Raw genomic sequence first — 44,036 nt, 5'->3', positions numbered from 1 at the left:
GTTTGTGGATGAAAGCCATAAGTTCAAGAACCTGACCTTTACCACACGGCACAACCGTGTGGCGGGGCTGGGTAACATGGAAGGCAGCCAAAAGGCGCTCAACATGCTTTTCGCGGTACGGACGCTTCAGGACAAGTTTGATGCCGACCTCTGTGTTACGTTCTTATCCGGGACGCCCATATCGAATAGCCTTACGGAAATGTACCTGCTTTTCAAGTACCTGCGGCCAAAAGAAATGGAGCGGCAGCGAATTGAGAACTTTGATGGCTGGGCGGCGGTATTTGCACGCAAGACCACCGATTTTGAATTCAGCGTCACCAATGAGATCATTGCCAAGGAACGCTTCCGCCATTTTATCAAGGTGCCGGAACTGGCCTTGTTCTATAACGAGATCACGGATTATAAGACGGCAAAGCACATTAACCTGGACAAACCGGAACTGGTAGAAACGATGGTCAATATAAAACCCACCCCGGAGCAAAGCGAGTTCATCGCAAAACTGATGGCTTTTGCCAAAACAGGCAATGGGGAACTCATCGGGCGGGCACCACTTACACCCACGGAAGACAACGCCCGTATGCTGATCGCCACGAACTACGCCAAAAAGATGTCAACTGACATGCGGCTTATTGATGCATGGCAATACAGCGACCATCCCGACAATAAGGTAAATACCGCTGCACGGAAAATAGCGGAGATCTACGGGCAAAGTACTCCCCATAAAGGGACGCAAATCGTCTTCTCGGATATCGGTACGCCAAAGGCGAACGAATTTAATATCTATGATGCCCTGAAGGAAAAGCTGGTGCGGGACTTTACTATCCCTGCCCAGGAAATAACCTTTATCCACGACTGGACCGATAAGCGCAAGCCCGAACTCTTCCGCAAAATGAACCGTGGCGAGATACGGCTGTTAATGGGCAGTACCGAGAAAGCAGGGACAGGCTTGAATGTACAGCAGCGTGTGGTTGCCATGCACCACCTGGACATCCCGTGGCGGCCTTCTGATTTGGAGCAGCGCGTGGGCCGTGGCGCGCGGCAGGGCAATACCCTTGCCAAAGCGCATTATGGCAACCAGGTGCAAAACTTTGTTTACGCCACTGAGCAGTCGCTGGACAATTACAAATTTAACCTGCTCAAAAACAAGCAGACTTTTATCAGCCAGATGAAAAATTGCGAACTGAATGTGCGCACCATTGACGAGGGCGCGATGGATGAGAAAAGCGGGACGAATTTCTCAGAGTACATCGCAATCCTATCGGGGGATACCTCGCTTTTGGAAAAAAGCAAGCTGGAAAAGAAAGTGGCCGTTATGGAAAGCCTGAAGACGGTGCATTACCGTGAGGTTACCCGTAACCGTTACCAACTGGAAAGCCTGCAAACCGACCGTGCTACCACGATTAAAACACTCGAAAAGCTCACTGCTGACAACACCATGTACCAAAGACAGCTGCAATACGACAAGGACGGTGCGAAAGCCAACCCCATACAACTCGCAGGGATAAGGTCAACAGATAGCGAGGCCATCGGCAGGCATATCATCAGCCTATACAAGGACTGGAAGCCACCCGAAGGCCAAAGTGAACAAAAGGTGGGCACACTGTATGGTTTTGGGCTGTACATCCGAAGGGAACGGCAAGCATACGAGGAAAAAGGGCAGTTTGAATACCGATTTTCCAACAGCTTTTACGCAAAGCGCATTGATGACGGCATCAAGTATAGCTACAACAATGGCCTGCCCAATACCGACAACCCCAAGCTGGCAGCAAGGCATTTTTTAAATGCCATCGACAGGGTAGAATCATTGAAAGAGAAATACAGCCGTGAACTGGAAAAGCTCAATACTGATATACCCAAGCTGGAAGCGCTGACCAAAAAGCCGTTTGCCCAGGAAAAGGAACTGGAACAAATGAAAGCTGAACTACAGGGGCTGGAACGGCAGATCGCTATTACCATACAGGAAAAACAGTTGAAGGAGCGTCAGGGAGAAATAGCAGATGAGCCTACACAGGAGGGCACAATAAAAATAGCTTCAAAGAAGAAAGTCCTTGAAGCCACAGTAGTAAGGATGGAAACTGACAGCAGCCAGGAAAAAATGTATGGGCAAATGCGTCGCAATAAAAGGTTTAAGCTATAAACAAACAATAAGGAATTATGGCAAACAGTGTCTATCAGGTCAATAAAGGCATTAACGCCAGCATTGAATTTAAAGGGTTAAAAGCGCAGTACATATGGTACCTGGGCGGTGGCGTAGTGGTACTGATGATCGTGTTCGCGGTCATGTACATCGCAGGGCTGCCGTCATACCTGTGCATCGGGGTCATTCTTTTGGCAGGCACGGGACTGGTCATGAAGGTATATGGCATGAGCAACAAATATGGTGAGCACGGGCTTATGAAAGCCCTTGCAAAAAAGCAGGTGCCGAAGGTACTGCGCTCAAGGAGCAGGCGCATCTTTTTGGTGCGCAATAAACAGGATTAAAAACAAGGTAAATAATAAGGAGATGGAAAAAGTGCTGGACGATTTATTACCGATCATGGATGTGGAGCATGACTGCATCCTGAGCAAGATGGGCGATGTGACCATTGCCTTTAAGGCGGAGCTGCCGGAGATCTTTACGCTCTCCGACCAGGAGTATGAGGCATTCCACCAGGCGTGGATCAAAGCCATCAAGCTGCTGCCTAAGCACAGCGTGCTGCACAAGCAGGACTGTTTTTTGCAAAGCGGCTATACACCGGATTTTGCACGGGAGGACAACAGCTTTCTGAGCCGTGCCAGTGAGCGCTTCTTTAACGAGCGGCCTTTCCTGGACCATAGCTGCTACATTTTCCTGACTAAAAAGCCCGCTAACCGGCAAACCGCCAGTTCAATGTTTTCAAGCCTTTTGAAAAGGCAGGTGGTACCTGAAGAAACCCTGAAACCGCAGTTGCTACAGGATTTTTTGGATAGTGCAGGCCAGTTCAAACGTATTATGGAGGACAGCGGCTTTGTAAAGCTTACAAGGCTAACGGAAAGTGAATTATTGAGCCAAAGCCGGAAGCACGGTGTTATCGAAAAATATTGCTACCTATCTGAAAGGGATGATAGCTTTATAGTAAACGATATCCGCTTCGATGAAGGCTTGCAGGTAGGCGACCGCCATTGCCAGCTTTATACATTAGCCGATGCCGCCGACCTTCCCGCGCTGTGCGGCAGCCGTATCAATTATGATAAGTATTCTACCGACCGGACAAAATTCAGCATCGGCTTTGCCTCAACGCTTGGACAGCTACTGCCGTGCAACCATATCTATAACCAGTATATTTTTATTGAGGATGCTCAGAAGACCATCCAAAAACTGGAATCCAAACGGCTGCGCCTGCAATCCCTTTCGGCTTATAGCCGTGAGAACCTGATCGCACGGGACGCGACCAACGACTTTTTGAATGAGGCCATCGGGCAGCAACGCCTGCCGGTAAAAGCGCATTTCAATGTACTGGCCTGGACCGATAACAAAGAGCAGCTTAAAGACCTGAAGAACATGGTATCCTCGGCACTGGCGCAGATGGATGCCGTAGCCAAGCAGGAAACCGTGGGCGCGGCACAGATCTTCTGGGCAGGTATCCCCGGCAATGCGGCGGACTTCCCGATGAACGACACCTTTGATACCTTCGCTGAGCAGGCTACGTGTTTCCTCAATTTGGAAACGGGCTACCGCACTTCGTTGAGCCCCGTGGGCATCCGCCTGGGAGACCGACTTACCGGTAAGCCCGTGCATGTGGACATCAGCGATGAGCCTATGACAATGGGTATCTGTACCAACCGCAACAAATTTATACTTGGCCCATCGGGCAGCGGCAAATCCTTTTTTACCAACCATATGGTACGAAGCTATTATGAGCAGGGGACGCATGTGGTACTGGTAGATGTAGGGCACAGCTACAAAGGATTGTGCGATATGGTTAAGGGCTATTACTTCACTTATAGCGAGGAGAACCCGATACGGTTTAACCCGTTTTTTATCGGCGAAGGCGACAGCCTCGACACCGAGAAAAAAGAGAGCATCAAAACGCTGCTTCTGGCGCTTTGGAAAAAGGACGATGAGACGTTCCGCCGCAGTGAGTACGTAGCGCTTTCCAATGCGATTAGTGGCTATTACCACCATCTTATACGCCAGCCGGAGATATTCCCGTGCTTTAATTCCTTTTATGAGTTCCTGCGGGATGCCTACACCAGGGTTTTAGAGGGGGACCGTGTGAAGGAAAAGGATTTTGACGTCGATAATTTCCTGTATGTGCTGCGCCCGTATTACAAGGGCGGCGAATTTGACTACCTGCTCAACGCCACCGAAAATATTGACCTCTTGCAGGAGCGCTTTATTGTTTTTGAGCTGGATAACATAAAAGACCACCCGATACTCTTCCCGGTCGTGACCATCATCATTATGGAGGTTTTCATTAATAAGATGCGCAAAATGAAAGGCATCCGCAAGATGATACTCATTGAGGAAGCCTGGAAAGCGCTGATGAAGGAAGGTTTCGCGGAGTACATAAAATACCTTTTTAAAACGGTTCGAAAGTTTTTTGGCGAAGCTATCGTGGTTACACAGGAAGTGGAAGATATTATTTCTTCCCCGGTGGTGAAGCAGGCCATCATTAATAACAGCGACTGCAAGATCCTGCTGGACCAGTCGAAATACCAAAATAAGTTCGACCAGATACAGGAACTGCTCGGCCTCACAGAAAAGGAAAAAGCTTTGGTACTTTCGGTAAACAAGGCCAATGACCCTGCACGAAAATACAAGGAGGTATTCATCTCGCTCGGCGGCATGCTTTCCAAAGTGTACCGTACGGAAGTGTCCCTTGAAGAGTATTTGGCCTACTCAACGGAGCAAACCGAGAAGGTAAAGCTGGCGGAATACGCGGCAAAGTTCGGCGGGGACATCCGTAAGGGAATTATCGCGATGGCTGAGGATATGAGAAACAGGACGTAAACTAAAACACTATGAAAAAATATATCAGGATTTTACTATTGGCGCTGCTGGTTTGGCTGGCAGCGCCGGCGCCCCAGGCAAACGCGCAGGTAATTGAGATCGTTACCGGGGCGATAAAGAAAGTCATCAAGGCGATGGACTTGCAGGTGCAGCGCCTGCAAAACAAGACCATCTGGCTGCAAAACGCGCAGAAAACTTTGGAAAATGCGCTTTCCAAACTAAAACTGGATGAGATAGCGGACTGGAGCGAAAAACAGAAAGAGCAATACCGTAAGTACTATGAAGAGCTGGCGAAGGTAAAAGCCATCATCAGCTATTACCAGCGCATCCGGGACATTACCCAAAAACAGGTACGGCTCGTTCGAGAGTACCAGCAGGCTTGGAACCTGCTTAGGCAGGACGGGCATTTTACGGCAGATGAGATTGATTATATGTCAAAGGTATATTCGGGTATCCTCGAAGAAAGCCTGAAGAACATTGACCAGATCACCCTTGTGGTACAATCTTTTACGACCACCATGAGCGATGCCAAACGGCTGGAAATCATTAACGAAGCTGCCGACCGGGTGGATGAGAACTACAGCGACTTAACCCGATTTAACCGGCAAAATGCGGTGCTGAGCCTGCAAAGGGCTAAAGATTTAAACGAGGCGCAAACAGTAAAGAAACTATACGGACTGGATTAAAAAAAGCAAATCATGAAAAAGATACTAATCGTATTGCTGCTCATTGCAGCCAGCAGCAGCCTTCAGGCACAGACATTTGCAGAATGGTTCCAGCAGAATTCCACGCAGAAGAAATACCTGCTCCAGCAGATCGCTGCCTTACAGGTATATATTGAATATGCCCAAAAGGGTTACAAGATTGCAAAAGAAGGTTTAACTACCATTGGTAATATCACTGACGGCGAATTCAACCTGCACGGCGTATTCTTTAATTCGTTACGGATGGTTAACCCTGAGATCAAACGGTATGCCCGTGTTGCTGACATCATTGCCCTACAGGTAAAGGTTGTCCGGGACTATCACAACTCCTACAACTGGCTCTCAGGGAGCGATGCCTTCCACGGCGATGAGCTCGATTATATCCAAAGGGCTTATGGCAGGCTGCTGGATAACTGCGAAGCGGTTATTGATGAGCTAACCGCGGTTATCACCGACGGGCAGCTTGATATGAAAGACGATGAGCGCATGGCGCGCATCGATAAATTGTACGCCCGGATGCAGGACAATTGGGCATTCTGCAAAAGCTTTGGCAACCAGTCGAAAACACTTGCAATGGCAAGGCTCAGGGAAAAGAATGAAGCTGTAACCGCCCGTGCACTGCACGGTATTAATCCAAACCAACCATGAAAAAGTTATTTATCCTGTTACTGGCGCTGTTGGGAATAGCACCGTACAATAAAGCGGCGGCCCAATCGCAGGAATTACAGCAGTTGGCGCTTAATATTGAAAAGCTTGCCCAGTTCAAACAGATCCTCTCCGATATGAAAAAGGGCTATCAAATACTTGAAGGCGGATATAATACGGTTAAGGATATTTCGCAGGGGAACTTCAGCCTGCATAAGGCGTTCCTTAACGGGCTAATGCAGGTCAGCCCAACGGTGCGGAATTACTATAAGGCAGCGGAAATTGTGGATTACCAGATCAAGCTGGTCAGGGAATACCGTGCGGCCTATAACCGTTTCAGGGCGGATGATAATTTCAATGCGCAGGAACTGGGCTACCTGGGCAAGGTCTATGATAACCTTTTGAAGGAAAGCCTGCGGAACCTTGATGAGCTGCTCCTGGTAATCACAGCCGGGCAGGCACGCATGAGCGATGATGAGCGCCTGGAGGCCATTGACCGCATCCACGCCGAGATGGTGGACAAGCTCACATTCCTGCGCAGCTTTAATAACGATACTTCGGTGCTGGCATTGCAGCGGGCAAAGGAGCGCAACGATGCCAATGCATCTAAAAAAGCACATGGTATAAACAACTAAATCAAACCTTATGAAACAACTAAGAAAAACTGCTTTTGCGGCAGTTGCAGGATTACTGTTGCCTTTTTTGGCCCAGGCGCAGGGCGTTGGCCAGGAACTTAACAGCATGCATGGGGTACTGGAACAGCTCTACGATGAGATGATACCGCTGTGCAGCCAGCTTATTTCCGTTGGGCAGGGCATTGCCGGTTTTGCGGCACTCTGGTACATCTGCTCAAGGGTATGGCGGCACCTGGCCAATGCGGAGCCTATCGACTTTTACCCGCTGTTCCGCCCATTCGTACTTGGCTTTTGCGTGCTGGTGTTCCCATCAGTATTAGGGCTTATCAATGGGGTAATGAAACCTACCGTGACCGCAACTGCTGCTATGGTCGAAGGCTCGAATAGGGCTATTGAGCGGCTCCTGGCAGAAAAAGAGGCGGTCATCAAAAACACGGACCCCTATAAAATGTATGTCGGCGCTGATGGGGATGGCGACCGCGACCGCTGGTATAAGTATACCCATGATGGCGCTGACCCCGATGATGAGGGGATGATTTCCGGTATTGGCAATGATATAAAATTTGCCATGTCCAAGGCAATGTACAATTTCCGCAATTCGGTAAAGGAATGGATGAGCGAAGTACTGGAAGTGCTCTTCCAGGCAGCCGCCTTGTGTATCGACACATTACGCACCTTTCAGCTTGTCGTACTGGCGATACTCGGCCCGCTCGTATTCGGCCTTGCAGTTTTTGACGGGCTGCACCATACCCTGACTGCATGGCTGTCCCGTTACATCAATATTTTTCTGTGGCTTCCTGTCGCCAATATTTTCGGTGCCATCATCGGGAAGATACAGGAGAAAATGCTTGAGCTCGACCTTGCGCAGATCGGCCAGCAGGGCGATACGTTTTTTAGCAAGCAGGACGTCGCTTACCTCATATTTATGATTATTGGCATCGTCGGTTATTTCACGGTTCCCTCTGTGGCCAATTACATAGTGCATGCCGGTGGTGGCGCTTTCCAGCAAAAAGTAACCAGTGTATTCAACAGTTCTTCGCAAGGTATGGCAAGTACTGCCTCGATGGGTGCAGGTGCCTTGGGGGAACGGCTTGCCAGTGGGGCCACCAATATGGCCAGCGCACCATTTGATATTGCTGAAGGGTACCGGGGCGCTGGAGAAGGCAAGCAGGACAGTTACCAAAAGGATAAATTAAAAGGCAATTCTTAAAAAGGGAGGAACCATGTTTACAAAAATGAAAAATATCGATACCGCAGTGCGCCATTTAAAAGCGTTCAGCATTGTAGTAGTAATAGGCTGCGTAGCCATCTGCTGCTTCGCAGTCTGGAAAAGCTTCAGCCTTGTCTCAGAAACGCAGTCAAGGGTGTATATCCTCTCGGGGGGAAAAGCACTGGAGGCGTTTTCGGCAGGCAGGAAAGATAATGTGCCGGTGGAGGCACGTGACCATGTAAAGACCTTCCACGAGCTTTTCTTTACCCTTGACCCTGACGACAAAGCGATAGAAGCCAATATAACTAGGGCACTCTACCTGGCCGATGGCAGCGCCAAAAGGGCGTATGACGACCTGAAGGAAAACGGTTACTACGCCGGGCTAATATCAGGTAACGTCAGCCAGACCATCAGTGTGGATAGTGTAATGGTGGATGTTGCTGAATATCCTTACCACTTCCGCTGCTACGCAACGCAAAGCATTACCCGCCCCACGAGCGTGACCACGCGCAGCATGGTCACCGAAGGCGCGCTGCGCAATGTGTCGCGGAGCGACAACAACCCGCACGGCTTTCTGATCGAGCGGTGGAACACTATTGAAAACAGGGATTTAAAAACGGCCGCGAGGCGCTAAATATTACGCTATGGGACTATTTGGAAAAAGGAAAAAGGAAACGCCGTCTCCTATTAAGGAGCTGGTTGGCAAAAGGCTTAAGGGCTTTGGTGTAAAGATTAACGCGGCCTGGGCAAACTGGATGGCCCTGCGTACCGCCCGGCTCACAAAAAAAGGTTGGATGACGGCGCTTGCCTGCTTTGTGCTACTTATGGGAAGTTACAGTGCCTACCTGATCGTAAGCGCTTTTACGGCCGCACCCGTCACCATGATAAACGTGGGCAACATTCGTAAGCCTGCACATTCAGGCAATACAGGTGAGATAAAAGCACAGGCGCGAATATCGGATTCTGAATACAGGCGGATTGAAGGATTCCACAGGTACATGGATAGCCTTGCTGCTGATTCCAACGGCAGGAAAGACTACGAAAGCATTATCATAAAACGCCCAGGCCTTATGGATTCCATCCGGCAGGTCGAAAAATACTATCAGCAATTTAAAAACAAGTAACCATGAAAAAAGAAGAATTTACACCGAAAATGAGACGCCAGCGCAAATTCATGCTGGTACTGCCGCTATTGGTACTGCCGTTTATCACATTGGCCTTTTGGGCATTGGGTGGTGGCAAGATGCAGGCCGCAGAAGCAGCAACAGTACAGCAGAAGGGCTTTAACCTAAACCTTCCCGATGCCAACCTGAAAGATGATAAACCGATGGACAAGATGCGCTATTATGAAGATGCCCAAAAGGATTCGGCGCGTATCCGTGGACTTGAACAAAACGACCCTGCACGGCTTGCGCAAGGCCAGCCTGAAGCCTTTGGCAATCCATTTAAGGGTAATGCCACAACAGGCGGGCTGAATACCTCCGTTGGCGGTGGCCGCGGTGGCGACCCCAATACGGAAAATATTTACCGTAAACTCGAACTGCTCAATAAGGAACTGAATAAACCCGCACCAACGATGGGTAGTACCGGGGTTTCCACCCCAACACCACGCGGTGCGGCGGCAGTCGGCACCGCCGATGTGGACCGCCTGGAGAAAATGATGCAGGCCATGAGCCAACGCGACGGTGAAGACCCTGAACTGCAACAGATTAATGGCATGCTTGAAAAGATCATGGACATACAGCATCCTGAGCGCGTGAAGGAACAACTTGATAAGGTGGCAGCACAAAAACAGCAACAGGCCTATACGGTATCAAAAGTTGGTGATAAAGCGGTGACGGTTTTGGATAACAATGTTTACCTGCAAAATTCGGAGAACGGATTTTACGGGCTTGATGATAATGCTACCGATACGACTGCCCAGAATGCCATACCTGCTGTAATCCATGAAACCCAAACGCTGACCAGCGGGGCTATTGTAAAGCTACGCCTACAGGCTGACATTACTGTAAATGGTATCCTTATACCGAAAGACAGCTTTGTCTTCGGTACGGCCTCACTTAGCGGAGAAAGGCTGGGCATTGAAATTACCAGTATCCGCTCGGGTAATTCAATTTTCCCTGTAGCCCTTGAAGTATTCGATATGGACGGGCTGGGTGGCATACATATCCCCGGTGCCATTGCCCGTGATGTGGTGGCGCAATCCGCTGACCGCAATGTACAAGGCATCGGCATTACCTCCCTTGATGCCACATGGCAGGGACAGGCGGCTAGCGCCGGGATTGAAACAGCCAAAACACTATTTAGCAAAAAAGTAAAACTTGTCAAAGTGAACGTGAAAGCGGGCTACCAGGTGCTCCTGCGCGACGCAAGGCAAAAGCAGGCTACGGTACAAATTACTAATAACAATTAAAAACAGCAGATATGAAAACGACTAAAGCACTATTATTATTTGGCTTAGCCTTTCTTTTGAATGGCATAAGCGCAAATGCGCAAACCGGGATACAACCGGTACAAGTTACCATCACAACCGCAAAAACGACCAATATTATTTTCCCGCAGGCCATCATCAGCGTGGACCGTGGCAGCAGGTTAATATTGGCGCAAAAGGCCAAAGGCGTTGAAAATATTTTGCAGGTTAAAGCGGCAAGGGATAGTTTCCCGGAAACCAACCTCTCAGTAATTACCGCAGATGGCAGGCTTAACTCCTTTGTGGTAAACTACAGCAGCCAGCCACAAATACTGAACCTTTCGATTGCGGAAAGTACCGTCAGCAAAAGTATTACCTTTTCTGAAGCCAATTACAACAAGGCGGAAGTCACGCGGTACGCAAAAGCGGTTTTAAAGGAAAAGGCCGGGACGGTTGCGCATGATAAGGCAGCCGGGCTCAGGTTTGCGGTACAGGGCTTTTTCATACACGACGATGTGATCTATTGCAGGCTCGAAATAGAAAACCGCACCAACATTGGCTACGATATCGGCCAGCTGCGCTTTTTCATCCGCGACCAGCAAAAGGCAAAGCGTACCGCTACCCAGGAAATTGAGGTTACCCCCGTACTTGCTGAAAACAAGCCGGACGCTGTAAAGGCAAATAGCACGCAGGCTATTGTTTTTGCCCTCCCGAAATTTACTATCCCGGATAAAAAGTACCTGGCCCTCCAGCTGATAGAAAAAAATGGCGGTAGGCACCTCGAAGTGCATGTAAAAAACAGGCAGCTGATTAGGGCAAGGCTTTTACCATAAAACCAGTACCATGAAAATCCGTGAAGGCGACTACCGGAAAATCCTGGACCATATGGTTAAGCAGCGGGGTGAAGGCAATGAATTTGTTGCCTTCCTGAATGATTCCGCAGCTGTTAGCAAGGAAGAACTCTTTTGTTTTGGGGACCAGTACGAGGCACAGGAGTTCTGTTATGAAAATTCGACTGACGTTGATATTTACGGCTACCTGGCGATCCGCTCGGTATACCGTACCATGAGCGAGGCTTTGCAGGACAAGACCCTGCAAATTGAGCGGTATGGGCTGGTCGATATTGGCGCTATGGTCGGCGCAAGGATAGCGCGGCTTGAGGCACAACAATCTTTTAACGATAAAAATTATAAAGTCATGAACCAGAAAAATTTGGATTACCTGGCAGACCAGGTGAAGTACACAGGCTTTGGCGAGGGATTGTCAAACGACCTGAAACAAAACATTGAAAAAGGCGGAGACGATTTTAAGCTGCAATACAGTACAAAATTCGGGAACGATGCGGTAGATGCTACGCTTAATTTTAGCAAATCGACCCAGAGCGATATGTACTTTTTCAATAATTACAAAGTTGAGCTTCAGAAGGATGGCAGCACCGAGAAGTTGGACCAGACCTTTTACATCAACAAGGGAAATAACATCACCCTTAAAGAAGCCTATAACCTGATGGAAGGGCGTGCTGTTAACAAAGACCTTACCAACAAAGAGGGCCAGCAATATAATGCCTGGGTGCAGCTCGACTTTAAAAATAGTGACACTAATGGCAATTTTAAATTGAAGCATTTTCATGAGAATTATGGCTACGACCTTGAAGCGGCACTTTCTAAACACCCGATCAAGGAACTGGGGCGGGATGACTTTAAAGACAGCCTTATGGACAGCCTTAAAAAAGGCAATGTGCAGTCCGTTACCTTTCAGGTTGACGGCGGCGAACAGAAGCATTATGTGGAGGCCAACCCTCAATTTAAAACCGTCAACGTGTATGACAGCGATATGCAAAAACTGGGGAGCAGGCAGGACAAATCTGAAAAGCAATCACAGTCTGAAGGCCAGGATATGAAACGCGCCAATAAAACGGAGGTTAAAGATGCGGAGAACGTTAGCCCGGATGCCCCAAAGGAAGCAGAAAAGGCTAAGAAAACACGCGGCCAAAAAGTATAAGTAATGGACCGGTCAAAGCCCTTATCGGATTTTTTTACGGCTATTGAAAAGGATGGCCGTATCGGTATTACACATATCGGTATTTATGCCGCGTTGCTAAAGTACCGTATCGATAAGGGCTTTGTTAACCCCATCTATGTGTTCCGGCGGGATATCATGCACATCGCTAAAATATCCTGGCCGAATACTTTTTATAAGTGTGTAAATGACCTGAGTGAATACGGCTACATAAAATATGAGGCATCTTTCAATAAGAATGAAGGGAGCAGGATATATTTTCCGGATTGAAAAAGAACAATAATAGTAATATTCAACAAGGGCCCTGTACGGGCTTTTGTTGCCTAATGACAGGAGGTGTGAGATGGAACAGGATGAAAGAGGGCTAACCCCTGAGAAGGTGTTGAAAATATTAGAAAGCCATGGAACAAAAGTTACGCTCGAAGAGGCAAAAACGATACTTTTATTCATGAAAAAGCTTGCGAGAATAACCGTAAATCAGTATCTTAGAGGCTCATTATCATAGTGTTGCCCCACCTTGGGCAAGTATTTGATTTCTAACCTGGTTAAAAAAAACATCATGAAAATAGCAGATCTATATATAAGGGTAAGTACCGATGAGCAGGCTGATAAAGGATATTCCCAACGTGACCAGGAAGAACGTTTAATGCGCTATTGTGAACTGAAAGGGTATACAGTCCGGAATATCTATATTGAAGATTATTCTGCTAAGACCTTTAACCGCCCGCAGTGGACTAAGCTGATTGCTGGCCTTCGTAAACAGCGTAATAATAAGTACACTACGTTACTGCTATTTACCAAGTGGGACAGGTTCAGCAGGAATATATCCCAGGCCTACCAGACCATCGACCTTCTAAATACTTTGAGGGTTGAACCGCAGGGCATTGAGCAGCCTTTGGATCTGTCAGTCCCTGAGAACAAGATGATGCTGGCGTTTTATCTTGCTGCCCCTGAAGTGGAGAATGACAGGCGTGCCCTGAATGTGTTCCACGGTATGCGCAGGGCTAAGAAAGAAGGGCGCTGGATGGGAACAGCCCCGCTGGGTTATACCAACCAGATTGGTGAAGACAAAAGGAAATTCATCGCTATCCATGAAGTGGAAGGAGCCATACTACGTTGGGCATTCCAACAGATTGTAGACAATAATTTTAATACCGAGCAGATTTGGAAAATGGTGCGGCAGAAAGCCGCAGGCTATCCCAGGTTCAGCAAGAATAATTTTTGGGTAGCGATCCGCAACCCGCTGTACTGTGGCAAGATATTTATCCCGCCATTTAAAGATGAGAACGGGCACTTTGTGAGGGGGCAGCATGAAGCCTTGATACCGGAAATGCTCTTTAATGAGGCGCAGCAGGTACTGGATGGGAGGAAAAGGGTTATTAAGCCTAAGATCGTTTCTATGGAAAACCTGCCATTGCGTGGCTTCCTGAAATGCCCGCAATGCGGCAGGATGCTTACAGGCAGCGCGTCCAAGGGTAAGATGGGCAATTATTACTATTACTACCACTGTTCCGGGGAATGTAAGGTACGTTTCAAGGCAGAGAATACCAACAAGGTATTCGTGGAGCAGCTGAGCGAACTCATTCCTAAACCGGGTATGATCGAAGTGTATATACTTTCCGTGGTTGAGGATTTTAAAAACCAGACCAAAAAGCAGGACTCGGAAAGGCGTCAGATCATTTCGCAATTAGAGCAATTGAATACACGCATGCAAAATGCCCGTATACAAAAAGTAGACGGCCTGTTGGATGATGATGATTTTCAGATGTTGAAGCAGGACACGAATGCTAAAATTGAAAAACTTGAAGCAGAACTGGGGAACCTTTCTGACAAGCATAAAGAGATCAATTTCCTTTTAGAAAAAGGGCTTAAAAAGCTGTTAGGGCTTGATTTAAGGTACGTTAACGGGACTGTAGAGGAGAAAAGGGAGATAGTGAGTTCGATGTTCCCTGAAAACCTGGTATTTGACGGAGTGCAACATCGAACTCCGAGGCTGAACTCGGCAGTTGTACTTATCTATCAGAAAAACAGTGAGTTAGAAGGTATAAAAAAAGGGACAAATCCTTTTGAATTAGATTTGTCCCAAGAGGTGACCCAGCTGAGGCTCGAACTCAGGACCCACAGATTAAGAGTCTGTTGCTCTACCAACTGAGCTACTAAGTCGTTTAAATTACAGAGTGCTAATATAGCATTTAAATGCTTACTTCAACCTCTTTCTCTCTTCCTTTCTAAAGTTTTAACATCGTAATGATATTATATTTTTAAAAATTTGCAAACCATTTGCAAACACGTCAACCGTGTAAATAATTTAATGAACTGTAATGCTAATGTACTGCTTTAACTTATAAAGCTAAAATGTGTTTCTAAGTCGTGTCTTTCATGAGTTTTTAAGTTAAGTGAATAAAAGAATTATGATGCTCTACACGCTTATAGCAATCAAGTGCAAGATGGCAAACGAATAAATGAGGGTCTGTGTACTGGGGTTGTGTTTATGCGGGAAGCTCTTGCACGCTACAGCAGCTATTAAGCGTAACTTTGCTGAATAATTCTATTCTTCACACTCTTTCCTCAATCCACTATTATTGATTTTTATTACTTTATACCATGATGAAAAACCTTGGATTAGAAAAGTTATTTTCATCTACACTTTTATCAAAAAAAGGGTTTTTATACCCCCTTCACATGAACTGTAGGTATAGATTTTACAAATTGAAAAAGTTGCATTTCGCCTTTCAACTTTTATAAGGTAAATGTGTAATTGGTCAATTAAGTACTATGTAATAATTTATTTTCTCACCTACACTTCACTTGAAAAACATGGTTTTATACCCCCTGAAGTCAAAGTGTAGGAAAAGTTCAATTTGAGTATTAAAAGGATTGAGATGTCTCCCCATCATCCTTTATAAGGCTAGACTGGTAAGTAATGATTAATAATGTTTGTAGCAACAGTTTAAATCCCATTTAACCAAATACCTTTTAAAGCTGAGTGCCGTTCATGTATATTCCTCAATATGCCAAAATCTATTTTAGCTTGCAGAACTGTAAGTTAAATTATAACTACACTTCACTTCAAATTTAAGGTTTTATACCCCCTTTTATCAAACTGTAGGTTTTGAGAAGTTGAGAATTAAGACACGCCTACATCTTGTAAAAGTTAAAAGAAGTTAGTTGAAAACAATAAAACCTCCTTACAATCGCTGATTGGAGGCTTAACTTAAACTTATCACAATTATTAAGCCCAGCGCTATGGCTGGGTTTAAATAAATTCTCAGTGTTAATGCAGATCAGATATCGATTTCTTTAAGTACTTCAGTGCTGATCCAGTACTTCTTACCACCTTTCTCTACGACAACACATTTGCTCTTGATATATTTGACGATGTCCTTGAAGTACCCTCTCAACTTGTCAGGTGCCTTAAACTCTTCATGATTGCCAACGTGAATAAATTTCGAGTAGATGTCTATAACGGATCCCATATATGGAATCTTGGCATCATTTGCATGACCTCTATAAAATGAAAGATCTATGTACGGACCGCCCTTTCGTTGATTTATCGCATATTTTGGCTCTTCGACGAACCTGTTCCTACTCACCTTGAGTGGTTCGATAACAAATTCATCAGCTATCAGAAAGAAATGAGTAGTTTCTGTTCTTTGAAAACGAGAGAACTCTTCGTAGTCAACTATAGGAACGTACTCTTCTGACTTAAAGAAGACATCAGGTATAAGCAAACCTCCCTTTAGTTGAATAAAGTTAAATAGTTCCTTTCGTTCATCGTTATTAAAAAAAAATTCCATTTGAGTCATAGTTAACTTCCTACTTTATGTGTTTCGTGATCAACACCAAGTTTATCATACTCAGCTTGACGTTTCTTGTTCCTTGAACTATTCGGTTTTCTTTCAGCTTCATAAACTTTTGTAGTCTTGCCTGTTTTAGGATCAACAACCTGTACATCAGGTCTTCTGTTCGAACCATCTAACCTTATTTTCTTTTCTTGGATAATTTCACTTCCAGGATGTTCTGCTTTAGCTTTTTCTGCTAACTCTTGGACTTTTTCTTGGTGATCAGGCTTGCCTTTAGCACCATCAGGATTAGGCGGCCCTTTCTCTTTTGGAGGAGCAGTAGATTGAGGATCAGGACTTTCACTGTTATGTGAACTTTGAACTATAGCCTGTAATGCCTGATAACCGCCATATATTAACAGGCCAGCTGCTGCAATATCAGCTGCAGGGTTCTCAGGGCCTAACCCGATTACTTCCGCTGCTATAGCCCTAGTGACCGCTTGTTTCATTATCTGCCCCGCCGTTGCTTTAACAACAATGGCAGCACCTACAGCGGCTACTGCTTTTGCAGCGGGAGCCGGTCCATCACCACCATCGTCATCGACAACATCTTCACCAAACATTCCGTCTGGATCAGTATGACGAATAGGATCATCAAAGGTGTAACCATACGGAGAACCTCGTCTTTCAAACTCCGCCAACGGATCAACAGTACCCCACCTTGCAATTATCGGATCATAGAACCTTGCACCATAATCGTACTGGGTTAACTCTTCCTGTAACTCCTTTTTATTGTAAAGATATTCATTTTTAGGGCTGCTTACTATGCCTCTGGATATTTCCAAACCGAATGGATAATAATCGTCTTGCTGGGTTGTCGTCCCGTTCTGATTAAAACTTAAACGGGTGTTGCCTAAGTGATCTGCCAGGCTATATTCGTAAGTATAGTTACCGGCACTGTTAAGCGCACGGCCTTCCTCGGTTTGCACAAAGGTGATGTTGTTATTATCGTATTGTATGCCGTCAATATAATTTGTCGTATTGGTGCCGCTTACTTTTCTCAGTTTTTTACCTGTGGCATCGTAAGTATAGTTCAGATTCTTTGCAGTTATGTTTGCCGGAAGGTTTAGCATATTGTAAGTGATCGTATTAGCCTGCCCGTCGCTAGTCGTATTACCGTTGGCATCGTAACCATAGGTTCTAAATGAACCGCTATTGTTTGACACTGATATTAACTGGTTACCATTATAAGTATATGCAAGGACTTGGTTGACCAAACCGGCTCTGTTTAACGTCGTGATATTACCTAATGGATCATATCCGATATTATTTTCGGTATATCCTTCACTTGATGTGCCAGCTGCTAAACGGTTCAAAGGATCATAGGTATAGTCATAATGTTTACCAAGGCTACCTGGCGTCCCCCAGTACTGGCTGGTGATGTTACCGTTCCATTGTGGTGCTGAACCCGCATTATAGTTCAGCTGCATAGCGAATAACGGTGCGCTACTGCCAGTTAACCAGCCGCGTTCGTTATAAGCATAAGCAACCTGCTGGGTATTATTCCCCAGGTGTTTGGTCATTAGTTGTCCAACCTCGTTATAATCTTCCTGGCTTAGCAATACATTGGTGCCGCCGTTCAGCTGTTCGTGGGTCTGGGTTTTACGCCCCATGTGGTCATAGGTGTAGGTATTGTTTATCGTAAGGGCAGGGCTTGTTGTATTGGCCTGGATATAATGATGCCGGGTGGTTTGGGTTACCTGGTCGTTAAAGTTGTAGTTAAAAGCAGTTTCGTCATAATCGTTATTGCTGGTACCGCCATTCAAATAATGCTGCTGGTAGGTTTGAGCCAGCCTGCCTTTGCTGTCGTAAAAGTTTACCGACCATAACATCGGACCGAAGGTGCCATCGGGTAACAAAACCGCTGTTTTGGTAGCCGTTAATAAACCGGTTGGCTGTGTCAGCGTATTGCTTACCGTTGTATTGTAGGGGTTATTAGGATAGTAGTAGTTATCATAAAAGTTAAGTGTAAACACCCAGCTCAAAGCAGGATAGCTGTTTAAGGTATAGCCTAAGCCTATGCCGGTATATGTTTCATATTGCGCAGCAGCATAAATATTAGCCTGCAGCTGTGTCTGGGTTAATGCAGGTGATGCAGTATCTTTAAATAAGCCTGTAAGGATCACCCGGCCAAAGGCATCGTACTTGGTGAGCAGCCATTGTTTGGCTGCCCGGTGGGTACCATCCTGTGTAAGCACCAACTGGTCGAGTTGGTTATAAACCATGTATTCCCAGTCTTTACCCGGTATCTTCTTTTGTACCACGCGGTTCCGTTCATCATAATGATAGCCATAGATGTAATTAAGGAATAAAGGATCTGTTTCGGAAAAAGAGGTCGGATATGTCCCTGGCATTTGCGGGATCACATACCGAAGGTTATTCAGGTCATCATATACATAACAGGTAGACTGAAAAGTATTAACTCCCGCTTGTACCTTTTTACAAACCATATGGTTTTCCTTGTCCTTAAAATCGATACTTTGGTTACCATTCTCATCGGTGGTTATTGTTTTATATAATTGGTTTGGGTCATAAAAAGTATTACCTGTCGCACCGGTGCCATTACTATTGACTGACCACAGTATCACTTCACTGGTAGCATTAGTTCCATAACTACTCTTTACCGTGTGTCCTGCGCCAGCATTAGTGTTGGTGCTGGAAGGTTGCCAGTCATTACCCGGCGCGCCTTGTTCCAATGTCCTGTTCAGCGGAGAGGGCTCGAACACCGTCTGGCTGAATGGATAATTTGTAGTAACAACGCCCGCGGGAGGGGTTGCGTAGAAGAAGGCTTGGTCACTGATGGCATTAGGCCTATAAGTACTATCTGTAACAGCAGCAGAATACGGCAAATATTTAACTACTTCACGGTCAAACTGATCGTATGCAAAGGCTTGCACCAAATCTTTACTGGCATTGGGGTTCCCTTTTATCTGCACCGTTTGCGAAGGTCTGCCTAAGCCGTCAATAAATTGCACCGACTGCATGACCTGACATGCTGTATACCCTGCCTGGCCCGGAACATAATTCTCTTGCCGCGGAATAGATGTCAGGATATAGTTTTGTGATTTCCGGATGACCGTATTTAACGGTGAACAGCCCAATGGCAAAGCCTGAAAAACAATACTTTGTCCGGCTGCCGGTGTAATAACAGTATTAGGCTGGATAAGGATCGTATTATAGCTATAGGTTTTTGAAGTAGTGATCGTTGTATCGTGAAATGTTCTTGTCGTTTGGCAGATTGCGTCATTATTAATTAGCAGCAGGATAAATGCCAGGATAATAGCTAAACAGGACGTTACATTAACGCCTTGCTTATGATTATTGCTTTGTTTCTTCATGTCCTTAAGGTGATCAGGTTGATGCTTAGGTTTATTGGCCCTGGTAATGGTAATCCATATGCTTGACAATATTATTATCCTTGTCCCTGATATTTATCAATCGCTGGAAACTATCGTATTCATAATACGTTGTCACGCCTTTAGCATCCGTCGTACTGGTCATACCGGTTAATGGACTGTATGTGTAGGTTGATACTTGCGTACCAGCTAAGGATGTTCGAAGAACATTCAGATAAGCATCCGTCTGGGCTTTGGTAGGCACCGCCTGGTTACCGAAATTATCTACAGCTGCAAAGCCACCTAATGTAGATTCAACTGCCTCGTAAGTGGCATTCTTGATCTCCGCGACGGGATAAGTTTTATTGTAGCTCCATAAATAAGTCGTAGAGACGCCTTCCGTAGGAGTTATCTGCTGCAGGTTTCCTAATGCATCATATCTATTATAAACCAGCCTTTCCTTATAATGGCCGTCGAGTGTGTATACCGCCGGTGAAGTACTTACAGGTAATTGGCCAATTGCCCTTCCTGAGAACTTAAAGGCCGATAACGTAACCGGAGCCAACTGCTCCATTTTATAAACCCTGTCTATTAGACCGTGCCCACCTGTCTGATATTGTGTGACCACTCCGTTTAATATTGTAGTGTTAGTCCCATCATTTTGGTAAGTTACCTGTTCAATAGGGGACGCAATGACATGACTAGTTTTCATGTCATCAATAAAGGTCGTGCCAGAAGCGTAATCATCAGGATAGGTACTGACAGCAGTAATAATCTTACCGTCGCTTTTGGTACTTACCACCCGCGTGGCCTGCATGTGCACCGGGTTGTCGTAATAATAATTACTAAGCGTGCTTATCTTATTCCCACCGTTATCGTAAGTATCTTCCTGCATTGACGCCTTTTGAACCCATTCCGATGTAGTTCGATACAATGTGCTGGTAAATTGGTCGTCGGTGTTACTCGGATTAGATAGGCCGTCAGTACAGGGGTCATCAATTTTAAATCCTGTCACAAAAGCGGAAAGAGTAGCGTTGGGGACAATATTATAAGTATAAGTTGTCGCTTTTTTGATCACACCCCAAACGTTATAAGTATTTTGGTTAAGCAATAATCCCCTTCTATAATCAAAACTGCTTACCGGCGGAAAAGGAAACTGACGAACGACTTGGTCAGCAGGACTATTTGTAAAAGTATTAACCTCATAACCATTGGATCCATTAACGCCATATTTTACGGTAACCACACCGTATCCTATATGGCTTCCACCTGTTGTACCAACAGCTACTTTATTATAAGATGTTCTGGCAATATAGGATATGACCCTATCGAAATAAAGCCCATTATTCGGAGGTGGTGCACACGGATGATGATCTCTAATTGTAATCGTATAAATATAATCTGCATTCTTAATCGGTGCTGAGCAGTAAGCCTGATCATAGGAATAATATTTTTCAATAGTTTTACCCTGTCCGTCGTTATCAATTAAACTGCTTAACCTAACTCCGCCCACCGTTCTAACGACCGCCTGTGGCGTTTGAGTATTTTGCCAGGTAATAGATGTATTGCAATAAGTGTTACCCATTTCCGGGCTTGATACCGAAAAACGGTATGTGCCTGCTGTTAAAACCTTTTTTGTTACGGTATATGTGCCATTCGTATTGTAAAGTTGCATAAATGCAATATTACCCTGTTGATCCACCAGTGATATGTTTATATTCAAAGGATCATTTTCGTTCGGGTCTTTTCGGAAAATTGCAGTTAAAGTAATATTTTGGGCCTGGTTGATTACAATTGTTTGTGATTTCACAGTTCCTATAGGATCTGATTCCTGTAATAATAAACTTGCAGTCTGACTTGAGCTGGTTGTGGAAACATCGTTATAGGAGTTTGCTTCATAGTTGAACGCACTCGATCCGCCTGTCGGATAATTGATCTGCGTCAATATTTCCGCTGCCGAGTAAGGGAAATAAGCCTCCCGGTCTGCTATCGGGAATGAAGGATTATTGAATCCTTCAACTGCCGGTAGCATATTGGTGTTGGTGATCTTACCATTGAAGTATCCCCAGTGATCCTGCGCATTAGAGCCCAACGCCGGTAAATTATTGGCATTATAAATAAGACCCCACTGGTTAATATTGGAAATATTATCCGCTCCAATCTCGGTAATGCCCGTTAACCTTAAACGTCCACTTGATGAATAGATGTAATTGAGTTTATACTGTCTTACCGGTGTTTGTTTTCCATTATAATATACCTTCACACTATCGAGTGCATATCCACCAGTGACATCGGCCCTTTGGCTTACCTGTGGGACAAATTTGACAACCGTGTTTTGGCTAGTAATCTGCGCTAAGTGCAATCCGTGAATTGTAGAATTACTTAAATGTCTTTCAGCGGGTTTGTCATCGAAAGTTCCATAGTTAGGGTCATTAGGATTTCTAATAAAATCTGTAATGCTGGTCGTGAAGAAAGTATTATTAGTTTCTGCTCCATACGTAAAATTAACAGCGGGGCCTATAACCGGCACCACTTGCTTTAAATACCACGATGATATAAATCCTTGATTGGCATAATAGCCTTCTGTATTGTTATTATCAGTCCGCTCTACGGAACCTACACCGCCAAAATACAACTTCGTGCCGTCTTCAAATGTAGCCGTCCATTGGTCTGCATCGGCGAATGGATCTGACCCAAAAGAAGGGTACTCTATCTTAACCGTATTTTGAGGAATTGTTTGGATCTTATTGTTCACGTCAATAAAAAATTTGAATGAATGTCCCATTGCATTAAACATAAAGACGTCCGGCTGGGTGTCCATTATCCCCTGCGCTTCCTGTTGCAGAATTTGATAGTTGGCTTGATTTACATGACCGATATCTGGAGTTGGCAAGCTTACGCGTGTGGAAAAATAACCGTAGGTCGGTTGATCATCCGGCAATCCCCTAACGGTCCTTGTAATTACGCCGCCGCCATTAAGGGACCAGCCCAAACCTACCCATGAGGCGTATTCATCAACCTTAATCCCGGAGGCGTGATAACTCAAGGATACAGGCACTGATAATTTTCCGGATGACATCGTATACAAAGAAATGTTGATCTCAGGCGTACCGCTATACAAACTTACTGGCCAGTCTGCATATTTACCCAGCGATGCAGCAGTTGGTGAGGGGGAGATCACGTTGTTCTGCTGAACAACAGAGGTGGTTGCTTGCTGGGCATGGGCGTGACCATAAACCAACAGGAGTAAACAGAATATTTTTTTCATTGTGATACTAGGAAATTTACGAAGAATGGTTAAAGATTTGATGGTTACTATATTTATAGAATTTACTTTGAATAATTCAGCTCAACTGTTCTGCGATGAAACATTAATTTTTGTTGCTCCGTGAGATTTTTTTCTGTCTCATTATCAAATATGTAATCAGGTGTAGGAACTAATTGATCAACTATTCGGGTTGCATGAATAATGCCTCGTGTTTTTGATTTGGATTCACGGAGCCCATTCCAACATTGCCATTATTCAAAATAGAAAGTTTTGTGGTAACGCCGGGAGCATGATTGGTTCGGATTCCAAAATATAAATGTCCAAAGGCATACGTTCCGCTTACCTGCTGACCACCTGTAATAGTAGCGAATGGCCGACTATAAAGACCAAAAAACATCAATCCGATTTGGCTTAGATCCATATTTGCCTCATAAGCATTTAACAATCTCAAAGGGTAAGTGGTCGGACTTGACGGATCAAAAACATCCAATTTATAACTAGGGGTTGCCGTGCCTTATCCCGACATTTCTAGTTACTGGAAATGTATTTTGTGCATTGGAACAACCCATAAAGGGTAAACTCAAAAGTATTAACAGAACTGTAATAAGTCCTAAGTGATAATTTTTCATTTGTTATTGTTTTTCTTTTAATTCAGATACCTCTTTTTTCAACTCCTGTAATTGTTTGTTTTGTTCAATCAAATAAAAGGTCAACTCTTCTACCTTTTTTAACAATGTTGCGTTCATCCCGCCCAAATCGATGCCGCCTTTTTTAACTTCCTCTTCTGAAAGAACATCTGACAAGTGATGATTTTTGTCGATATAGGATTTCACATCCGATAACTTGGGTAATTCGTAATCATCTTTAAAAACATAATCAGGCCATTGATCAACTGTCTTGACTGTAATGGAGGTAGCTATTGCACTGCCTGCAATAACTAGTTTATAACTACCTTGTTTGCCCCGTGTATCACCAATAAGTACTTGCCCATTACCTAAAATCCACATCAGCATTTGTTCATTGTTACTGTTATCGTGGTTCCAAAAAGCAAAGCCATCGGTATTGCCTTGTCCTTGGTTTCCAATAAAGTCGGCCTCTCCCGATCCACCTGCTCTATTCCAACCCATTAACATTTGACCTGTTCTGGCAAGGCTACTTAGGTTTCCTACTGTAGGTATCCTTGCATCAAGATTTGAATTATTTCCGTTAACCCGCACCGTTCCGCTTACATCCAGTACTGACTGGGGACTTATAGTGCCGATCCCTACATGTCCAACTGCGGGCTGTAGAATAATATTTCCACCATCTATTGAATTATAGTCTGTTGTTTGCAACGTTACAAAACGACCGCCGATAGCAGGTGCCCCATATATCATTGTTCTTAATCCAAATGGCGCAGAGGCATCATTAGTAGATAAGAAAGATGCTATACCAGCCGTGGTTGAATTTGAGCTAGTGCTGCTTTTTGAAAAAGGTACAACCACTTGAAAAAGACTCAAAGGACTAGATGTTCCAATACCCACACTAGCATTGGAGGGCCATGGATAAGTATTCTGAGCAAAAGAATAGATAGAAACCACTAATGGCAGAATCAATAGTAGAAGTTTTTCATGAATTGTAATAAGCGTTATTATTTATGTGAGAATCTTAGCAATGTTTTCATTTGTAATTTCAAATCATTGATTTGCTGTTGCTGATTATCAATTTGCGCTTGCTGTAGTTGTACCTGCCTGTCTTTTTCAATCAGATACAGCGTCAATTCTTCAATTTTTTTGGTCTGTATTTTGCTCATCGCACCGATATCCAAGCCATCTTTTATTATATCATCTTCTGACGGCATATCTGGTAAGTGATGATTTCGATCAATGTATGATTTTACAAGAGCCAAGGAATACAATTTATAAGTCGGTTTGAATACAAAGTCTGACCAGCCTATCATATCTACCTTAACAGCCTGCGCATGAATTGTGCCTGCAACCGATAGCTTTGCATCAGGAGTGATTGTGCCTATTCCTACATTTCCACCAGATAGTATTCTAACCACTTCAGTTTTATTTCCGTTTGGATTCGTCCAAATACCTATTCCTTGATTTGACTCATGTGCTCCTGAAAATATACCTAGTCCTACTCCACCATATGGAAAGAGACCATAGGATATGTCTGAGGGTGGCACCGCTTTATTTTGAACTGAAATTTGAATTAGCCCCCCAATATCGAGAGCGGCTTGGGGAGTTGTAGTTCCTATACCTATATTACCAGAAGTTGACCAAGGTGTATTTTGAGCGTAAGAATAGCTTGCCGCTATTAAAGGCAAAATTGCCAATAGAATTCTTTTCATGAAATTGTGATAATGAGTTAAGCAATTATATGCCTAATATAAGTAGAGTAACTTATACTTAAGTAAGGTTGTCTGAAATTTAACTATTAATTTATATCCTTTATTAAAAGCTTTTGCATATAAATTAAGGATTAAGAAAAAGCTCTAATTTAGCCACTTTGAAGAAGTTGATTAACTGGTAAGGTGTCTGCGAGACGACTGCGAGTTGAACAAATGGTCTTCAGAAAGAAGCTCGCAAGAGCGATCTGAAGAATGCTTCACAAAGGCTTGGCGCTGGTTTTGACTTGTAAGGGAATGAGCGTAGGCCTGAAACCTGTGACATAGCTTGAAGCCATTTGCGATGATGCAGGCGAGCCTAATATGGGAACTGTCTGAATGAAATAGTAATGCAGCGTAGCGGAATGCTATTGAAGGCAGAGACAAGTTCCGTGAGGAATGAATTTGCGAAAGGCAGCAATCGTGACAGTCTGCGGTAGCAGTGAACCTTAGTGTGCTGCAAGCTTACTAAAGTGAACGACGACTGGCGCTATTGATGTTGAGCTTACGAATGACGAACACCTATCTTCCTGGTGTGTGAAAGGCCTCTGCGTTAAGGCCAGAAGCGTAGCTTGCCTTACCCCATGTAAGCAACAGAAGCGGGGAAGGCAAGTGAGGGCTTATGGTAGTATTCAAATATGTTATACCAGCTTAGCATATTTATAGTACTCGGTGCCGAAGATATTATATTGCCGATACAACACTTTTGTACTGGCCAATGCAAACAAATTATACTGTCGGTATAACAACAAAGAGCCTACCCGAAGGTAAGCTCTCTATTAATGAATGTCAACTTTTAAAAGGTAAAGCCTCGTAATCAATTATCTTTAACGAAACGTAAGCTAAAGTAGAGTTGATCTACAGAGTTACCTTTGAATACTGAGGCATAATCTTCGGTACTACCATCAGTAAACTTATAATTGCTAAGCTCTAAAGCATAATGATGTGTTGTGTTGATTCCACCTTCCACAGTACTTGGAAGTACGTCAGATGCCCAGAAATCGGTGTAATGACCAACCCCAGAATATGCAGGTAGTTGTGGTGTACGAGTGATAATATATGAACTTACCCCAACAGGATAGGCATTGAAGCCTAACGTATTCGTGCCATTTATATAAGTCCAGACTGTTACGGAACGTAGTTTGGTACTTGCAGTGCCGTCTATCGTAATGTCACCATCAGAATTTGTTGAGGTTGTCCCTGCTGCTTTCAGCAAGTCTATAAAGTCCTGTCTGGTTGGTAATCTCCAACCTGTAGGTAATGAAATTGCTTTAGCCTCTGCCATTGTATAGAGTTTACCATAGGTAGCATTGTTCGTTGTGCTGAAAGCATAGTTGACACCACCATCACCGTTGTAATTCGATGATGTCCAGGTCTTGGTGCCAATCTTGACAATAGGGTAATCTGTACCACTGATCGTAACAGAGGTTGGCGTAGGTGTGGTTGGTGTAGCATCGTTGCTGCCACCTTTTGAGCATGAGAATAGTGTTAAGGCTGTTAGAGCCAGTAGGGCGATCTTCTTCATTTGATTGATCTGTAAAGTTTAAGTGTATGTTTGAATTTTTATTTGCGATGGTTGACTTTTAAAGAATGTAGTCAAGGTGTTACGTTAATTGCGGTAGTTACTGTCCTTGTCGAATTTGTCTTGCTTGAAGATGAAGCTGTAAGCGAATTTGAGCACAATGAATGCTGCTATCGTGAGTAGTAAGGTTTCCATTATGAGGTAAGGTTATTTGTTTTTGACTTCCTTGTTAACCGTTTTAATGCCCTTGATAGCAAGCATAGCGATGATGACAAACACTATAAAAATGAATGCTGAGAATAGCTGTTGCATTGGGAAATGGATTAGCGTGGTAGCTCACAAACGTTGTGAACGATTTGAGATTCGTTAATTAGGTTAGTTAACTTGATCTGTGGAGCTCCTGAAACCATAAGTATGGCAATAAGGTAAGTTACGCCACCTTGATCTGTTGCTTGCCAGTATAGATAGCCCTGGTTGTTGAACGTGTCGTACTTCATAGCATTAATGCCTGTGTAGACTGTTTGAGCAGATGGGGTACCAATAATTGTTATCCTACAACCTTGTTGAATCTCGATCATGATTTGATCGCTGAACAATTCGGTCTTGTTGACTAAACAGTCATTAACGAAGTTGCCCTTAGAGAGGGAATAGAAACTAATTGAACGTGAATTGTGCTTGGTAAGATCTTCTGGGGTAATAGTCTTTTTGCGCTGTTCAAACAGCTTGACGATCATTTGGGTGAACTGTGGATTGGGTTTCATCTATGTGAATGGTTCGTTACCGTTGCAGTCCTCAACGGTTGGTTATAAAGCACGAATAGCGCAGGACTAAACTATGTCTGCACCAGAGGTACTTAGGAGAACCCATTGCAACAAACAAGTCGCCCTACGCTATTCAGCGCGGGCGTTCACTTATCTGTTCTTGTTGCAATTTGAAAGTTCCTAAGTTTTCTGAGTGCAAGAACGATAGCTAACGCTATATATCTTAATTATATGTAGTAGTAATGATACTGTCTATGTAATTCCTCCTGTGTTGATTTGGAGCAAAGGTAAACAGTATCAGTGATAGGTTAAGCGACCTTCTGCAATTTTCTTTTAATTGCTTTGGGCTTGTGCTTAATGAGGTGAAAGGTATGATTCTTTAAACCGCCTTCCTCCAGGAACTCATAAAACTCGGAGCATTCTGTAACGATGTAGTCTGTCTTTATGCAATCCTCAATGTTGATCGCGGTGTTAATTGCCATAGTTACCTTATAAAGAATGCGTAGAAACGTTCCTGCCAAAGGTTCATATTCCATGAAGCCAGGCTGACTGTCACAGCCAAAGTTGATGGCAAGCTTATCGTCCTTATGGCATTCAAGGCGCATGTATAGAAGTGGGTTGATGAACTCGTGAACAATGGTGCCCTCGATGATTGGTAGTTTGTCTTCGCGAATGAGGCTGTAACGGTGCGGATCGTCAGGCAATGTTGCCAGTAGTGATGTAGTTTGTTTTAAGACCTCGAAGTATGCTGCCTTAACGCATTCATTATAAGTTAAGCCTCGTAAGTCTGTAGGTGTGGTACTTTTCATTGTTGTAGTTGGTTGAAGTAGTTGATTTCAATTAGTCTAATCAGTGGAACGAAGTAGGCAGAATCAAGGTAAGGTTGATCTCCAAAGGCTTGATGCAGATAGCATTCTTGCCTGAACCAATCGTATTCCATAAGGTCTTGTACGAATGGCCACTCAACGAGTATGTAGGTGCCGGTTGAGATTTTGTCGATGATAGTTGATAGTGGTGTACTCATTAGGTTAACTTTTTAAATAAAAAAGCCTGAACGGTTGTCGCTCAGGCTTCATTGGGTTATGTGAAATGGGTTAATTGCTTTGCTCTTCATCAGGGCTTAGGTGGGAAAAGAACTTAGGATCGTCTTTGTAGTACTGCCTCATGTCTTTGAAATAATTTGCTATGCGGGGTTCGATGGGTTTAACCTTTCCGACAGTTCCAAGTAAGGCTGTAATGATTTCTTTAAACGGACTATCATCTATGTGGTAGTGTATCTCATACTCATAGAAATGGTTGCACTCCAGTTCCTTATATAAGGTACTGCAGGCGATAATGTGCATGGTGCATGGGTTTTCAGAGTTATCATGTCGCCAATCTCTGTCATAGAAATATTCATTCTGTTGTGCATAGAGACTGCGGATTTTATCACGGATGGTCATGAAGTGTTTCTCATGAAGCCAGTTGATGCCAATGTTGTTCTTGCCCATGTGATGGTGCTTAGCAACCTTCCAGCGTTTAGCAACGCGATATTTTCTTTTAGGCGTTTCAGGCTCTTGGGGAATGAGCTTGTAGAGTTTGTCGGGATTGAACTCAAAATGCATGATGAATGGTTGTTAGTGGGTGATTGGGACAGTTGACTTTTAAGGATGATAAGGTAGTTGGGTGTATGTTATGGAGATGTTGACCACCTGATTCCGGGCCAAACTGACCAGGCAATTAGCTGACGTGGGGCGTGCAGCAAACGCTATAAAAGCGTGTACAAAAATAGTTATTTAAAAGGTATTTTCATTAGTAGCTGGTTTCCGGTTCAACGTTACGTTTTCTTCTCATAGATCCCCCCTTCAATTCGATGCGGTGTGCATCATGAACGATCCGGTCCAGGATCGCATCAGCAACCGTTTTTTCACCGATCACTTCAAACCATTTGCTTACCGGTAACTGTGAGGTTATGATCAGCGAGGTTTTGCCATGCCTGTCCTCAATAAGTTCCATTAGCGCAGCCCTGCTTTGTGCATCAAAGGGCTGGATACCGAAATCATCCAGTATAAGCAATTGCTGCCGTTCAAGTTTGGCGAGTTCCTTGATATAGGAGCCGTCTGCCTTAGCCATCTTTAGTTTAGCGAACAGCTTAGGCGTGCTGGCATAAAGCACCCTGTAGCCCAGCATACAGGCCTGGTAGCCCACAGCAGAAGCCACATAGCTTTTACCGATACCAGTGCTGCCAGTGACCAGGATATTTTCATTGCGATCAATGAATGTACAGTCTGCCAGCCGCATGATCTGGTTACGGTCGATGCTTCGGTCAGCATGGTAATGCACGTCCTCTATCGAAGCTTTATAGCGGAACTTAGCATACAATATCTGCCGTTCTATACGCCTGTTTTGCCGGTCATCCCACTCGGCATCTACCAGGTGAGCCAGCAGTTCATCCGCTGTATAATCATTTGTTTTACCCGTTTCCATGCTGCTTTTGAAGGCATGGAACATGCCGAAGAACTTCATCTTCCGCAGTTTGTCCAATGTACTTGTGTTCATGTTATTTGTTGTTTAATGGTTATTTGTAATAGTCTTTTCCCCGGATATTATCATGGTTAGGCATCGGCAGCTCGTCGGCAAACAGGCTTTCCTCCTAGCCATCCATCTTGTTCTCCAGGATCGTTTGTATCGTTTTATAGTTATGAATACCATAGCTGAGTGCACGCTGGCAGGCCATCGTTAAGCGTTCGTTCCCGGCTTTCTTGGCGAAGCCAAGTACACCCAGGCAAGACTTGTAAGCCTGCTCCGGGTGTTGCTTCCGGTCAAGGATCTTTAGGATATACAGCCTTACATCCTCATGGATAGATGCTGCCCAATCTAAGAACTTATCAGGTGTCCAGTCAGTTACAAAGCGGTGCGTAGTGGCCATGTGGTCTTTATCGGTCGTATAACCGTAAGGGTTCTTTGCCCGTTTATGCAGGGCAATACGTTCATAGTTGGAATAGATCTCCACGATGGTGCGGGAATACAACAGCTTAACCCGTTTACCGATGAAGCGGTAAGGCACGCTGTAATAGTGTTTATCAGGGCCAAGGTTGACATGGCCATTCTTGATCACCTTAGCATAAAAGTGCTTTTTGAACTGGTAAAGCAGGACAGGCAGTGGCATCAGGGTATGCCGTTCGATCTCTTCAAACTGTAGCCTGCGGCTGTAGTTACGTCCTTTAAGCAACTGGCTGTTATGGGTTTCCAATGCTTCCCATATACCTGTATTCAGCTCTTTTAAAGAATGATAGGTAACCCGGTTGATAGGTGCGTAGATCTTGGTATAGATGACCTTAACGGCACCTTCTACCAGTGCTTTATCACGCGGGCGGTACGCCCGCGCTGGTAGTATGGTGGTGCCGTAATGGTCTGCAAAGTCCTCAAACGTTTCGTTCAAAGTAGGTTCATAGCGGCTGCTTTTGGTTACAGCTGCCTTCAGGTTATCCGGCACAATGGCGGCAGGAACGCCGCCGATAAAGTGCAGCGTATTCTCGCAGGCCGCTATAAAGTCTTCCTTTTGCTGGCTCGGAACCGCCTCTACATAAGTAAGCTGACTGGCTCCGAGGATAGCCACAAAGACCTCTACTGCAATAACTTCACCGGTATCCTTATCGGTATAGCTTAGCTTTTCGCCTGCAAAATCCACATAAAGCTTATCACCGGCTTTGTGATCCATGTGCATGGTCGGGTTGACCCTGGCTTTCCACTGGCTGTAATAAAAGCAGAATTGGCTGTACTGGTAACCGTCAGGAAACTCTTTGCGGTAGGATTCCCATAGCATATACCGGTTGACACCGGTGCGTTTGAGTTCTTTATCTACTTGGGGAAAACAGCGCTGCATGGACTGCATACGGCTGGTAGGCGGGTGTTCTTTGCTTTTCCCGAAGAGATCTTCGAGTTCCTTATCGTTAAGGGCATCGATCTCTTCAAAGGTAAAGCTGCTGGCTTTAAAGGCTGCCAGGTACTTCTTTACGGTATTCCGGGATGCATCAGTCTGAGCAGCGATGGTCATTATGGGCCGCTGCTGGCTGTACATCCTTAAAATCTTTCTAATCTTACTCATGCTGATCGTCGAATTGGCCATGTTTGGAGGTATATGTTGCCTCCGAAAGATGGTTGCTTCTACAGCATTTGCTACACGTTGAGGGTGGTCAGTTTGTTCCGGAATCCCCTGGTCAGTTTGCCCCGGAATTGGTGGTCAGCTTGCCCCGGAATCAGGTGGTCTAGTTCATCAGAATCTCCACTTTAACCTCCAGTTCATTTAGGAAGTGTGCAATAGTGTCTGTGAATTAAAAAACACAAAGTATTGTTTACGCTCATTTTCTGAAATGAACTTTTTAAGCGACAACATAACGTTGTTTGTCTCTATTACTTTCAATTCCTGTTTGTAGGCATAATCTTTATCAGGTTGAACGTAAACGTTACTGAACTTGTGCTCCTTAAATCGCGGATCACTTGGTATAATTGGCGTTGCAGATATAAAAGCTTTATCCTTAAATAGGAAAAAGTCTTTCATTGGTAGCGTAATGTTAGCTCTGTATCCAACGTCCTGTATAGTGCGTTCGCATTCGTCAATTAGAAGGAAATATTTTTCGTACATATTAATGCCAACCTCGTCCATAGCTTCTTTGACCTTTCCAAAAGATTCAGGAGTTACCAAAATCTTTTTCCACTGCACTTTCGATTCAAGATATTCAATAATCTCATCAACAGTTATGCCCTCGTAAACACCCAATATAAGTTTGGTTCTAGTAGTATTATATTTCTTACACTTGCCTTTAATAACGGGCACGTTAGGCTCTATGATTATACTATGTCGTGGCGTGTCTAATTCAAGTGCCGTAGCCCCTATACCGCAAAGCATTTTAAATAGTATAATATTGGTAGGTATTATACCTAGCACATCTTTTAACCATTGGTTTTCCCGGATGCGGTACGTTTATCTTTTAATTGTTTCATGATTTTCAGTCAATGCGATCCCTATCAGTACAAAATATTGCACTGTCGGTAAGTATGTTTAATAAGTTTTTTGGTAAAGGGAGGAAGATTATCCTCCCTTAATTTTAGATTAGATGGTTGTTTCCTGTATTTGCTTTAGCAAACCTTCAAAATCAACGTTAACAACGATTTTATCGTGTCTATAGCTATTTATAAGTTCGGCCATACCTTTTATATTCGGTACGCACAAGGTAGCTTTTAGGTTGCCGTCTTTAAATCGGCACCAAGTCACGCTCATGCCGTTTTCGAATCCCTCATTTGGCTCTACCGCAAATGGAAGCTTTGCATACATGTTGTCAACAAGTTTTTTCGCATGAACAATGAAGGCTGGATGGAGGTTGCCTGCTGCTTTCAAATCGGGTACAAAATCAGCCTTTATAAATATGCCGCCATTTTCATTATCATCTTTAAACAGTGATAATGTGGTTCCTTGAGCGTTAAAGTTTGATTTGATGTTGGTGTTCAATTCACCAAATATTTGTTGGTAAAGTTCCATTTTTATTGGAGTTTTTAAATTTAAAAAATAAACGGTAAAACTGCTGGTCAGCAACAACTTCAATTAACTTTCCGGACAGTCAATCACCGTTGTTTTGTTTAACACTACAAAATTATCGTTCAGTTTTTTTCTCAATTACCCATTTATTGGAATTTTTCGAAAAGAATTTGGGTAAGATTAAACATCGATGTAATCTTTCTTTAGATAAACAAGCTGCCTTCGCAAATTTTTGACAAACTCCCGCTCTGAAAGTCTAATGTAATTGCCCATTAATTTTTCAAAGGTTTTGTCATAGCTGCTCATTAAGTTAAAAAAACCATATAAAAAGGCTCCCTGGCGTTCGGAAACGTCTAATTCTTTTGCATTTGTAAAAGGAAACTGAGTTAATGTTCTGATGTATGGCAGCAGAATATAACTATGGTAAGCATTTAGCAAATTATTATCAAATGACATTGGGTAAGCTTTATTCACTTTAAAAAATTCCTCTGATTCACTCAATTTGTAATCCGCATTTAAGCGTTTGAGTTTTTTTGCGAAACTGCTTAAATGTTGAAATTCTGGATAATGATTTGCGATTAGATCTACCAGTTTATTTAAGAAAATTCCAGTGTCCTTCTTAGGTGGTAAATGCACTATGATATTTGCACCTATTTGCCTATCAAATGTAATCTTAACCCTATTACCGTTGTCGTAGTTCTCCAGCAAGCACAGGAGTTGAAAAAATTCTTCGTTAAACTTAACATCTGTTTCGCTGCTGCTGTTCCTACTAAAATAGTCTAACGTTTGAATTTTTAGAACATATTTATATATATACATCAATTCACATTTTTGCCGTTCTAGTAAAGATGGGGCATTGTTTTGAACTTTTTTCACCACCCCTTTTAACAATTCACTCAATTGTTGATCCAATACTTCATATTGCTTTCTATTTAGATCAAGAGATATAATTTCTTTATGATTTTCATAAACAAGTTCATTATCATTTTGGTCTCTCAATCTGTAGCTTATAAAATTTGTCAAATGCGCGAGTTTAGCTTGATCGACTACTACTTCAAAGCCGTAAGTTGACTTACCTGTGCTTACAATATTCATATATCAAAAATAGAAAAGGTAGCAGAGCTATAAACTCCGCTACCATTAAAAGTGTAAATAAGTGAGTATTTGTCGTGGCAAAAACTATAATTGGGGTGCTGCATCTCTCAGTTCTTCACTGTTAAGCTCACCTAAACTTCGGAGGTATTTTAATGTAACCACAATGGTCGAGTGTCCTAACAGCTTTTGAAGTAAATACACATCTTTGGTTCGTTTATATAGTTGTACTGCAGCAGTGTGTCTGAATGAATAAAGCGTTTGTTTCGGGTAAATTAGGCCCTTTGCAATCATGTCAACACATGCACGTCTCCATTGAGTACTGAAATAATATTGGTTCATTGGCTTAGGCATTCTAGAAAATATATTATCCTCGCGGTTTAATTCATGTAGAATTGGCACTAACTCTGCTCGAACATACTCAGGGACATATACTGTTCGCACTTTACCACCTTTATTCGCATCGCCACTTAAATGTATTTCCGTGAAATCTTTTACAAAATCACCTTTTGTCAAAAGCCTAATCTCTTCATGTGGTCTCAACCACGTTGCATATGTTAACAGGCAACATAAATAAAGTAACTTATTAGCTTCTTTGAGATGGTTGAGTATCGGCTTAAGCTGCTCATGGTCGTATGCCACGTGTAAGGCTGCTTTTACTTTTCTTCTTTCAGTGGTTTTAACGAGCGTTAATGGTTGATTTACAATCTTACCTATAAGATTAAACAAAACGCTCAAATCTCGGCGTTTGTTCATGTAGTAAGTACCAGACTTGCTGAAGTTGGTAAGAAATTCATCTAGGCGAATAGCTGGGATGTCGGTGACAGGCCCTTTTAATTCGTCAGCTGTTAGGAATAACAACAGTCTCCTGTTTAAGTCTTTTAGATTTCGCTTATACTTTTCACTTAGGGCAGAATTAATTTTGATGGCTAATGCCTGCTTAAGGGCAGTTTTAGTAGTCAACTGCTTAGCGGAATTGGTCTCTAATTGTGCACTGATTTTTTTAGGCGATATTCTATCCTTTAAAAGCTCAAATGAAAATGTATCTTCTCGCTCAATAATTAAAATAGCCTTCTGAATTTTTACGTAAAGTTCTGATGCTGTTTGCGTGAGTTCCTGGTGATTGTCCATGCACTTACCTACTTGTAAGGTCTTTTGATTCCAATGTTTGGATAAGAGATAAATGCCTGTTTGAAAATAATAAACTTTTCGATCATTGGTTACCCTTACGACTAAGGGAAAGGTACTGTCTTTTCTGGCTCTTCGTTCGTCAAGAACTAATTTATAAGTAACCATAAATTTGAGATTATGGCTGATGGATTTGCAAACGATTTGCAAACAAACTCTTAAATTCTAGAATAAATCGACGTGTAAAACCTGCGAAAATGACTTAAAACACACTTTTACATCTCATGGGTTGAGATTAAGAGTCTGTTGCTCTACCAACTGAGCTACTAAGTCATGGTATTGGGTTGGAATGCAAAGAAACAAAAAAAATGTAATGTTATAAAGCATTTTAAGTCCTTTATGTTTGGCATCTGTAAAATATAGCTAAATGCCGTAGCTCGGCAAGTAAACCTATCTCAATTGTAATGAAGATACTCGATGCTGCAAAAAGATCAGAAGCAAGCGGTAAGCTGATTCTTTTGCAATCAACCTTACTTTATAATTTCCCCTTTGAAATACTTAATTTTGTAAATGGAGCAAACAGAAGAGATAGAAAAAAAGCCTTTCGAATTTAATAACACTATAGCAGACCAAACGCAATTTAAGGTAGCTACTGTGTTTGAAGGCAAATGCACATTATCTTCCTATAACCGTCGCGATTTTTATAAGATCTCATTAATTGTTAAGGGTACCAGCGAATTGCTTTATGCAAACAGGGGGATCCAGATTGATAAACCCGCACTGGTTTTCACTAATCCATTAGTGCCGTATTCATGGGAGGCCACAAACGGAGCACAAGTTGAAGAGGGCTCGGGTTTCTTTTGTGTTTTTACCGAAGAGTTTCTCCATGCCGGCAATCGGATGGAAAGCCTGCAGGATTCCAGTTTATTTAAACCAGGCGGTGATTCTGTATTTTTTTTGGATGCTGCACAGGTACAATACGTTTATGGCATTTTTAGCCGTATGCGCCAGGAGTTTGACAGTGAGTATGTTTACAAATACGAACTAATGCGCAGCCAGGTAAATCTCATTATCCACGAAGCTATTAAAATGCAGCCTGCTGTGGCCTATATTACCCCACAAAATGCAGCCGCACGTATAGCCAAATTATTTTTAAGCCTGGTAGAAAAACAGTTCCCGGTAGATTCGCCCCGTTTTGCACTTAAATTAAAAAAAGCCAGCGATTATGCCAGCAAATTAGCGGTACACGTAAACCACCTCAATGCCGCAGTACAAGAGGTAACAGGCAAAAGTACCACTACACATATCAATGAAAAAATATTGTTTGAGGCAAAATCACTATTAGCCCATACCGATTGGAGCGTTACCGATATTGCCTTTAGCCTGGGGTTCGAGTATGCATCTTACTTTAATAACTTTTTTAAAAAGCATACAGGCACTACACCACTGGCTTTAAGAAAATCTCTTTGAAAAGTATAATTATCACTTTGAATACTTTAACCATGGCTTAAAGTATGTGCCCTACATTTGTTGTACAATAAACGACAAACAATGAGCACTATGAAAAAAATAAATTTAGGCAGCCAGGGGCTTCATGTACCTGTTGAAGGTTTGGGCTGCATGGGCATGACAACCATTGCCGGTGGTAATATTTACGGACAAGCTAATGAACAAGAGGCTATTGCCACTATACACAAGGCATTAGAGTTGGGCGTTAACTTTTTAGATACAGCTGATTTGTACGGCCCCTTGCTTAACGAACGCCTGTTAGCAAAAGCCATTAAAGGCAATCGCGATAAATATATCATAGCCACCAAATTTGGTTTCGAAATTGATGATAATGAACAACTAACATGGGGTTTTAACGGCAAACCAGAGTATGTAAATAAAGCGGTAGACCGTTCGTTAAAGAACCTGGGTACCGATTGCATTGATCTTTACTACCTGCATCGTTTAGACCCCAACACCCCTATTGAAGATACCGTTGGCGCCATGGCCGACCTGGTAAAATCTGGTAAGGTAAAATACATTGGCCTTTCCGAAGTTTCGGCAGAAACCATCAGAAAAGCACATAAAGTGCATCCCATTACTACCGTTCAAACAGAATATTCGCTTTTTGAACGCCAGCCGGAAGTAAACGGTGTATTAGATGTGGTGAAAGAGTTAGGAATCGGCTTTGTAGCTTACTCACCCGTTGGCAGGGGTTTTATTACCGGGCAAATTAAAACACCGGATGATTTTGAAGCCAATGACTTCCGCAGGGATATTCCACGTTTTCAGGGCGAAAACTTTTATAAAAACCTGGAACTGGTAAATCAACTACACGCAATTGCCGGTAATAGGGGCTTCACCCCTACCCAACTTGCTTTGGCTTGGGTAATAGCTAAGGGTATTATCCCTATCCCAGGCACTAAAAGGCTTAAGTATATTGAAGAAAATGCAGCAGCGGCAAACATTACGCTTTCACCAGCAGAAATAGCGCATATCGAATCTATCCTTCCCACTGGTGTTATTGCGGGCGAAAGATACAATACACAACAGATGCAGAACATAGATCAATAAACTTCTCTGTAAACATTAAAACCCCCATTTGTGAATCAGGCAAATGAGGGTTTTAATGTTTATAAGGAAGTAATATCTACATAATCATAGCTATTTACCCGCTATCAAACGGTCAATTTTATAATACGGTTCAGATTTAAATTAAAAAAAGATTTTAAAATACGATGTTTTACCCGATGAATTAAGCATTGCTTACGAAATACTATCATCATTAATATAGCATACCTGGTTATACCCATTTAAACTGTGTTCATGTAGGAAACAACGGGTTTGGTGTAAGTTATATGAATATTAAGCTAACGTTGATCATCTTTAATAAATAAGATGAAAATCCGGAGAACAACAGCCTAAACCTGTACTCTGGCCACAACATCCTGTAGTTACTCTGTAAAATATTTATATACAACCGACACTTGCCAGAACCCTCCCGGTACTATCTGTTGTAGCTTGTTACATAAAGCATTTACAGATTTTCGCTACCTGCAAAACCTAAATTTTAACATGGAAGAAAAAAACTGGTTTGCTGCCTTAACCAACAAAAGGCTAAATACGGTAGAAACATTAAAGGAAGCGGGATTAAACACCTTTATTAATCACATTATAGGTACGTATCATGAACCTGCACATTTTATTTATGAACTGCTTCAAAATGCAGATGATGCAAAAGCCAGTAAAGCACGCCTTGAACTAAAAAAAGACGGGATACTTTTTACACATAACGGCAAAATAAATTTTACAATTACTAACCCCGAATATGAAAGAGAACAAGATGCTGCACCAGGGCATATTAATGCGATAACTGCTTTTTCGCTTTCGGGCAAAAGGGATAAACCGGTAAGCAGCATCGGTAAATTTGGTATTGGCTTTAAATCTATTTTTCAATACACCAATACGCCACATATTTATAACCCTCCATACTGCTTTAAAATAGAGCAATTTATTGTTCCACATGAAATAAAGTTACAGGATGGATTGCTGTGGGATAAGGAAACCACAGCATTTTGGCTTCCGTTTGATAAAAGGGAGAAACCCTTGCCACAGGCCTATACAGAAATATCTGCCCGGCTAAAGGAGATTAAAAACCCCTTATTATTTTTGAAAAACCTGGACACGCTCGACATTATTAATTCAATAATCTTTACCAGATTTATTAAAGAAATAGAGGAAATAGAACCTATAGTACCATCACCATATATCAAAATCAGCAAGGTTAAACTTAATAATGATACCATTATTAAGTTTAGTCAGAAGGTAAAGATCATAGATCAGTCAGCAAAAACATGTTTTCAATCTGTTAATGTTGGTTTTGTACTTAATGAAGCGGGCCATATTACAGCCGACGAAGAATACAAACACTATTTTAAGCATGCCTGGTGTTATTTGCCTACCATGCATGAAACCCGGCTTAATTATATTTTAAATGCCCCCTTTTTGCTTTCGCCTAATCGCGAAACAATAAAAGAAAGCCGAACAGAGAACAAACAACTAATTGCAGCGCTTAACCAGTTAGCAAGCATAGCAATTGATTGCCTCGATCAACTTGGGTACATTACTGAAAGCATTAATAATACCCTACCTGTTCTTAAAAATGTAACTGCAGATTTTATGCCCATAGCCAAAACCATTATTACTAAGATAAAAGCGGTTAAAGAACGCCAGGGAATGTAAACTATATCTATTATTACAATGGATAGTCTATATTAAAAAACAAAGTCCCCTTGCACTCGCTGCTTGGGGACTTTAAACCTAAACCTTATCACAGTAACAAATAGATGATATTTACTACCAGTACAAACATATTACAGAAGGATGAAGATTTAATGATGAATTTATTTTATTTCCGGCAACTGTTAAATAGTTTTTAATCCAACAAAAAAAGGCCCCGATATTTATCAGGGCCTTAATAACATAATAAGGTTTAGGTATAAAGAACTTAAAATAAGGCAATGTAATTACTAACTACGCTACAAATCACAGTGGCATAATGTATCTGAAACTATATAATCAGGCTGCTTTTAATTTAATCGCGGTAACGTTTTAAATTATAATAGCATATTGTTATTACTTTACTAAAGTTTCGTCTAACATAAGTATGAATGAACAACACTTTAAAAATTTTACACCAAATACCCTTTTGCAGGGATGAAACCCGGTTTGTGCAAGGAGAATATGAATACCAAAAGCATAAATAGGCATTAGGATATAATGTGGTTTAATACCTAATGAAAATTTAATATCGCATTTATAAAATCATTATCGTATAAATTATAAATTCGACATTATAAATAAAAGCCAATAATTTTGCCCTGTTATTTAAGGTGTAGATATGAAACTGAGCTGTTATATAGTTGACGATGAATTGCACGCAATAGAAGTATTGGCGCATCACATTGAAGCCATAAAAGAACTTCAACTACTGGGTTACAATACCAACCCTATAGCTGGTTTGCGCGAAGTAAATGAAAAGCATCCCGACGTGCTTTTCCTGGATATTGATATGCCTAATCTGGATGGCATTGAATTTAGAAAGCTGATAGCGCCGGACATCAGGGTTATTTTTACCACAGCCTCACCCGACCATGCTTTAGATGCCTTTGAAATTGCTGCCTTTGATTACCTGTTAAAGCCTATTTCATATTCTCGCTTTCAAAGGGCAATTAATAAGCTAAACCAATTTGTGAGTGTTAATGACCATCCCGAAATAAAATCAAAGGATAATTTTTTCTACATCAAATGTGAAAACAAGGGCAAGATGGTGAAGATAAATTTTGAGGATATCATGTACATAGAATCTAACAGTAATTATGTAATTGTAAGTACCAAAGAAACTAAATATAACACCTATTTAACGCTGAAAGAGATTAAAGCCCGCCTACCTGATGACTACTTTTTCAGGATACATAAATCATTTGTTATCAACCACACCCAAATTAATTATATAGATGGTAACCAGATTGTACTTACAGATAAAAGTGTACTGCAATTAGGGAATACTTACCGAGATGCTTTTTTCGACCTGGTAAACCGCCATATTATAAAAACTTCCAGGTAGCATATTACAACAACTTAATATCTTCCAGGTGCTGACCAAAGCGGTAAGTAAGTGTAACCTCATTGGTTGAATTATTAAACCGACCGATATTATTTGATGCTGTACCAAACTGATAGCTGTACCCTAAACGGAAGTTGGCCATCATAAAGCTGATGACACCCGCCATTTCGTTATTGGTGCGATAATCTGCACCAATACCAAATACATTCTTGAGGTAAATAGTAGTAGAAAAGTTAGCCACAAACGGAATGCCTTTGGTATAAGTAGCCAGGAAAGCCGGTTTAACCTTAAGGTCAGTTCCTCCATCAATCAGGTAAGCTCCCGAGAAATTGTAATGGTTCCGGAAATAACTGTTGGCCTGTATGGAGGCAGTACCTAAGGAGGTAAAGGTTAATTCCGGAACAGAAACCCCTAACATATACTCATCTGAGTATAGCATTACACCAAAACCCAGGTTGGGTTTATTCTGCCGCACATCATTCCTGAATAATGGATCTGATGAATCGAGTGATGAATAGTTGGCCACATAATTACGAATCCCGGCATTAAGCGATACGCCTAAATGAGTCTTCTCACTCAGGTTAATACTTTTAGCAAAAAAAGCATTGATCTCGGTAAGGTGCTCTACGGCAAACTGGTCGTTCATCACAATTAAGCCGGCCGAACCATTGATGGCTTCCAGGGGCATACTACCATCAAAAATAAAGGTGGTTGGCGAGCCTTGGATGCCTGTCCACTGCTTACGCAGCAGAGCATTTAATGAACCGTTTTTGTCCAATAAAGAATAGGCCGGGTTAAGCGGTGTCTGGTTATTCATATACTGGCTGTAAGTAAAAGACTGCTGAGCATGGGCAGTAAACCCCATTACAACACTTGACAAGCAGAATAATGTTCTTGTAATATATGGTATAATATTTTTCATTATTGATTTCTTATTCATATTTCAATACAAAGTATCCTGTTAAATGCCTTCCCACGCCGTTTACCACGTACTCAACCAGGTAAAAATAAGTCCCGGCTTGTTGCCGTGCACCCGTAAAGTTAGAGCTGCCGTTGAAAGCCTTAGTCGTATTGTCATAGCCACTAATTTCATAAACCCTTACCCCGTTCCGGTTAATCAGGGTTACCCGGTTATCCGGGTGCTCATTAATGCCTTCAATATACAATACATCATTTATCCCGTCTCCGTTAGGCGATAAAGCCGGGTGCACAATTACTTCACGATTAGGATCTTGCACATCTATTGGCCGTACCACAGTATTAGCTGCATAATAATTGGCATCACCTGCCTGGTTGGCCACAATACCTGTAATACCTATACGAAGCGCTTTGATGGTTTGTCCGCTAATGGATGCGATCATAGGGTCGTTAGTAGTAAAGGTTACCGGCAAGCCCGCACTTGATTTAACAGCACTCAGACTGTAGGTGCTACCACGCATTTGTACCGGTATATTAGCAAAATCAATAACCTGCGATGCTTTATTTACAATCATAAACTGGCTTATCGATGGGTTGATGTTGTAACCTGGGTTTACGGGTAAAGAAGCTGTAATGGTTACATAACCTGCACCAACAATATGAACCAGGCCATTAATTACAGTAGCCACAGCACTGTTGCTGCTTGTATATATAATTGGCTCGCCACTTGTTGATACAGCACCGGCGTTAAAGTCTGCATCTCCGTAAGTTTTAACCGGCAATTTATCAAATGTTACATCGCGGCTAATCGAAGTGATAGCAAGTGTGGCGTTTATATATTTAAACGTATAATCATTTGATGCACCAGCACTTAATATAATAGGATATGTACCCACTAATGATGCAGTGTTAGCTGTTGTACTTGCGCTCGCCTGGTTTGTTAAAGCATCTTTCGTATCCCCATTTACAAACCCCAAATAATTAATCTGAAAATCGGGATTAGGCTGATTATAAGGCCTTGATACATTATCAACAGAAACTGTTAACGGTGCCTTAATAACATTTATAAATACTTTTTGAGTAGCTGTATTATAATTTACAGCATCTGTAGGTGTAAATGTAGCAGTAAGCTGCTGTACGTTGCCTGCATGAAGTACTGTGCCTGGGGCCGGGCTGTAGCTAAATGTGCCCGGTATAGTTGTTGAGGCATAAAGTTGCGCATCACTTAGTGCTGTGCCATAAATAATATTGGTTGGATTAACCCAGGTAATAACGGGCTGTACCGTATTAACGAAAAACGTTAAAGTCCGCTCGGTAGCTGCATTGTACCGATCATTGCCAGCCTGATTAAACGCTACAGTAACGATCCCAGATCCGGTTATTGTAATCACGGTTCCACTAATTGTAGCCGAACCGCTTTTGATTGTTGCGGTAACAGGCAGTTCTGAACTCGCTGTAGCAATTACTGGAATAGCCGAAATATCAAAGGCTGCATCACCATAAGTTTTAGTAGTTATTGTACCCGTTAATGCAATTGTTTGGGAAGATTTACTTATAGTTATTGTAGCGGCTTTACTATTGAAACTATAATTTACCGCATCCGTTGGTGTAAACTTAGCCAATAACGATAATGTACCTGCAGGTAAAACATATGCAGCATTAATCTGATTTGAATCATATTCATAAGTGAAAGTACCCGCTACATTACTACCAGCAACAGGCAAATCACCAAGCGTTGTTCCGTATGGTTTAGATATTGGGATGGTCCAGGTGATTGTGGGAAGAGCAGGGTTAACCACAATAGTCGCGGTTTGGCCCACATTGTCTGCATATGTTGTAACATCTGTTGGGTGGAAGATCGCCTTGGCAGGGTGACTGCCTGCTGCCAGTAAGGTACCTATATCGATCACCGTTCCCGATGGATCGAGTTGATATTCAAAGGTGCCTGCGATACTTACGCCTGCCGATGTCATCGCTTGTGCATTCAACTGCGTTGCTGATAACAGCGTTCCATAGGTGATAGTCGCTGGGTCTGACCAGGTCAAAACAGGTGTTATTGGGGTAACCGGAAC

The 44,036-nt window shown here is 42.8% G+C and carries 36 protein-coding genes, 1 tRNA gene and 1 pseudogene; 19 read left to right on the top strand and 19 right to left on the bottom strand.

Going from position 1 to position 44,036, the window contains the following annotated elements; translation table 11 throughout:
- From RG47T_RS26620 to RG47T_RS26615, 14 genes and pseudogenes are all read left to right on the top strand, one after another.
- On the top strand, window positions 1-2,137 hold a 2,137-nt coding region (locus tag RG47T_RS26620; protein WP_494337193.1), incomplete at its 5' end, for a helicase-like domain-containing protein.
- 17 nt (window positions 2,138-2,154) lie between these two features.
- Entirely contained in the window at window positions 2,155-2,481 is a 327-nt protein-coding gene (locus RG47T_RS05475; RefSeq protein WP_074488487.1) for a DUF4133 domain-containing protein, read from the top strand.
- 22 nt (window positions 2,482-2,503) lie between these two features.
- On the top strand, window positions 2,504-4,972 hold the full coding sequence (locus RG47T_RS05470) for a TraG family conjugative transposon ATPase (protein WP_074488486.1): 2,469 nt from the start codon (window positions 2,504-2,506) through the stop codon (window positions 4,970-4,972).
- 11 nt (window positions 4,973-4,983) lie between these two features.
- Window positions 4,984-5,658, top strand: coding sequence for a conjugal transfer protein TraI (locus tag RG47T_RS05465; protein ID WP_074488485.1), 675 nt, complete (start codon window positions 4,984-4,986; stop codon window positions 5,656-5,658).
- A gap of 12 nt (window positions 5,659-5,670) precedes the next feature.
- Entirely contained in the window at window positions 5,671-6,324 is a 654-nt protein-coding gene (locus RG47T_RS05460) for a hypothetical protein (RefSeq protein ID WP_074488484.1), read from the top strand.
- Window positions 6,321-6,956 (top strand): hypothetical protein, encoded by a 636-nt coding sequence (locus RG47T_RS05455; protein WP_074488483.1) that lies wholly within the window; start codon window positions 6,321-6,323, stop codon window positions 6,954-6,956. The genes RG47T_RS05460 and RG47T_RS05455 overlap by 4 nt, the downstream gene beginning before the upstream one ends.
- Before the next feature lie 10 nt (window positions 6,957-6,966).
- Window positions 6,967-8,166: a conjugative transposon protein TraJ gene (gene traJ / locus RG47T_RS05450; protein ID WP_074488482.1), complete on the top strand. Its 1,200-nt coding sequence runs from the start codon at window positions 6,967-6,969 to the stop codon at window positions 8,164-8,166.
- 13 nt (window positions 8,167-8,179) lie between these two features.
- On the top strand, window positions 8,180-8,800 hold the full coding sequence (gene traK, locus RG47T_RS05445; RefSeq protein WP_074488481.1) for a conjugative transposon protein TraK: 621 nt from the start codon (window positions 8,180-8,182) through the stop codon (window positions 8,798-8,800).
- A gap of 10 nt (window positions 8,801-8,810) precedes the next feature.
- The gene (locus tag RG47T_RS05440) at window positions 8,811-9,290 is read left to right on the top strand and encodes a hypothetical protein (protein WP_074488480.1); all 480 of its coding nucleotides are present in this window, start codon (window positions 8,811-8,813) and stop codon (window positions 9,288-9,290) included.
- A gap of 2 nt (window positions 9,291-9,292) precedes the next feature.
- Window positions 9,293-10,579, top strand: coding sequence for a conjugative transposon protein TraM (gene traM, locus RG47T_RS05435; protein WP_074488479.1), 1,287 nt, complete (start codon window positions 9,293-9,295; stop codon window positions 10,577-10,579).
- 11 nt (window positions 10,580-10,590) lie between these two features.
- On the top strand, window positions 10,591-11,409 hold the full coding sequence (gene traN, locus RG47T_RS05430; RefSeq protein WP_074488478.1) for a conjugative transposon protein TraN: 819 nt from the start codon (window positions 10,591-10,593) through the stop codon (window positions 11,407-11,409).
- Window positions 11,410-11,419: 10 nt separating this feature from the next.
- Window positions 11,420-12,577, top strand: a complete 1,158-nt coding sequence (locus tag RG47T_RS05425; protein WP_245770790.1) for a hypothetical protein — start codon at window positions 11,420-11,422, stop codon at window positions 12,575-12,577.
- Between the two features lie 3 nt (window positions 12,578-12,580).
- Window positions 12,581-12,865, top strand: coding sequence for a hypothetical protein (locus RG47T_RS05420; protein ID WP_074488477.1), 285 nt, complete (start codon window positions 12,581-12,583; stop codon window positions 12,863-12,865).
- A 289-nt stretch (window positions 12,866-13,154) separates the two neighbouring features.
- Window positions 13,155-14,069 (top strand): annotated as a pseudogene (locus tag RG47T_RS26615) (recombinase family protein); the annotation flags it as partial.
- 616 nt (window positions 14,070-14,685) lie between these two features.
- Here the strand turns inward: RG47T_RS26615 and RG47T_RS05410 are convergent.
- The 17 genes from RG47T_RS05410 to RG47T_RS05325 all read right to left on the bottom strand — a co-directional run bounded on the left by RG47T_RS05410 (window position 14,686) and on the right by RG47T_RS05325 (window position 35,600).
- Window positions 14,686-14,758: transfer RNA gene (locus tag RG47T_RS05410), tRNA-Lys, on the bottom strand.
- A 1,121-nt stretch (window positions 14,759-15,879) separates the two neighbouring features.
- On the bottom strand, window positions 15,880-16,392 hold the full coding sequence (locus RG47T_RS05405; RefSeq protein WP_139302413.1) for a hypothetical protein: 513 nt from the start codon (window positions 16,390-16,392) through the stop codon (window positions 15,880-15,882).
- A gap of 11 nt (window positions 16,393-16,403) precedes the next feature.
- On the bottom strand, window positions 16,404-19,775 hold the full coding sequence (locus RG47T_RS05400) for a DUF6443 domain-containing protein (protein ID WP_139235656.1): 3,372 nt from the start codon (window positions 19,773-19,775) through the stop codon (window positions 16,404-16,406).
- 31 nt (window positions 19,776-19,806) lie between these two features.
- Window positions 19,807-23,040 (bottom strand): RHS repeat domain-containing protein, encoded by a 3,234-nt coding sequence (locus RG47T_RS05395; RefSeq protein ID WP_074488474.1) that lies wholly within the window; start codon window positions 23,038-23,040, stop codon window positions 19,807-19,809.
- A gap of 181 nt (window positions 23,041-23,221) precedes the next feature.
- Entirely contained in the window at window positions 23,222-23,530 is a 309-nt protein-coding gene (locus RG47T_RS05390; protein WP_139235657.1) for a hypothetical protein, read from the bottom strand.
- A gap of 142 nt (window positions 23,531-23,672) precedes the next feature.
- Window positions 23,673-24,635, bottom strand: a complete 963-nt coding sequence (locus RG47T_RS05385) for a hypothetical protein (RefSeq protein ID WP_139235658.1) — start codon at window positions 24,633-24,635, stop codon at window positions 23,673-23,675.
- 35 nt (window positions 24,636-24,670) lie between these two features.
- Entirely contained in the window at window positions 24,671-25,378 is a 708-nt protein-coding gene (locus tag RG47T_RS05380; protein ID WP_074488471.1) for a hypothetical protein, read from the bottom strand.
- Window positions 25,379-26,231: 853 nt separating this feature from the next.
- Entirely contained in the window at window positions 26,232-26,939 is a 708-nt protein-coding gene (locus tag RG47T_RS05375; protein WP_074488470.1) for an FISUMP domain-containing protein, read from the bottom strand.
- A 320-nt stretch (window positions 26,940-27,259) separates the two neighbouring features.
- Window positions 27,260-27,697, bottom strand: a complete 438-nt coding sequence (locus RG47T_RS05370) for a hypothetical protein (RefSeq protein WP_074488469.1) — start codon at window positions 27,695-27,697, stop codon at window positions 27,260-27,262.
- A 308-nt stretch (window positions 27,698-28,005) separates the two neighbouring features.
- Window positions 28,006-28,506, bottom strand: coding sequence for a hypothetical protein (locus tag RG47T_RS05365; protein WP_074488468.1), 501 nt, complete (start codon window positions 28,504-28,506; stop codon window positions 28,006-28,008).
- Window positions 28,507-28,791: 285 nt separating this feature from the next.
- Complete coding sequence (locus tag RG47T_RS05355; protein WP_074488466.1) at window positions 28,792-29,301, bottom strand: hypothetical protein; 510 nt, start codon at window positions 29,299-29,301, stop codon at window positions 28,792-28,794.
- A gap of 187 nt (window positions 29,302-29,488) precedes the next feature.
- Window positions 29,489-30,235 (bottom strand): IS21-like element helper ATPase IstB, encoded by a 747-nt coding sequence (istB, locus tag RG47T_RS05350; protein WP_074487516.1) that lies wholly within the window; start codon window positions 30,233-30,235, stop codon window positions 29,489-29,491.
- 94 nt (window positions 30,236-30,329) lie between these two features.
- Window positions 30,330-31,784 carry an IS21 family transposase gene (istA, locus tag RG47T_RS05345; protein ID WP_245770894.1) on the bottom strand — a complete coding sequence of 485 codons (1,455 nt, stop codon included), beginning with the start codon at window positions 31,782-31,784 and terminating at the stop codon, window positions 30,330-30,332.
- A gap of 198 nt (window positions 31,785-31,982) precedes the next feature.
- On the bottom strand, window positions 31,983-32,624 hold the full coding sequence (locus tag RG47T_RS05340; RefSeq protein WP_139235798.1) for a hypothetical protein: 642 nt from the start codon (window positions 32,622-32,624) through the stop codon (window positions 31,983-31,985).
- A gap of 165 nt (window positions 32,625-32,789) precedes the next feature.
- Window positions 32,790-33,215: a hypothetical protein gene (locus RG47T_RS05335; RefSeq protein WP_074488464.1), complete on the bottom strand. Its 426-nt coding sequence runs from the start codon at window positions 33,213-33,215 to the stop codon at window positions 32,790-32,792.
- Window positions 33,216-33,392: 177 nt separating this feature from the next.
- Window positions 33,393-34,307, bottom strand: coding sequence for a hypothetical protein (locus RG47T_RS05330; protein WP_074488463.1), 915 nt, complete (start codon window positions 34,305-34,307; stop codon window positions 33,393-33,395).
- Window positions 34,308-34,391: 84 nt separating this feature from the next.
- The gene (locus RG47T_RS05325; protein ID WP_074488462.1) at window positions 34,392-35,600 is read right to left on the bottom strand and encodes a tyrosine-type recombinase/integrase; all 1,209 of its coding nucleotides are present in this window, start codon (window positions 35,598-35,600) and stop codon (window positions 34,392-34,394) included.
- 296 nt (window positions 35,601-35,896) lie between these two features.
- Between RG47T_RS05325 and RG47T_RS25970 the strand changes: the two genes are divergently transcribed.
- The 5 genes from RG47T_RS25970 to RG47T_RS05305 all read left to right on the top strand — a co-directional run bounded on the left by RG47T_RS25970 (window position 35,897) and on the right by RG47T_RS05305 (window position 41,046).
- Window positions 35,897-36,046: a hypothetical protein gene (locus tag RG47T_RS25970; protein ID WP_171972478.1), complete on the top strand. Its 150-nt coding sequence runs from the start codon at window positions 35,897-35,899 to the stop codon at window positions 36,044-36,046.
- Window positions 36,003-36,902 (top strand): helix-turn-helix domain-containing protein, encoded by a 900-nt coding sequence (locus RG47T_RS05320; RefSeq protein WP_216351007.1) that lies wholly within the window; start codon window positions 36,003-36,005, stop codon window positions 36,900-36,902. The genes RG47T_RS25970 and RG47T_RS05320 overlap by 44 nt, the downstream gene beginning before the upstream one ends.
- A gap of 90 nt (window positions 36,903-36,992) precedes the next feature.
- A complete protein-coding gene (locus tag RG47T_RS05315) occupies window positions 36,993-37,994 on the top strand; it encodes an aldo/keto reductase (protein WP_216351006.1) in 1,002 nt (333 codons plus the stop codon).
- A gap of 501 nt (window positions 37,995-38,495) precedes the next feature.
- On the top strand, window positions 38,496-39,662 hold the full coding sequence (locus RG47T_RS05310) for a sacsin N-terminal ATP-binding-like domain-containing protein (protein ID WP_074488460.1): 1,167 nt from the start codon (window positions 38,496-38,498) through the stop codon (window positions 39,660-39,662).
- A gap of 658 nt (window positions 39,663-40,320) precedes the next feature.
- Window positions 40,321-41,046, top strand: a complete 726-nt coding sequence (locus RG47T_RS05305) for a LytR/AlgR family response regulator transcription factor (RefSeq protein ID WP_074488459.1) — start codon at window positions 40,321-40,323, stop codon at window positions 41,044-41,046.
- Window positions 41,047-41,050: 4 nt separating this feature from the next.
- On the opposite strand, the gene RG47T_RS05300 is transcribed toward RG47T_RS05305, so the two are convergent.
- Both RG47T_RS05300 and RG47T_RS05295 read right to left on the bottom strand, forming a co-directional pair.
- On the bottom strand, window positions 41,051-41,968 hold the full coding sequence (locus tag RG47T_RS05300; protein WP_074493157.1) for a PorP/SprF family type IX secretion system membrane protein: 918 nt from the start codon (window positions 41,966-41,968) through the stop codon (window positions 41,051-41,053).
- A 10-nt stretch (window positions 41,969-41,978) separates the two neighbouring features.
- Window positions 41,979-44,036 (bottom strand): T9SS type B sorting domain-containing protein (locus RG47T_RS05295; RefSeq protein ID WP_216351005.1); only part of this gene is annotated, 2,058 nt, incomplete at its 5' end.

Source organism: Mucilaginibacter polytrichastri, from assembly GCF_001911425.1.
GTDB classification, from domain to species: domain Bacteria; phylum Bacteroidota; class Bacteroidia; order Sphingobacteriales; family Sphingobacteriaceae; genus Mucilaginibacter; species Mucilaginibacter polytrichastri.
Note: the sequence above shows the minus strand (reverse complement) of the source record. Positions and strands in the feature narration are given on the sequence as shown.

Excerpts from the sequence above, each read along its gene's own strand:
- RG47T_RS05475 (WP_074488487.1), top strand. The coding sequence starts at position 2,155 with ATGGCAAACAGTGTCTATCAGGTCAATAAAGGCATTAACGCCAGCATT.
- RG47T_RS05470 (WP_074488486.1), top strand. The coding sequence starts at position 2,504 with ATGGAAAAAGTGCTGGACGATTTATTACCGATCATGGATGTGGAGCAT.
- RG47T_RS05465 (WP_074488485.1), top strand. The coding sequence starts at position 4,984 with ATGAAAAAATATATCAGGATTTTACTATTGGCGCTGCTGGTTTGGCTG.
- RG47T_RS05460 (WP_074488484.1), top strand. The coding sequence starts at position 5,671 with ATGAAAAAGATACTAATCGTATTGCTGCTCATTGCAGCCAGCAGCAGC.
- RG47T_RS05455 (WP_074488483.1), top strand. The coding sequence starts at position 6,321 with ATGAAAAAGTTATTTATCCTGTTACTGGCGCTGTTGGGAATAGCACCG.
- traJ (WP_074488482.1), top strand. The coding sequence starts at position 6,967 with ATGAAACAACTAAGAAAAACTGCTTTTGCGGCAGTTGCAGGATTACTG.
- traK (WP_074488481.1), top strand. The coding sequence starts at position 8,180 with ATGTTTACAAAAATGAAAAATATCGATACCGCAGTGCGCCATTTAAAA.
- RG47T_RS05440 (WP_074488480.1), top strand. The coding sequence starts at position 8,811 with ATGGGACTATTTGGAAAAAGGAAAAAGGAAACGCCGTCTCCTATTAAG.
- traM (WP_074488479.1), top strand. The coding sequence starts at position 9,293 with ATGAAAAAAGAAGAATTTACACCGAAAATGAGACGCCAGCGCAAATTC.
- traN (WP_074488478.1), top strand. The coding sequence starts at position 10,591 with ATGAAAACGACTAAAGCACTATTATTATTTGGCTTAGCCTTTCTTTTG.
- RG47T_RS05425 (WP_245770790.1), top strand. The coding sequence starts at position 11,420 with ATGAAAATCCGTGAAGGCGACTACCGGAAAATCCTGGACCATATGGTT.
- RG47T_RS05420 (WP_074488477.1), top strand. The coding sequence starts at position 12,581 with ATGGACCGGTCAAAGCCCTTATCGGATTTTTTTACGGCTATTGAAAAG.
- RG47T_RS05405 (WP_139302413.1), bottom strand. The coding sequence starts at position 16,392 with ATGGAATTTTTTTTTAATAACGATGAACGAAAGGAACTATTTAACTTT.
- RG47T_RS05400 (WP_139235656.1), bottom strand. The coding sequence starts at position 19,775 with ATGAAGAAACAAAGCAATAATCATAAGCAAGGCGTTAATGTAACGTCC.
- RG47T_RS05395 (WP_074488474.1), bottom strand. The coding sequence starts at position 23,040 with ATGAAAAAAATATTCTGTTTACTCCTGTTGGTTTATGGTCACGCCCAT.
- RG47T_RS05380 (WP_074488471.1), bottom strand. The coding sequence starts at position 25,378 with ATGAAAAGAATTCTATTGGCAATTTTGCCTTTAATAGCGGCAAGCTAT.
- RG47T_RS05375 (WP_074488470.1), bottom strand. The coding sequence starts at position 26,939 with ATGAAGAAGATCGCCCTACTGGCTCTAACAGCCTTAACACTATTCTCA.
- RG47T_RS05370 (WP_074488469.1), bottom strand. The coding sequence starts at position 27,697 with ATGAAACCCAATCCACAGTTCACCCAAATGATCGTCAAGCTGTTTGAA.
- RG47T_RS05365 (WP_074488468.1), bottom strand. The coding sequence starts at position 28,506 with ATGAAAAGTACCACACCTACAGACTTACGAGGCTTAACTTATAATGAA.
- RG47T_RS05355 (WP_074488466.1), bottom strand. The coding sequence starts at position 29,301 with ATGCATTTTGAGTTCAATCCCGACAAACTCTACAAGCTCATTCCCCAA.
- istB (WP_074487516.1), bottom strand. The coding sequence starts at position 30,235 with ATGAACACAAGTACATTGGACAAACTGCGGAAGATGAAGTTCTTCGGC.
- istA (WP_245770894.1), bottom strand. The coding sequence starts at position 31,784 with ATGAGTAAGATTAGAAAGATTTTAAGGATGTACAGCCAGCAGCGGCCC.
- RG47T_RS05335 (WP_074488464.1), bottom strand. The coding sequence starts at position 33,215 with ATGGAACTTTACCAACAAATATTTGGTGAATTGAACACCAACATCAAA.
- RG47T_RS05330 (WP_074488463.1), bottom strand. The coding sequence starts at position 34,307 with ATGAATATTGTAAGCACAGGTAAGTCAACTTACGGCTTTGAAGTAGTA.
- RG47T_RS05325 (WP_074488462.1), bottom strand. The coding sequence starts at position 35,600 with ATGGTTACTTATAAATTAGTTCTTGACGAACGAAGAGCCAGAAAAGAC.
- RG47T_RS25970 (WP_171972478.1), top strand. The coding sequence starts at position 35,897 with ATGAAGATACTCGATGCTGCAAAAAGATCAGAAGCAAGCGGTAAGCTG.
- RG47T_RS05320 (WP_216351007.1), top strand. The coding sequence starts at position 36,003 with ATGGAGCAAACAGAAGAGATAGAAAAAAAGCCTTTCGAATTTAATAAC.
- RG47T_RS05315 (WP_216351006.1), top strand. The coding sequence starts at position 36,993 with ATGAAAAAAATAAATTTAGGCAGCCAGGGGCTTCATGTACCTGTTGAA.
- RG47T_RS05310 (WP_074488460.1), top strand. The coding sequence starts at position 38,496 with ATGGAAGAAAAAAACTGGTTTGCTGCCTTAACCAACAAAAGGCTAAAT.
- RG47T_RS05305 (WP_074488459.1), top strand. The coding sequence starts at position 40,321 with ATGAAACTGAGCTGTTATATAGTTGACGATGAATTGCACGCAATAGAA.
- RG47T_RS05300 (WP_074493157.1), bottom strand. The coding sequence starts at position 41,968 with ATGAAAAATATTATACCATATATTACAAGAACATTATTCTGCTTGTCA.